Source organism: Stenotrophomonas sp. AS012628 (genome assembly GCF_010608305.1).
In the GTDB taxonomy this organism is placed as follows: domain Bacteria; phylum Pseudomonadota; class Gammaproteobacteria; order Xanthomonadales; family Xanthomonadaceae; genus Stenotrophomonas; species Stenotrophomonas geniculata.
Map to the genome: position 1 here is coordinate 1 of NZ_VMBJ01000043.1, position 42,115 is coordinate 42,115.

Consider the following 42,115-nt stretch of genomic DNA (forward strand, 5'->3'; position numbering starts at 1 on the left):
GGGACGCGTTGGGGCGCATGCGGGGGCGCGATGGGGGCGGGGAGCCGGCCATTGTACTGCTGCACCGCAACAGCAGCAGCCACGCCGGGGGCAAATCAGTGTTTGATCGATGGGATTGCGGCACGCCGGGCACGGGCTCGGTGCTGCAGCGCGTGCGGCCCCCTGTTGCCGGCCTCCTGCATGTGATGACGACACGGCGGTCGGCATGATGGGCGTGCAGGGGCTGTGGAATGCTGGAACAAGGAGGATGTCGATGCAGGAGTTCAGGCATGTGCTGGAGACGCGCGGGCGCTATCAGCTGGTAGCGGTGTCCTACGCGCCGGTGTACGCTCCGGGCGATGTGGTCGGCCATGCGGTCGTCGCCGACGATGGGGATCGTCTGACCGACCTGGTATCACTGGCCGAAGCGCGCCAACTGCTGTTGCAACGGGTGCGTGAAGAGGGCGAAGAGCCCGGGCTGGAGAACGAAAACCACCTGCGGAAGAAGGCGTCGCGCTGGCGCCGCCGCTAGGCCGTCGCGCCCTTGTGCGCATCATGGAGGATTCGGGTGTTGCCCAGTAAGAAGTATCTGCTCATCGCCATCACCACGCTGGCGACCCTGTTGCTTGGTTTCGTGTTTTCCGGCTACCTGACGTTGTTGTTCCTGGGCCTGGATACCAAGCTGTTCACCTGGAACACCTATTACCAGTACTTCAATGCGCTGGACCAGCCACAGGTCGTGCCCTTCGTGGGCAAGATCAAATGGGCTGGCTACGTGGGCTTCGGTCTGCCGCTGCTGGCCCTGCTGGTGACCGGCCTGGTGCTGCTGCTGAAGAAGGACAAGCGCTCGCTGCATGGCGACGCGCGTTTCGCCACCGGCGCCGACCTGTCCAAGCATGGCATGTTCAAGAAGACCGGGCAGAGCATCGTGGTCGGCAGCCATGGCGGCAAGCTGGTGCGGCTGGACGGCCAGCAGTTCGTGATCCTTGCGGCACCCACCCGTTCAGGCAAGGGCGTGGGCGTGGTCATCCCGAACCTGCTGGAGTACGGCGAATCGCTGGTGGTGCTGGACATCAAGCAGGAGAACTTCGACCTGACCAGTGGCTGGCGCGCCAGTCAGGGCCAGGAGATCTACCTGTTCAATCCCTTCGCCGAAGATCGGCGCACGCACCGCTGGAACCCGCTCAGCTATGTCTCCGATGATCCGGCATTCCGGGTGTCGGACCTGATGAGCATCGCCGCGATGCTGTATCCGGACGGCGCCGAGGACCAGAAGTTCTGGGTCAGCCAGGCGCGCAACGCGTTCATGGCCTTCACCCTGTATCTGTTCGAAAACTGGGACGACGAGCGCAGCAGCGGCTTCCCGGGCGGCTCGGGCGCGCCGACGCTGGGTTCTGTCTACCGGTTGTCATCCGGCGATGGCACCGATCTGAAGAAGTACCTCAAGGCCTTGTCGGAGCGTTCGTTCCTCAGTGGCAACGCGCGTTCGGCGTTCGCCAACATGCTGTCCCAGGCCGACGAGACCTTCGCCTCGATCCTGGGCACCTTCAAGGAACCGCTCAATCCCTGGATCAACCCGGTGCTGGACAAGGCCACCAGCAGCAACGACTTCCTGCTGACCGACGTGCGCAAGAAGAAGATGACCATCTACATCGGCATCCAGCCGAACAAGCTGGCCGAGAGCCGGCTGATCATCAACCTGTTCTTCAGCCAGCTGATCAACCTCAACACCAAGGAACTGCCCAAGTCCAACCCGGACCTGAAGTACCAGTGCCTGCTGCTGATGGACGAATTCACCTCGATCGGCAAGGTCGAGATCATCGCCTCGGCGGTGTCCTACATGGCCGGTTACAACATCCGCCTGCTGCCGATCATCCAGAGCATGTCCCAGCTCGATGCCACCTACGGCCGGGAAGTTTCGCGCACGATCATCACCAACCACGCGCTGCAGATCCTGTACGCGCCGCGCGAGCAGCAGGACGCCAACGACTACTCCGACATGCTGGGCTACACCACCATCCGCAAGAAGAACGTCACCCATGCCCGCGAGAAGACCCACAACTTCACCGAGGAGCGGCGCGCACTGATGCTGCCTCAGGAGCTGAAGGCGATGGGGCCGGACAAGGAAGTATTCCTCTACGAGGGCATACCGCATCCGGTGAAGTGCGACAAGATCCGCTATTACAAGGATCGCTATTTCACGTCGAGGCTGCTGCCGAAGGTCGACGTTCCGATGCTTAACGTCTAATTCACGTCGCTAAATTTGTGACGTGGATTCATATTCACTGACATGAAATCGTGACCTGAGTCAAAAATTCGGCATCTGTTCATAGATTTTCAGACTTGTCTGACATGGAATTGACGCGTGGTTGTGTAACTCTGTGTTCGTCATCCAGAAGTGTGTGCTGGATGGCAAAAGTTGTAACGCAGGGTGGCCAGGAGTTTGTGCCATGGAAACAAGGATGGTTTCGACGTTGGTGAGGGTGTGCGGGTGTGTCGTCGGCAACGTCTGGCGGCCCCGCGACTTGGTTGGCAGCTTTCGGGCTGCAGGGGAGCCGGGGCAGGTGTGCTGCATGCCAGCGCGTCTCCCCGATTCCGGCGTGCGCCATGCAGCGCCGGACGACCAGGGAACCAACGCTCGGGACTGCTTTTTCGTACGTCAAAGTGAAGCCCGTATGAATCAGGCGTTTATCGCGAAAATCTCCATCGCCGCAGTCGCGGCGCTGATGGTGGCAGGGTGTGCCACCAAGTCCGCCCCCGATTTCGGTGGGCGCTGGAAGCCGGTCAATCGCTTTGCCGTGGCGACGACCGAGATCCCGCTGTACTCCAGCTACGTCTACCAGGCCTCGCCGATGGATGGCACGCTCAAAGCCATGCTCGAGCGCTGGGCCAAGGATTCCGGACGAACACTGGACTACCGCCTCAACTCGGACTTCACGCTGTATGGCGCGGTCTCGAAGATCGACACCACCAATGCACAGCAGGCTGTGATCGATCTGACTTCGGCGTATTCGGCGCAAGGCATCTCCGTCTCCATTGTTGGCAACCAGATCGTTGTGCAGAGCGCTGGCTCGACGCCCACCGCGTCGGCGCAGGGCGCTGATTCCAACAGCGGCACCTGAGTCCACCTCGAAACCATCGAACGTGCTGCTCCCCGCGCCTGTCGCAGGGGCTCCATGCCCATTGATGTTTCAGCAGTACGGAAGAATCCATGTTCCGCAAGAAGGATCCCGGCAACAGTCCCAAGGTCGAGCAGTCGGTCGCCAAGGCGGTCAGCTACGAGATCACCGTGGCCGACATGGCGCGTCGCAGCGAGCGGCGCGCGTGGTGGGTCGCCACGGGCTCGTTGCTGATGTCGCTCGCACTGGCGGGCGGCTACTACTACATGCTGCCGCTGAAAGAGAAGGTGCCGTTCCTGGTGATGGCCGACGCGTATACGGGTACCGCGACGGTCGCGCGCCTGCGTGGCACGTTCCAAGGCGAGACCATCACCGCCAACGAAGCCATCAATCGCAGCAACGTCGCCCAGTACGTGCTGGCGCGCGAATCGTACGACTCGGCGGTGATGGGCCTGCGCGACTGGGAACTGGTGTTCGTGATGTCCAACGGCCCGGTGTCGCAGTCGATGCGGCAGCGATATGCCGGCAACAACCCGCAGAACCCGTTCGTGATGTACGGCCGGGAGAAGGCCATCCGGGTCAAGATCCTCAGCATCACGCCGCTGGGCGCAGAGCCCAATGGCAGCTTCCGCGGCGCCTCGGTACGCATCCAGCGCAGCCTGCTGGACAAGCGAACTGGTGCGTCCACGTACCTTGACAACCAGCTGGTGACGATGCGCTTCGAGTACAACCAGAACCTGGCGCTGTCCGAGCAGGATCGCATCCTCAATCCGCTGGCCTTCCAGGTCACCGAGTATCGCGTCGACAACGACTACTCGCGTGGCGTTCCGGTGCCGGACGACGGCGCCATGCAGGCGCAGGCGCAGCAGGCGGCACAACAGGCAGCGCAGCAGGCGCAGGGCGTGTACGACCCGAACAATCCGGCCGCCGCCACCATGATCGACCCGGCCACCGGCCAGCCGGTCGCGGCACCGGTGCCGGCCAACGGCCAGGTCGCGGGCCAGCCGATGCCAGGTCAGCCTGTGCCGGGACAGCCCGTGCAGGGGCAAGCAATGCCAGGGCAGGCCATGCCCGGACAGCCGGCCATGAGGCCGGTGCAGAACAATTCCACCGGAACTGCTGATGGAGCAAGCAACCGATGAGTAGTCGAAAGATCAGGGGACGCGCGCTGGCGCTGCTGTCGATGTTGTCGCTGTTGTTTTCTGCAGCAGCGATGGCGCAGGCGGTGGACCACTACGAATACGAGAAGGACCGCATCTATCCGGTTCGCACCGGCCTGGGACTGACAACCCAGATCGAGCTGAGCCCGAACGAGAAGATCCTCGACTACAGCACCGGCTTCAGCAGCGGCTGGGAGCTGACGCGCCGCGAGAACGTGTTCTACCTCAAGCCGAAGAACGTCGACGTGGACACCAACATGATGGTGCGCACCGAAACCCACTCCTACATCTTCGAACTGAAGGTGGTGGCGACCGACTGGCGTCAGCTGGAGCAGGCGCGTCGTGCCGGCGTGCAGTACAAGATCGCCTTCGTCTATCCGAATGACACCGTGTTCGGCGTCGCCCAGGAAGCGGTCGAGGAAGAAGCCAAGCCGTTGCTGAGCGCTGAACTGGCCAAGGATCGCCAGTACAACTTCAACTACTCCTACTCGACCAGCAAGGCGAAGAAGATGGGCTGGCTGATCCCGGTCAACGCCTATGACGATAGCCGTTTCACCTATCTGAAGCTGCCGAACTCGCCCGAATACAAGACCGGCATCTTCCCGGCCGTGTTCGGTCGTGAAACGGAATACGGTGAAGACTTCGTGGTCAACACCACGGTTGAAGGCAACACGCTGATCGTGCACGGGACCTACCCGTACCTGGTCATCCGCCACGGCGACTTCGTCGTCGGCCTGCGAAGGAACGTGAAGAAATGAGTCAGCAGAACACCCCGGGCAACGACCCGAACCCGTCTCCCTATTCCCAGGGCGCCGCAGGCCAGGAGCCGCCGTCCAATCCTTACTTCGGCAACGCAGCCGAACAGCAGGCCGCGCCTGATCTTGATGCAGGAGCCCCGCAGCTGCGCTCGGCAGAGGAACAGCGCCTGAACCGCAAGGCGTTGCTGTTCCTGGGCGGTATCGTGCTGCTGCTGATGGCTATGGGTTTCCTGCTGTTCCGAAAGGGGCAGGACGATGCAGCCGAGCAGAAGAAACCACAGGAAGAAGCACGCGCCACCACGCCGCAGCTTCCGAGCGTTGTCGGGGCGACCGAGCCGGCGCCCCCGATCGCGGTTGCCGATCCGATCCCGATGCTGCCGCCTCCGCCGCAGCAGGAAGTGCCAATGCCGGGCTTCCCGATGGGCAACGAGGCCAAGGCGGATCATGATCGCGGACCGACGCTGATGGACCGTCGCATGGGCAGCGGCTCCGGCGTGGGCGGGGGCGAGGCGGGCGGCGCCGCCAACGGCCAGAGCGGCTCCGACTACAACCAGGCGATGATCGCGGCCATGCAGGCGGCGGCCAATCCGCAAGCGCAGCCGCAGAAGGTGCGCCGTGGACCGGATGTGGAGGATGTCTCCAGTGCCACCTACATCCGCAGTCCGGATGCACTGCTGGTGCGGGGCACGTACCTGCGCTGCGTGCTGGAAACCCGCATCATCACCGACATCGCCGGCTACACCTCGTGCCTGCTGACGGAGCCGGTGTACTCGATCAATGGCCGCAACCTGCTGCTGCCGAAGGGCTCCAAGATCTATGGCGCCTACGGTGGTGGTCCCACCGGAAAGCGCGTGGAAGTCATCTGGGATCGCATCACCACCCCGAATGGCATCGACGTGGCCATGTCCAGCCCCGGTACCGATGGTCTGGGCGGTGCGGGCCATCCCGGTCAGTACAGCGCGCATTGGGGCAGCCGTATCGCTTCGGCGCTGATGATCAGCCTGCTGGCCGACGCGTTCAAGTATGCCGCTGCAGAGCACGGTCCGGAGACCACGACCGTGGCCAACAACGGTATGACCATCCAGTCGCCCTATGAAAGCGCCACCGCACGCACCATGGAGCGCCTGGCCAACGAAGCTCTCGGCAGCAGTCGCCGTCCGCCCACCGTCACCATCAACCAGGGCACCGTGGTGAATGTCTACGTCGCCAAGGACGTCGATTTCACCAACGTGCTGCATCCCCGCCGGTAACCCAACGAACGACCATGGACGCTGAAGTGTCACCCCTCGCCCTCGTCTCCAGCGATTTCCTGCGCTATCAGTACGAAGTGCTGGGCATCGCCGAGTACATGACTTCGCCGGAAGTGACGGAAATCTGCATCAACCGTCCCGGCGAGCTGTACCTGGAAACCCGGGCCGGGTGGCAGCGGGTGGAGGTGCCGAGCCTGACCTTCGAGCGGGCCCGGCAGTTCTGCACGGCAGTGGTGAACGAGAGCAACACCGGGCAGCGCATCACCGATGCCGATCCGGTGGTCTCGCTCACGTTCCCGACCGGTCAGCGCGCCCAGTTCGTGATTCCACCGGCGTGTGACGCGGGCAAGGTGTCGATCACCATCCGCCTGCCGTCCAAGCACACCAAGTCACTCACGCAGTATCACGAAGATGGATTCTTCAACCAGATCCTGGAGAGCGACGGCAGCATCAGCGAACACGATCGCGAGCTGCTGGAGCTGCGCCATTCGCGTGAGTACGCCGAATTCTTCCGGCGTGCGGTGATGTACCGCAAGAACATCGTGGTATCGGGTGCGACGGGTAGCGGCAAGACCACCTTCATGAAAGCGTTGGTGAATCATATCCCGGACAGTGAACGCTTGGTCACGATCGAGGACGCGCGCGAACTATTTCTGACCCAACCAAACGTGGTGCATCTGCTGTACTCCAAGGGGGGGCAGAGCGCAAGCAATGTCACCGCCAAGAGCTGCATGGAAGCGTGCCTGCGCATGAAGCCCGAACGCATCATCCTGGCCGAGCTGCGCGGTGACGAGGCGTTCTACTTCATCCGCAACTGCGCATCGGGCCATCCGGGGTCGATCACGAGTTGCCATGCCGGCAGCCCGGAGCAGACCTGGGACCAGCTGGCGCTGATGGTCAAGGCCTCCAGCGAAGGCTCTGGGCTTGAGTTCAACGTGATCAAGCGACTGCTGATGATGACCATCGATATCGTCGTCCACATCAAGGCACATGCCGGTTCCCGCTACATCACCGGTATCGATTTCAACCCTGGGCGCGCCCAGGGGCAGGAGGGCTGAAGGATGCTGCCAGGACTGGAAATGATGGCGTGCCCGGAGATGGCCGTGTCGATGGACGTGATGCAGCACGTCATCAATGTCGAATCGTCGCGCAATCCCTACGCGATCGGCGTGGTGGGAGGAGCGCTGGTGCGCCAGCCCAAGGCGCTGGACGAGGCGTTGGCCACAGTGCGCATGCTGGAAGAGAAGGGCTACAACTTCTCCATCGGCCTGGCCCAGGTCAACCGCTACAACCTAGGCAAGTACGGGCTGGATTCGTACGAGAAAGCGTTCCAGCAGTGCCCGAACCTGCAGGCCGGATCCCGCATCCTCGCCGAGTGCTACAAGCGCTCGGGTGGCGATTGGGGAAAATCGTTCAGCTGCTACTACTCGGGCAATTTCGAAACCGGCTTCCGTCACGGCTATGTGCAGAAGGTCTACGACTCGATCCGCCGTGGGCAGCAGGTCGCCAGCAATGGCGTTGCGCCGATCGACGTGGTGAGCCGTGGCGAGCGCCGCAGCGTGAAGATCGAGCATCACCCGCAGCTGGCGTCGCCGGCACAGGCGCGCATCGTGGCCCAATCGAACGGACCGGTGTACGTTCCTTCGGATGATCCAGCGCGTGCGTACGTGGTGTACCCGTCCACCGGTGCGATGGCGCGCGGCAGTCTGCTGAATATTGCCGATCAGGCGCTGTCCAAGGTCGTCCTGGGGTCGGTGGACCGGATGATGCAGCCCCAGCAGGCAGGTCAGCAGGGCGGGGCTGCACAGCCGCAGCAGGCGCAGTTCCCGCAGGGCATGGCCCAACGCCTGCCGTCCCAGAACAGCTTGGCAATGCCGCAACAGCTTCCTGGCGCTGCGGGCGGCACCGACAATGGCCCGGTGATGCTGCGTCCGTGGAGCGAACGCAACCTGCCGGTGGCGGAAAGCGCAGATTCGTACAACGCGCCGGTGCAGGGCGCGCCGGTGCAGCAGATTCCCGCAGGGGATGCGGCCTTCGTGTTCTGACGAAGTCGTGGTCCGGCCAGTCCCCCGGCTGGTCGATTAAGTTGTGTTAGTCCATCAACAAGGAAATCAATCCATGAAGCGATCCAATCTCGACCTCGTCCAGGCACAGCGCACGCTGAAGACCCTGCTGATGGCAACGATCTTCGTCGGCGCCCTGTTCGCCCCGCAGGTTTTCGCCACCAACGGCGCCACCAACTACGGCGGTACCGACGGCAAGGTCTGCGGCTTCTTCTCCAACATCAATGGCCTGCTGAACATGGCCTCGATCGCGGTCGTCACCATCGCGGTGATCTTCGCCGGCTACCAGATCGCCTTCGCGCACAAGCGCATCAGCGAGGTCTCGCCGATCCTGATCGGCGGTGTCCTGATCGGCGCTGCCGGCCAGATCGCCCGCATGCTGCTGGGTGACGAGTACGGCACCTGCGAAGGCAAGACCGCCATGCTGATCCAGCAGGCAGTGCTCTACTACAGTGCATAAGAACGTCGTCTTCCGCGGTTGCACTCGCCCGGCAATGTTCCTGGGCGTTCCCTACCTGCCATTCTTCATGGTGGCAGGTGGGTTGCTGCTGCTGAGCGTCTATACCAATTTCTGGTTCCTGCTCACCATTCCGGTAGCAATCTTCATCATGCGGCAGATGGCCAAACGTGACGAGATGATCTTTCGTCTGATGGGCTTGCGCCTGATGTTCAAGCTGCGGGTGCGCAACGTGCAGCAGCACGACGGCATGTGGGTATTCAACCCGAATCATTACCGCAACAAGCCGGCCCGAATGGATTGAGGTCCGGAATGGCCTGGCGGTCGCGTGCTGCCCGCCAGGCCACCTCGAAGTTCCCTGGCAGCAACTCTTTGGAAGCAGTCGTATGTTCAGCCCAGATACCTCCATCAGTGAGTTCATTCCCCTGTCGACGCATGTCGCCCCGAACGTGGTCAAGACTACGGGCGGTGACTACCTGTTGACCTGGTACCTGGAGGGGTTGCCGTTCGTGGGTCGCGAGGAATGGGAACTGGAACATCGGCACAACACCTTCAATCGCCTGCTGCAGACGCTGCGTGCGCCGGACTTCGTCAACGTGGCTTTCTGGGTGCACGATATTCGGCGCCGTCGCACGCTGAAAGGCAAGAGCACCTACCGGCAGCGCTTCAACCAGGACGTGTCCGATCAGTACATGGGCATGCTGTCCTCGCAGCGCATCATGCAGAACGAGCTGTACCTGACCATGATCTACCGCCCGGTGGTATCGGGTAAGCGCTTCGTGGAAAAGTCGGCGAACGTCGATCGCCTGCGTGCCGAGCAGGAACAGGCCATCGAGAAGCTGATGGAGCTGGCCGGCAACGTCGAGGCCGTGATCCGTGATTACGCGCCGTATCGCCTGGGCATGTACGAGGCAAAGAATGGCGTGGTGTTCTCCGAGACGCTGGAGTTGTTCGGATACCTGATCAACCGCATCGACGAGCCGGTGCCGGTGCTGCCGGCGCCGATCAAGGATTACCTGCCGGTCAGCCGGCACATGTTCTCGGCCAAGACCGGCGACTTTGTCATCAACACCCCGAATGGCGCCAACCACTTCGGTGCCATCCTCAACATCAAGGAGTATGCCGAGGGCACCTACCCGGGCATTCTCAACGGCCTGAAGTACCTGGACTACGAGTATGTCATCACCCATTCGTTCAGCCCGATGGGGCGCCAGGACGCGCTGAAGGTGCTCGACCGCACCAAGGGCATGATGATCTCCTCCGGCGACAAGGCGGTCAGCCAGATCGTCGAGCTGGACCAGGCCATGGATCAGTTGTCGTCCGGCAACTTCGTGCTGGGCGAGTACCACTTCATCATGGCGGTGTACGGCGACACGCAGGCCAAGCTCTCGCAGAACGTCGCCTCGACCCGGGCCGAGCTGTCCAACGCCGGATTCGTGTCGACCAAGGAAGACCTGGCGGTTACCTCGTCCTTCTATTCGCAGCTGCCGGGCAACTGGCGCTACCGTACGCGCCTGGCCAATGTCAGCTCGCTGAATTTCCTGGGCCTGTCACCGCTGCACAACTTTGCTACCGGCAAGCAGCACAACAACCCCTGGGGCGACTGCGTCACCACGCTGCAGACCACCAACGGCCAGCCGTATTACTTCAACTTCCATGCGACCCATCCGTCGGAGAATTCGCTGGGCGAGAAGGCGATCGCCAACACCATGGTGATCGGTAAGTCCGGTACCGGTAAGACCGCGCTGATCAACTTCCTGCTCAGCCAGGTGCAGAAGTACGAGCCGTCGCCGACCATTTTCTTCTTCGACAAGGATCGTGGTGCGGAGATCTTTGTGCGTGCCTGCGGCGGCAACTACCTGGCCCTGGAGAACGGTGCGCCGACTGGCTTCAACCCGTTCCAGTGCGAGAACAACGAGTCGAACGTGCAGTTCCTGGCCGACCTGATCAAGGTGCTGGCCGGCAAGCGCGAGTACAGTGCCCGTGAGGAAGAGGACATCTACCGCGCAGTGGAGAGCATGCTCGATACGCCGATGCACCTGCGCAACATGACCAACTTCCAGAAGAGCCTGCCCAACATGGGCGATGACGGTCTCTACGCGCGCATGCGCCGCTGGACCTCGGGCAATTCGCTGGGCTGGGTGTTCGACAACCCGGTCGATACCGTTGACCTGAGCAAGGCCAACATCATCGGGTTCGATTACACCGACATCATCGACAACCCTGAAGTGCGCGTGCCGGTCATCAATTACCTGCTGCACCGCCTGGAGTCGCTGATCGACGGCCGTCCGCTGATCTACGTGATGGACGAGTTCTGGAAGATCCTGGACGGCGAGGGTGGCCTGAAGGAGTTCGCGAAGAACAAGCAGAAGACCATCCGTAAGCAGAACGGCCTGGGCATCTTCGCCACGCAGAGCCCGGAAGATGCGCTGAAGAGCGACATCTCCGCGGCCCTGATCGAACAGACCGCCACGCTGATTCTGCTGCCGAACCCGAACGCCAGCAAGAGCGACTACATGGATGGCCTGAAGCTGACCGAGGCCGAGTTCAAGGTGGTTACCGCGCTGGACGAGCGCTCGCGCTGCTTCCTGGTCAAGCAGGGTCATGCCTCGAGCGTCTGCCAGCTCAACCTGCGCGGCATGGACGACATCCTGTCGGTGATCTCGGCCTCGACCGACAACATCGACATCATGCATCGCGTGCTGCAGACGGCAGCGGTCCGCAACCGTGTGACGGTGGACGAGTTGACCCCGGATCAGTGGCTGGACGCGTTCTACAAGAATCGAAAGGGCTCCGGCAAGCGGGCCGAACAGGATCAGGAGGAGACGGCATGAACCTGCCCACTCAAACGAACAAGGAAACTGCCATGACGACCGAAACCCAACGCAAGCCCATTCGCCGGCGTCGCATGGCGCCCCTGATGGCAGCCGTACTGACGCTGGGCCTGACCGTGAGCACGGGCACCAGCCCGGCGCAGGCGATGACCGTCTATGACCCGTTCAACTGGGTCATGAACTTCCTGCAGGAGATGAAGGCCGGCAAGGAGTACTTCGAGACGGCTGCGCGCTGGAGCCAGACGGCCGAACAGTACACCAAGACCATCGACAACTGGCTGTCCAAGCTGCAGAACTGGACCCAGATCATTGCTTCGCCGCTGATGCCGCCGACGCCCACGCTGACGAAGATTCCCGAAAACTGGAACGTGGCAGAAAAGTGCGGTGGCGATTCCATGATCAGCATGAGCGGCCTGATGGCAGTGCTGAACATGAGCCCGGGCGGCGATATCGGCGCGCAGCAGCGAGCGATCTGCTCGTACATCCAGGTGCTTGAGAACAAGAAGTACAACGAGACCGTCGAGGTCGTGCAGATGTCCATGCCGGCGATGGAGCAGATGCTGCAGCAGCTGCGCCGGATCCGCAACGCGTTCAAGAACGAAGGCGCGCTGCAGGAGGATATCTCCAACAATACGGCAACCGCGGTCGAACTCGATAAGGCGTTCAAGAAGTGGGAAACCACCGTCAAGGTCTACGATCAGCAGATTCTTGCCCTTCAGGGGCGGCAGAAGAACCTGGCCGAGCGTGCGTTGCGTGGCGAGCGCAATCCGATTGGCAGCGTCATCAAGGCCGGCGCGCTGAAGGCCGCGCTTTCGAAGTGAATCACGTGCGCAACGCACTCCAGCAGGGCCCCGATGCGGGGCGGGTGATGTGATGAGTCAGGGAATGATGCACGGTATGGTGTTCAATGATCTGTTGCACGGCACGTTGTTCGCCTCGGTGGGCGACTTCGTCTTCTTCCGGCTGATCCTGGATTATCTGCGCGACGAGATCACCAACTTCGGCAACGGCATCCTGAGCCGGATGATGACCTGGGTCGGCACGATGGCGTTGGTGCTGATGACGCTGTGGGTGCTCATCCAGGGCTTCCGCATCGTGACCGGACGGAGCCGTGACTCGATGGCTGCGCTGATGACGAACATGGCGCGCGCCGCCCTGATCGTCACCGTCGCAACGTCGATGGCGATGTTCGGAACCAAGCTGCAGAACTTCCTGACCGGCGATGTGCAGGACCAGATCACCTACATCGTGACCGGCAAGAAGTCGACCGCCGAGGAGCTGATCGACAAGAACCTGGGCTACATGCAGCTGGCACTCACGTCGGTAAGCGTGCTGGATGTGGCCGGCGACGTGGCTCTGGATAGTGCCAAGACCCGCGCGATGTGGTTCATCGGCCTGGGAACGGGCGGTCCCGCCGTGACCGCAGGCGCGATGTTGCTGCTCTACCAGATTGCGCTGGCGCTGTTCATCGGATTCGGACCATTGTTCATCCTGTGTCTGCTGTTCGAGCAGACAAAGTCGCTGTTCCAACGATGGTTGTTCTATGGCATCGGCACCATGTTCTCGATGGCGGTGCTGGCTGCGATGACCGGCATTGCCATGGAAATGGTGGCGCGCGTGGCGGCTTCGTTCTGGGGCGCGTCTGCGCTGGGTGCACTGCTGGGGTCGAACCTGACCGAGGGCATGAGCAGCATGGCGCTGCAGCAGGGCGGTATGGGCCTGATCCTGACGACGCTGATTCTGACTGCGCCCCCAATGGCTGCGATGTTCTTCCAGGGCACCCTGGGTACCTTCATGGCATATTCGCAGATAGGTGGTAGCGCCGTGCCGACCTCGCCGGGTCCGAATGGGCAGCCGCCGGGTTCTAGCGGGTCGGGTGGTGGAGGATTCTTTATGCCAGCGATGCCTCCTGCTGATACGCAGATGCGAACGGGTGCTGCTGGGGCCCAGCGGTCGGGATTCACCGGCGAAGCGGCGCCTCATGCAGGCCAACGGGGTGCTGCTAACAACGATCGGAACTGAGATCTGACTATGTCTAAACGATTTATGCGAGCCGTCGTCGCAACAATGCTCCTTCTAGTATTCTCATCCGCAAGTGCTGAGGGGAACTGCCCTCCCGGTATGTATCCGATTGGAGGGCAGGGAGTACAGGGCTGCGCGCCAATTCCAGGAGCCAGTTCTGGGGGCAGCGCTACGATTCCTACTCCTCCGCCCAGACCATTGGGTGAGTGGGTTAAGACCTGGGGCGCACTCGCTGGCTCATCCAGCGGTTCGGAGGGGGGCGCATCTGTAGGTGAACCCAGTGAGCGTGCTGCGAAGAGGGCCGCGATTTCGAATTGCGAGAAGAACGGTGGACGTTGCAGGATCGAGTTCACCTACCAGAATCAATGTGTGGCTGCTGTCACCTCGGAACTGGCATCCACCGGTACGCAGTACGCCAGTTCGGGGACGGTAGAGAGCGCCGGGGAGCAGGCCATGCGTGACTGTCAGGCAGCAGGCGGGGCGCATTGCAGGATTATTTACTCGGAATGTTCCGCGCCGGTTTTCCGCAAGTATTGAAAGTGTGTCCAGGCGGCGCTCGGCTGCCTGTGGCTTTAGAGGGCCGTATGTTGGCGCAGGTCGGTAAGCCGCCGTCACTACCTTCAGGTAAATTGCTCGGCAGCCGGGCGAACACAGCTGCTGCCCCCATTCTCAATCTCGTCCTGGATGACTGATGCGGTACTTTGTTGGGATTCTGGCAATGGTGGTTTTGTTCTGGTCCTCGCCGTTAGCGGCTGAAGGCAACTGCCCGTCTGGTTTCTACCCAATTGGCGGGCAGGGTGTCAGCGGGTGCGCTCCGATCCCTGGTGCGGGCAGCGTCTCTTCCCAGCAACAGCTGCCATCGCCCCCACCGCAGCCGACAGGGCGTTGGCATAAGACCTGGGGTGCCGTTGCCATGGGTGAAAAGGGGGATACGGGAGTTGCAAAGCAGAAGTACTCCCGTGAAGAGGCTGAGCAGGAAGCGCTAAGTCAATGTGCGACGTGGGGTGCGCGAAGCTGCGTGGTCAAGATCTCGTATGAGAACCAGTGTGTGGCGATCGCGTCTCCCACGGCCTCCCAGACAGGCGCGCATATCGCGCGTGATGGCAGTATTGCCAGAGCAGGTGCTGTAGCGCTCTCGGGTTGCAAGAAGCAGGGGGGTGTCGGGTGTGAGGTTATGTACTCCGAGTGCAGCGATCCCATCTTTGAGAAGTTCTAGAAGCTCTAAAGACTGCAAGATCGATACGACTTATAGAAATCAGTGTGTGGCATATGCTGATCCTGCCCCTGGCAGTAAGGGTACTGCTCGGAACCTGTTTTTGAGTCCTTCTAGCTGAGTCAATTCGGGGTATTCGTGGGTTCGCCGACTCGCCCGGGTCGCAGGGCATCAGTGAGGCTTTCGTTTTGCTGAGTCTTGGCTGACGCACGTATTCAGCCTTATGAGCCGTGGTGCAAAAAAGAGGATTGAGGCTGAGCCCGCGTTTTGTAGCTGCGCTTGGGCCCGTCTTAAAGGTGAGGGTTTCATGCGATCTACTCTATTTAACCTGCTGTCTTTGGGAATCATTGCAGCTTCAGCTTTCTCTGCACGTGCAGAAGGTGGAGCCTGCCCTCCCGGTTACTACCCCGTGGGGGGACAAGGGGCAATGGGGTGCGCACCAATTCCCGGCGCGGCGTCTGGTGGCGCCGCCCAGCAGTCTCCACGTCCTCCTCCGCAACCTACGGGTGAGTGGATCAAGACCTGGGGCGGAATTGCGGTATCCGCCAGCACTTCCGATGCCGGCGTTTCTACGGGGCACCGGTCAAAGAAGGAGGCGGAACGCAAAGCCGTCTCAGAATGTGCTGCCAGTGGAGCAAGCGATTGCAAGGTCAGCATGACCTATTTCAATCAGTGCGTTTCCTGGGTCATCCCGAGCGGAAGGACTGGAAATGGCCTGTCAGGAATTGGCACCGGTCCGACTCCGGGTGATGCCGAGCGGGCTGCTCAGGGAGTCTGCAAGAATGACAAGCCGGGAGCCTGTGCTCCTGTGTATGCAAATTGTACCGAGCCCTTGTTCAGGAATTACTGAAACGGCCGTGCTCGGGATGATTGCATTGACGCGGAGCGCTATTTGTTTGTTGCAATTTGCGCGCACAGAGGTTTGGCTCCGAGAAGCCTCGGGCGCGGCTGCGCTGCTGCAGCTGAGAATGAGGCCGACCCTGACCGCTCTGTTTTGCACGGCGGCGTGTGCAAGGACGTTATGATCTTCCAGGGACATGGCTAGCTTGATGGCACGAGTGGTCGGGTCAACGCGCGGGTTTCGACTGTGCAGGGGCATGTTGGAAGCCTGCTTGGATCTAATGGGTCTGGCGGGGCGTGTATACCCATCGGTACGGCCAGATGGCCATGCTGCAAAAAACTGCTGGATATTCTGGGCCCAGAATTTCATGGCGTGATTGATGTGCTGGTTAAAAATAGTCAACGGGGAGACGCCCCGACCATGGATGCTTGCCTTGGCGCTTGGAGCACGTAATGAAGTGGTTCACTAGGCTGGCTATTCCATCTTTCTTCTTGACTCTGTCTTTTTCCGTGATGGCTGAGGGCAACTGCCCCTCTGGTATGTATCCGATCGGAGGACAGGGAGTACAGGGCTGTGCGCCTATCCCGGGAGCAAACAATGGCGGGGTTACCGCTCCCATTTCGCCGCCACAACCGTCTGGAGAATGGATCACCACCTGGGGTGCAATTGCCACCTCCAAGCGAACTTCGGATGCAGGTGTATCGACAGGGCAGCGAAGGAAGAGTGGAGCGGAGCAGGAAGCCCTTGGCAAATGTGCTTCCGCGGGTGCGAACGATCGCAAGCTTGTGCTTGCCTACCTCAATCAGTGTGCGGCATGGGTAGTTCCCAGCGGCCGGACAGGTCAGGGTGGCTCTGGCATTGGACGAGGACCGACACTCGACGTGGCGGAGCGCGAAGCTCAGAAAGGCTGCACGAATGATCAAGCCGGGGCATGCGAGGTTTTCTACGCGGATTGCACAGAGCCGATCTTCAAGGCGTATTGATGCTATTGCCCCCCTATGCCTCCGCAACCGTTGGGCGAAGGGTTGACTGGATGGAGAGCCGTTGCCAAATTTCACATGTCCAAATAAATCGAGTCCAGTGAGTGGCAGGCGATAGCTGTCGCCATCAAAAGATGCTTGGTTGAAGGAGCAAAGCGTTGCAAGCCTTCTGTGACCTGTTTCAACCCGTGGGTCACACCTGCGGTGCCATTCTCGGGGACCCACCCAGCTGGGTCCGCATGATCAATTGCGGGGCGCTGACGGGTGGTGCATCCCGAACTTGGATCCATCAGCGTCGATCCCGCTTTTATGTGATCAAGTCCGCTTTTCGCTCCGTTCCCCCTTCGACGACTGAAGCCTCCTCGAAGTAAGCTGCCTGCGCGTCAAAATTCCGGCGCATCAGTGCCATCAAACGCAGGAGCTTTCCCGTCCATGAGGACGCTGACGACCCGCGGTGCGGGTGACGCACACCCACAACACCACCGCCGCAGGGCCGGGGCTATCATCCGCTCTGGCGGACACCGGGGCCTGCGGCGCACTGCGCGGTGTCCCGGCCGGCGCACGGGTACTGGCAAGACGGGATTGAAGGAGTGGCAGGGGATGCAGAAGGGGAGCGGCACGAACATGGACAATGCGTTGGCGTTCGTGCCGTCCGGCGCGAACCTGCTGGAAGCCGTGCGCGGTGATCTGACCGGCAATGGCATCGACGACCAGTTGCTGGTGATCGATCAGCCCGCCCCCGATGGCCTGGTGCCGGGCGAGCACGGTCCCAACCGGGTGCTGTTGTTGCTGCTGGGCGATGCTGCCGGCCGATGGCAACTGGCGGCGCGCAACGACAAGCTGGTGCCATGCTCTACCCGCGGCGGCATTGCCGGTGATCCCTTCGCCTACGTGACGATCGAGGATGGCGCGTTCAGCGTGATCACCAACGGCGGCAGCCGCGAGCGCTGGAGCAGCACCTACACGTTCCGCTACGCGCCGTCCGAGCAGGTCTGTTGGGTCCATGGCGTGCAGCGCCGGGTGGTCGACACCGAGACCGAGGCAACCCACACCCGTGACTTCTCGGCGGCCGAGCTGGGTAGGGTACGGTTTGAGGACTTTGACCCGTCCGTGGTTGCCGACGTGAGCTTGCCTTGAGTGCCGCGCCTGTGAGGAGGCAGGAGGACCCCACGATGATCGAGCAGGAGTTTGACCGTGTCGCAGGATAGAGAGTCGCAATTGTTGCGACAGGCCACGGAGGCCGGCATCACCTCGTCCCGGGAACTGGCCAACTTCATGGCGCAGGCCGGGCATGAATCCCGTGGCTTGAGCCGTCTCAACGAGAGTTTCAACTTCACCCGGGGCATCTCGCAGATCCCGGTGGAAGCAGCGTGGCGCAATGGCAACGGTGCGTTGGAGAGTGCCCGCCAGGAAGCGCTGCGTGGCCACCCGGAAAACCTGGCTGAGCTGATGTACGGCGGGCGCATGGGCAACGATGCCCCTGGCGACGCACTGAAGTATCACGGCCGCGGCTATCTGCCGCTGGTCGGCAAGGAGAACTATGAGCGTGCCGGCAAGGCGCTGGAACTGGACCTGGTGAATCACCCGGAACTGGCCGCGCAGCCCGAGCACGCAGGTCGCATTGCCGTGTGGCAGTGGCAGACGCGGGTGCCGGAGGCGGCGCGCGAGGATGTGCGCGAAGCCACGCGTGCCCTGAATGGCGCGCTCAACGGCATCGAAGCCCGCCAGCAGCGTTTTGACGTGTGGCAGCAGAAGCTGACCCCCGATGTGATGGCGCGCCTCGAGCGTGGCGAAGTGGGGGCGCCTGCCCAGCAGGCAACGGGACGCGACATGTCGCAACCGGGCGAGCCGGGATACACGCTGTTCTCGGGAGCGCGCCAGCACCTGCAGCAAATGGGGCCGCAAAGCGGTCTGCGCAGCGTGCAGGAACTGGACAATGCCGCCGGCGCACTGGCGCTCAGCGCGCAGAAGGCCGGAATGTCGCGTATCGATCACCTGTTGGCCGGCAATGACGGTCGCACGTTGTTTGCCGTGCAGGGCGCGCTGGGTGACCCGGCCATGCTGCGCGCTTCGGTCGATCGCGAACAGGCGGCGCAGCAGCCACTGGCGCAGAGCAGCCAGCAGTTGGCTACCAGCGTCGCCCAGCAGGACCCGGCGGCTGCGCTCGCCCGCGAGCAGGAGCAGCGCTCTCGATCCCTGTAGCACTTGATGCCGGCGGGCAGGGTGCCTGCAGGCGCTTTACGTACGACGCGTGGCGCCCTGTGGCGCCGACATGGAAACCCACTCGTAAGGACACCACATGCGAATCGTTCCCCCGAATGCCCGGCACGCCGCCGCCCACTGCAGTGCATCCGTGCGCCGCCTGCCGTCACTCTGGCTGCTGTCACTTGGACTCGCCGCAGCATCGGCACAGGCTCAGGAGGCCGCAGCACCCCTCGTGGAGACGCCCCGCGCTGCCGAGGCGGCCTTTGACGCGCCTGCAGGGACGGCGCACGTTGCAGCACCCACGGCGGCCGAAGCTGTTGCCGCGGCACCGGCTCCCGAAGTGCCGGCTGCCGTGACACCTCCTGCGACACCTGTGGTGGACGCGCAGCCGGCGCCGGCCGCAGGCCCGACGCCTGTGCCCGTTGCACCCGCAACGGTGGCGCCTGTCGCTGCGCCGCCTGCCGTCGTCGAGCCAGCCGTCCCGGCGGTAGCTCCCGCGCCACCCGCCTTGGCCATCGTGCCGTTGCAGCCCGAGCAGGCCACCGAGCGCGCGCTTGGCGCCCGCTGCCCGGTGGATCTGGCCGGGCGGCTGGCGACCCAGGGCGAGCTGCTGATCGGCGCGTGCCAGGGCACGATGCCGGCGCATCTGGCCGCGCTGCTGGTCGCGCTGCCCCAGCAGGACATCCACCTGCCGCGCAGCTGGCGCGAGCGTGAGGTGCAACAGAAGGTTTGGTTCAAGGCGGTGCCGGGCTACGGCCAGCGCCCGGACTTCATCGTGCGGATGGGCGACATCTGGGTGCGTTCGCTGGAAGGGCGCGACGCCGGCAGCACGTTCTACCTGGTGTCGGCACCGTTCACCTGCAGCGATCAGGTCGCCAACCGCGATGAGTACGGCGCGGAGCCGGTCCGCGTGCCAGCGGGTGATTGCCGCGAGGCCTACGTGGCCCAGCGTGTGTACCAGGTCCGCGGGGACGCGGCGCCGAGGGATGTGACCGCCGATGCCATGCCGGCCATGCCCCCGGTCACGGAGGTCGATCGTGCGCGTCAGCTGTCGCGTAAGGGACGGATCAGCCTGGACCATAGCAAGTTGCAGTACGGCCCGGCCATGCGCTGGTTCGTGCAGTACCCGGAGTCTGCGCAGAAGGGCGGTCCGCGCGCCTACGGTGACTGGAACCGCGAGCACATCGCGTTCGTGGTCTGGACTGGGGATCGCTTCGAGCTGCGTGAGAAGGTCGCGCGGGCGCAGTGGCCCTGTGACCCGGTAGCGCCGGGCGATCGCGCCTGTGGTGGCTTCCCGGATTCCGGGCCGGATCTGTTCGTAACCGCCGGTGCGTCGGCGCCGGTCGCGGCCTCCAGCCCCTGACGCGCGATGCTGAAGTAAAGCGGGAGCCGGAATGACCGGCTCCCGCGCTGTTCATCAGGCTTGCATGCTGCGGGTCTGGTTCTGCTGTTGTTCCAGTTGCTGATCGCGATCCTGTGCCAGGCGCTGTCCCGTGGCTTGCTGATCAATCCGCTGGCTGCTCTGCTCCAGCGGCGTGTTCATCGCCACCGCTGTGTCCACCGACACGCGCAGGTGTGCCGGGTCGCCGCCCTGGCCCTGCACCGCGAAGCTGCGTGAGGCGTCGGCATTCATCACCACCTCGTCGATGCGCTTGCCACCTGCAGCGTGCATCTCCGCCGCCAAGCTACCGGCCAACTGCGTACTCATCACATCCGGCACGCGGCCGACGCGAACGTCCTGCGCATGCACGCCACGGATCGCATCGTTGAACAATGGGTTGCCCAGGTGGTTGGCATCGTCCATGCGCAGCATGCTGGTGTGATGGCCGTTCTTCTCCGCCTCGCGGCGTGCCGGTTCACCGGGCTGCAGCGGGCCGCGGATGTGGTCGTACAGATCGATGGCGCCGCCCGGGATGCCCCGTGCCGCGCGGGTGACGCCGCGACGCAGTGACTCGACGTCATCGCGGTACTCCTCGATCATCCTGGCGTTGTCTTTGGCCAGCGTCTGCGTTTCCGGGTGCTTCAGCACCGAGCCTTCGTTGAGGAAGTTGCCCAGCTTGTGCGCACCGAAGGAGCTGGTGGCCGCGATGATCGGGCGGTCTGGGATCAGGTCACGCAGGGGGTGATTGCTGAAGCCGTTCGCTGCCAGCGTCTTGATCTCATCGGGCTTGGCATAGACGCGCACCTGGCCGAAGTGCGGCGAGGCAGCGCTGACCGGATCGGAGGCCATGACATGGTTGATCATGGTGTTGCCGCCTTCCGGAATGCGGTAGCTGAGGCTGACCGCGCCGTAGGCGTTGAAGGTCTCGCCCTTGACGTTGAAATGGTGCGAGGTGATCTGGGCGAGGGCGCCGCCGAGGGAGTGGCCTGTGACGGTGACTTCAGGTGCACGGCCTCCAAATGAAGCTTCCTGCTTCGCGTAGTCCAGCGCGCTCTTGGTCAAAGCGATGGCATCGGGGGCCTGCACGTTGGTGCGGGCGACGACCATGCCGCCGTCGGTCAGGATGGCATCACGAGCTATCTGCTCGGTGCCGCGATGAGCGACCACGATCTCGTTGGTGTCGGCTCGCTGATAAACCGTGCCTTGGTAACCATTGAGCCGATTATTGACGTGATCGAGAATCTTGTATTCATGCCCATTGATCGTGACGAGCTCTTCTTCCCCCGGACGCCTCCGACCAACAGCGCGATCCTTGTAGGCATCGTCGGAAAGCGCCGCATAATCCTGCGTGCTGATGGTCATTGAGTGACCTCGCTGGCGCTGAGACTCATCGTGAACAACTTGCCCTGAAGTTCAGCAACGTAGTCAGCCGGATCCGCCTTGCCGGTGGCTGGGTAGTTGGCAGCAAGCGGCGCGCGCGGATAGGCCGCGTCCGGATAGTAAAGCGTGTGGGTCTTACCTTCGGTCAGCGGATCGGCTTTGACGAAGGTCAGGAAGCGGGTCTCTTCCTCAGCACCCGTTGCCTTCAGCATTGCCCCGGCGCCGGTGAATTCCCACTTGCACACGCCACGGCCGTAGTAGTCCTCATCTAGCATGCGGTCCACATACAGGGTGCCCCGGTACTCACCATCAGCGACCTTGCGCAGCTCCACCGGCTCCTGGCTGGTGATGCGTGCCGCCGTACCGGTGGCCGGCTCGATGTGGCCGCACTGGTCTTCGTTGGTGACGTCGTACTGGGCCACGCCTTCGACCACCGCGAAATCGCCCGGGGCGTCCTTTAGGCGCAGCACCAGCTCATAGGCCTTGCGCGGGCTGGGGTTGAGCTTGGCGAGGCCACGCCCACCCTGGGCGACATCGGCTTCAGCAGCGGCACGTTCCTGGTTCATGGCGGTCTCCGGGTTGCAGGCGGTCAATAGAAGCAGAGCAAGGCACGGAATCATCTTGTGGCGCAATGTCGGCCTCCTTTGGGGGTAGAGGTAAATGTGACACTGGCAGTTCATGGCACAAGCTTCTGCACAGTAGTGGTGGTTGAGAACAGCGCATTGCGCAGCTCTTCTTTGTACGCTGAAGGATCTTCCTTGCCGCTCGCTCCGTATCCGGTGATCTCTTCGATCCGCGGGTAGTCGGCGCGTGGGTAGTACCGTGTCAATTGGCTCCCCGCGTCCATGCGCTTCTTGTCGATGAACGTCAGGAATCGCGTATCCGCCTTGCCGTTCGTGGCGCGCAACATCGCACCGACACCTGTCAGCGACCAATGGCAGACGCCACGCCCGTAGTAGTCCTCGTCCAGCATGCGGTCCAGGTAGAACGTGCCGCGGTATTCGTGCTCGCCGACCTTGTGCAGGGTGACGGGCTCCTGGCTGGTGATGCGGCCTGCAGTGCCCGTTGCAGGCACGATCCGTCCACAGTCTGCGTAGTTGCTGGCGTCGTACTGGGCCGAGCCCTCAACAATCGCGAACGGGCCCGGCGCGTCCTTCAGTGTCAGCACCAGCTCGTAGCCCTGCTGCGGTGACGGGTTGAGCTTGGCCAGGCCGCGTCCACCTGCGGCAACGTCACGCTCTGCGTCCGCGTAAGGCGAGCAGGCCGTCAGTGCCAGCAAGAGGCCCATCGGTACCAGATGGCGTCCCTTGCGTGTCGGCATGGCTACATCCATGGCGGCATCCTGCATCGTGCGTCCGTGTCCATATATCCTTCCCTGGTGACAGGTTTATCGATTATGGAGTGTTCTGGAAACCTGGCGCCAGCTAGGGCAAGGCGTGGGTGACGGAATTTTGACGCATTCAGCGTTCGGCGGCGTCGCCGAATCGATTGCGGCACAGGCGATTCGAGGTTCTCGGAGCGATTACGCTTCACGTTCTATATTTCGCCATATATTTGTGACGTAAATCACTAATTCACGCGACTCTCACGCAAGCGAACATTACGCAATGAACTACACGATCCGTGACGAAGCCATTGATGATCACGCCACCCTCCATGCGCTCACCGAGGCCGCATTCCGGGATGCTGCGCACAGCAGCCATACCGAGCAGTTCATCGTCGACGCCCTGCGCGCCCTCGGGGAGCTGAGCGTTTCGCTGGTGGCCGAGATGGACGGCAAGGTGATCGGCCATGTGGCGGTGTCGCCGGTGACGATCAGCGATGGCAGCACGGGCTGGTTCGGCCTGGGACCGATCTCGGTATTGCCCGCGTGGCAGGGGCAGGGCATCGGTGCGGCCCTGATGCACGCCGCACTTGAAGCGCTGCGTCAGCAGGGTGCACATGGCTGTGTATTGCTGGGCGAGCCGGCCTATTACGGTCGCTTCGGCTTCCGTGCCGAGCCGGGCCTGGTCCTGCCGGGTGTGCCTGCAGAGTACTTCCAGGCACTTTGCCTGCAGCCTCCGCTGGCACAGGGCGAGGTGCAGTACTCTCCGGCCTTCGAGGCGACGGCCTGATCCGGGCCTGGCACGTTCCGGCTCAGGGCGCCCGCCAGACAGTCGGTTCGGGTTGCGGCTTCGGAATGCGGTAGCCGCCGATGTGTTCAAGCAGTTCGTTGGTACGGCGCTGCTCGACCAGTACCTCACGCAGCAGGTTGCGCACGGCGAAGATGGCGAACGGCACCAGGATCCAGACCAGGCTGATGCCCAGCGCAAACAGGGTCAGCAGGGCTTTTGCACCATCCATGCACGGCGTTCCTTGGTCGAAAGCAGCCACGCTAGCACGTGGCCGCTGCCGACGGATGTCAGCCGTTATGCCGAAGATGGATGAGCGGATACGGACGGCCTTGCGAATCGAGCGGTGAGCGGCCGCTTTCGACGAAGCCCATGCGCAGGTAGAAGCCGACGGCCTGTGCGTTCTGTTCGTTGACGTCAGTGCTCAGCTGCGGATGCTGGGCAAGTGCGTGTTGCAGCAGTTGCCGGCCGATCCCGGTGCCACGTACGTCGGGATCGATGAACAGCGCTTCCATGTGCGTGCCGTCGATCAGCATGAAGCCCAGCGGCCGATCCTGTGCATCGACAGCAACGGTCATCGGCGCCTGCGGCAGGAAACCGGCCACTTCGGCATCGATGGCCTGGCGGTCTTCGGCACTGAGGAAGTCGTGGGTGGCGTCGACGGCGCGACGCCAGAGGTCGACAAGGGCGGCGCCGTCGTCGGCGCGAGAGGGGCGCAGGGTGGTCATGGGTTCACCAAGGTGCTTCGGAAGAGTGCGAAGTATGAGGCTTTCCGGTAGCGCCTGCAGGCGAAGATTCATCCCGCGTCGCGGTGGCGGATGAAGGGGCTGTGCGCGATCGCGTCCGCGCGCAGCACCACCCCATCCTCGAAGTCATCGCTGTCGTTGAAGGGCACGATTGGCCACTGCCGCCAGTGCGTCAGTCGCTCGCGGTAGGAGAGGGTGGCTGCAACCAGTGCTTCGTCGTGGGCCTGCACGCGTTCCGCTGCAAGCCCGGAACGCACGCCATGCACCACGCATGGCTCCATCACCTCGAAGCCGACGTAGCGCAGGCTGTACATCAACGGCCACAGCAGCAATCGGGTGTCGCCTTCGCGGCCGTCCACCGCGCATGCCCGTGCCGATGAACCGGTGGTGACGCTCAGCAATGCACGCTTGCCCTGCATCACGCCATGTTCGTGGCGCTGACGGCTGTTGTACATCGGCCCATATACCAGCACGCGGTCCAGCCAGCCCTTGAGGATGGCTGGCGCCGCGAACCACCACAGCGGGAACTGCAGGATCACCAGGTCTGCGACCCGCAGCAGGTGCAGGTGACGTCGCACATCGGCGGGTAACTGCTCCAGTTCGGCGCTGTGGCGTTGTTCGCGCTGGGCATCGAAGCGCTCGGGCTGCAGGCGCCGTGGATGGTGCCAGGCCGCTTCCAGCGGATCGAAGCCTTCCGCATACAGGTCGACCACATCCACCTGCGAGTGGTCGTGCCTCAGCTGCTCGGCCGCCTGCGCGGCGAGGTGGGCATTGAAGGAGCGGGGTTCGGGGTGGGCAAGCAGGATCAGGGCGCGCATGGGCGAGGTGTTCGAGGAGTGTGCGACCATCCTCGCGGTGCCGGCATGCCCCGGCAATTACGCACCTTGAGGTAACCATGGCCTATCCGGGCGATGTCTATGCCGCCGATTGCTCGGCGCGCGATGCGCTGGCGCTGATCTCCGGCAAGTGGGTGATGCTGCTGCTGCCGGCATTGGCGCAGGGCCCGCTTCGCAACGGCGCGTTGTTGCGGAAGATCGAAGGCATCTCGCAGAAGGTGCTGACCCAGACTCTGCGACAGCTGGAGCGCAATGGGCTGGTCGAGCGGTGTGACCGGGGCAGCAAACCGCTGCATGTCGAGTACCGCCTGACCGAGGTCGCGCACGGTCTGGTCGAGACGTTGTCCGCCCTGGACCGCTGGGCGGAGCACAATTTCCCGGCGCTGGATGCGGCCCGCGAGCGCTTCGACGCGCGCTAGCGGCGCCTGTACGGCCCGGGGCGTACAATGCGGCCCCGGCGGCCATCCTGGCCCTGCACACACGCGAGAACCGCCATGACCGACGCCCTGGGCGTGCCGGTGCACGACACCGATGAACACTGGATGCGCCACGCGCTGGCGCTGGCCGAGCGCGCGCAGCGCGAGTTCGACGAAATTCCGGTCGGAGCCGTGCTGGTGGGTGCCGATGGCCAGCTGCTGGGGGAGGGCTGGAACCTCAACATCGCCTCGCACGACCCCAGCGCGCACGCCGAGATCGTGGCGATGCGGGCCGGCGGAAAGCTGCTGGCGAACCACCGCCTGCTCGGCAGCACGCTGTATGTGACCCTGGAGCCGTGCGCGATGTGCGCGATGGCGATCGTGCATGCACGCGTCGCCCGTCTGGTCTACGGCGCCAGTGACCCCAAGACGGGCGCCTGCGGCAGCGTGTTCGACCTCATTGGCGACGCCCGCCACAACCATCGCGTCGAGATTCACGGCGGGGTGCTGGCCAAGGAAGCCAGTACACGCCTGACCAATTATTTCCGCGCCAAACGTGGCAAGCCGCCGCTGCTGCTGGAAGACCACGTCGGCGAGGGCTGAGGGGCGAACGGGTATGATAGGCGCCTCTTTCCTTCACCGGTAGGCCGCGCGCCTGCCCAGCAACGAGGCGACACAATGGCGGACACCGGCGCGGCCAACGAACGACTGATCTGGATCGACCTGGAAATGACCGGGTTGGACACCGACAACGATTCGATCATCGAGATCGCCACCGTGGTCACCGATGCCCAGCTCAACGTGCTGGCCGAGGGCCCTGAATTCGCCATCCATCATCCGCTGGAAACGCTGGAAGCGATGGACGAGTGGAACCGCAACCAGCATCGTCGTTCGGGCCTGTGGCAGCGCGTGGTGGACAGCACCACCACGCTGGCCCAGGCCGAGGCGCAGACCGTGAACTTCCTGGCACAGTGGATTCCGGCCGGCCTGTCGCCGATGTGCGGCAACTCGATCTGCCAGGACCGCCGCTTCCTGCACCGCCAGATGCCCCGCTTGGAGAAGTATTTCCACTACCGCAACCTGGACGTGTCCACGGTGAAGGAACTGGCCAAGCGATGGGCGCCGACCGTGGCCGCCGGCGTCGGCAAGAACAGCAACCACACCGCGCTGAGCGACGTGCACGACTCGATCGCCGAGCTGCGCCACTACCGCCAGTTCATGGGGGCGCTTTCCGGCCTTTCGACGCCTTGATCGGTAGTACCGGCCGCTGGCCGGCAAGGCGCCGGGGGCGGATGCCTTTCCAGCGGAAAGGGCTCTGACCCCTCTGTCGTGCCCCGCGACGAACTGTTCAACTCCCTGGCGCTAAGATCGGCGCCATGAACGAGCCCATCCTGCTCCCCCGCGACATCGCCCACGACGCCCGCGACTGGTCCGACCTGCAGCGGGCGGTGGCCCTGCTGGAAGCGCCGACCCTGACCGCGCGCATGGCCAACCTGGTTGGCACGCCGCTGGAGTTCGCGGTGAAGGCGCTGCCCAGTTCGGTCTCCAACCGCATCCACGGTGCGGTGCAGGCGGCGCTGACCAAATCGGCGCAGGCCGCGCTGTGGAGCATGGACAACACCCCGGGCAAGGGGGCCTCCACCCGTTGGCACAAGCTGGCGGCAGCCACCTCCGGCGCGGTCGGCGGGGCATTCGGCTTTGCGGCCTTGTTCATCGAGCTGCCGGTGTCGACCACCATCATGATGCGCGCGGTGGCCGACGTGGCCCGCAGCGAGGGCTTTGACCTGTCCGAGTTCAGCACCCGCCAGGCGTGCCTGGAGGTGTTCGCGCTGGGTGGCAACTCGCCGCGCGATGACGCCAGCGAGACCGGCTACTACCTGGCCCGCGGCTTCACCACCGACGTGATGCGCCACCTGTCGGCCGAACTGGCCGGGCGTGTGGTGACCGGTCGCGACCTGACCCTGGGCGTGGCACCAAAGGAGGCCGGCAAGCTGCTGGCGAAGATGGTGGAGAAAGTGGCGGCGCGTTTCGGCGTGGTGGTCACCGAGAAATTCGCCGCGCAGGCGGTGCCGATTGTCGGTGCCGCAGCTGGTGCAACGCTCAATACCATGTTCACCGACTACTACCAGGACATGGCGCGCGGTCACTTCATCGTGCGCCGGCTGGAGCTGAAGTACGGGGAAGACGTGGTGCGCACCTGCTATGACCGCGTGGCGCATGGCGCGGTAAAGATCGAACCCCGCTTGGAGTAGATCCACGCCATGCGTGGATGAGCCTTCATTCCGGGAGATCCTTGCCTGCCGGGCACAACTGTTTTGCCACAACACGCCTGTTGCCTTTCGCAGGCGGTCCCCATTCTTGCCGGCACTCCCCCCGCAAGAGATGTCCGCCATGTTGTTCACCTCCCACCGTCTGGGCCCGCTGACCCTGCCCAACCGCATCGTGATGCCACCGATGACCCGCTCGCGTGCGGCTGCCGGCAACGTTGCTACCGCCGAGATGGCGACCTACTACGCGCAGCGTGCCGGTGCCGGCCTGATTGTCAGCGAAGGCACCCAGATCAGCCCGCAGGGCCAGGGCTATGCCTGGACGCCGGGCATCCACAGCCCCGAACAGGTAAAGGGCTGGCGGCAGGTGACCGATGCGGTGCACGCCGCCGGTGGCCGCATCTACGCGCAGTTGTGGCACGTCGGCCGCGTCTCGCATGTGGCCCTGCAGCCCGATGGCGCAGCGCCGGTGTCTTCCTCGGCATTGCTGGCCGATGGCGTGAAAGTGTTCGTCGACCCGACAGGGGCAGGTCCCGAAGCCGGCGTCGGCGAGATGATCCAGCATTCGATGCCGCGTGCGCTGCGCGAAGACGAGATTCCGGGCATCGTCGCCGATTACGCGCAGGCCGCCCGCAATGCGCTGGAGGCGGGCTTCGACGGCGTCGAACTGCATGGCGCCAATGGCTACCTGATCAACCAGTTCATCGACTCGCAGGCCAACCAGCGTACCGATGGCTATGGCGGTTCGCTGCAGAACCGGCTGCGCTTCCTGCGCGAGGTCGTGCAGGCGGTGGTCGAGGTTGCCGGTGGCGAGCGTGTGGGCGTGCGCCTGGCGCCGCTGACCACGCTGCAGGGGGCGGTGGACGATACGCCGCAGGCGACCTATCTGGCTGCCGCACACCTGCTCGGTGAGATGGGGGTGGGCTACCTGCACATTGCCGAAGCGGATTGGGATGATGCGCCGCTGATGCCGGTGGCGTTCAAGCAGGCGCTACGCATGGTCTACCCGGGTACGCTGATCTACGCCGGCAAGTACACCGCCGAGCGCGCCGGGCAGGCGCTGGCCGAAGGCTGGGCCGACCTGATCGGTTTCGGCCGGCCGTTCATTGCCAACCCGGACCTGCCTGAGCGCCTGCGTACGGGTGCAGAACTGAATCCGCCGGATCGCGCCACATTTTTCGGTGGTGGTGCGAAGGGTTTCACCGATTACCCGGCGCTGGAAGAGGCTGCCGAGGCCTGATGCCCATCGGTGGGTGCCGACCGTTGGTCGGCACTCCCGGGTTGGATCAGGGCTTGTCGCGCACCAGCGCGTCCGCTTCGACCACGCCGCCATCCTTGCCATGCAGGTACAGGTGCATGTCCTGCTGCGGGTACGGGATGTTGATGCCGGCCTTGTCATAGCCCAGCTTCAGCTGTTCCAGCAACGTGACTTTGGTACCGAACCAGTCGGCCGACTTCACGTAGCAGCGGATGCCGAGGTTGATCGCGTGCGCGCCGAGTTCGTATACCACCACGTCCGGTACTGGCGTCTGCAGCACGCGCGGGTCGGCCTTCATCAGCGCCAGCGCGGTGTCGCGTGCCAGCTGGATGTTGTCTTCGTAGCCGATGCCGATCACCAGTTCGACGCGACGGGTCGGTTCGGCGGTGAGGTTGATGATCGGCGCGGCGGTGATCAGTGTGTTCGGAATGGTGGTGTGCTGGTTGTCGGCGCCGGTAAGCACGGTCTGGAAGATGCGCACTTCGCGCACGGTGCCGGTCTGGCCGGCCACGGTGACCACATCGCCCACGCGGAACGGTCGCAGCGTCACCAGCATCACGCCCGAGGCGATGTTGGACAGCGAATCCTTCAATGCCAGGCCGACCGCCAGGCCAGCGGTGCCGAGCACGGCCAGCAGCGGGGTGATCTGCACGCCCAGCGTGCCGATCGCCAGCACCACTACGATCACAATCGATGCGGCATACACCACGTTGCGCAGAAAGCTGCCGAGCATCGGATCCACGCCCATGCGCGCAGTGGCGCGCGGCATCGCATTGGACAGGCGTCGTGCCACCCACATGCCGACCAGCAGCACCACGATGGCGGCCAGCAGCGGCACACCATAGGTCTCCAGCAGGCGTTCCCAGTCGAGCGAGTGGAACCAGGGCGTTGCGGCGGGCGAGGGCGGTGCGGCGGCGATCATGCGGAAATTCCTTTGCTGCTGCGGGACAGGTGCGAGGTACGCGTGGCGTGCAAGGACGCCAGAAACAGCAAGCCCCGCAGAGGCGGGGCTTGCGTGCAGCAGCAGTATCGGCTGACGCCGATGAACACGACGTCAGCCTGCGGCCTTTACGGCATCAGCCGTTGGCCTTCAGCTTGGCCAGGCGCAGCCAGGTATCGACCACGGTGTCCGGGTTCAGCGACACCGACTCGATGCCTTCCTGCATCAGCCACTCGGCCAGATCCGGGTGATCGGACGGGCCCTGGCCGCAGATGCCGACATACTTGCCCTTGGCACGTGCTGCCTTGATCGCCATCGACAGCAGCTTCTTCACTGCCGGGTTACGCTCGTCGAACAGGTGCGCGACGATCGACGAGTCGCGGTCCAGGCCCAGGCTCAGCTGGGTCAGGTCGTTGGAGCCGATCGAGAAGCCGTCGAAGATTTCCAGGAATTCATCGGCGAGCAGTGCGTTGGACGGCACTTCGCACATCATGATGATCTTCAGGCCGTTCTCGCCCTGCTTCAGGCCGTTCTGTTCCAGCACCTCGATGACCTTGCGGCCTTCTTCCAGGGTGCGCACGAACGGAATCATGACCCACAGGTTGTCCAGGCCCATTTCGTTGCGCACGCGCAGCACGGCCTTGCACTCCAGCGCGAAGGCGGCCGAGAAGCTCGGGTCGACGTAACGGCTGGCGCCGCGGAAGCCGATCATCGGGTTCTCTTCGTGCGGCTCGTAGTTGCTGCCGCCGATCAGGTTGGCGTACTCGTTGGACTTGAAGTCCGACAGGCGCACGATCACGGCGTTCGGTGCAACCGAGGCGGTGAGGGTGGCGATGCCTTCGGCCAGGCGGTCGACGTAGAAGCTGACCGGATCACCGTAGCCGGCGATCTTCTCGTCGATCTTCTTCTTGGTCGCCGCGTCCTGGCGGTCGTACTCCAGCAGCGCGTTCGGGTGGATGCCGATGTGGCTGGCGATGATCATTTCCAGGCGGGCCAGGCCGATGCCAGCGTTCGGCAGCTGGCCGAAGTCGAAGGCACGTTCCGGATTGGCCACGTTCATCATGATCTTCAGCGGTGCCGGCGGCATGTTGCCCAGATCGGTGGTGGTGCGCTCGAAGCCGAGCTTGCCTTCGTAGATGAAGCCGGTATCGCCTTCAGCGCAGCTGACGGTGACCAGCTGGCCATCTTCGATGACCTTGGTGGCGTTGCCCGAACCGACCACGGCCGGCACGCCCAGCTCGCGCGCGATGATCGCGGCGTGGCAGGTACGGCCACCACGGTTGGTGACGATGGCCGAGGCGCGCTTCATCACCGGCTCCCAATCGGGATCGGTCATGTCGGCGATCAGCACGTCGCCCGGCTGCACGCGGTTCATGTCGTCCAGCGTCTTCACCACGCGGGCTACGCCCGAGCCGATCTTGGCACCGACGGCACGGCCTTCGGCCAGCACGTTGCCGCCCTTTTCGGTCAGCGCGAAGCGCTCGATCTGGGTGGCGTGGCTGCGCGACTTCACCGTTTCCGGGCGTGCCTGCACGATGAACAGCTTGCCGCTTACACCGTCCTTGGCCCACTCGATGTCCATCGGGCGGCCGTAGTGCTTTTCGATGACCAGCGCCTGCTTGGACAGTTCCTGCACGTCCTCGTCGCTGATCGAGAAGGTGTTGCGCAGTTCGGCCGGGGTGTCCTCGATCTTCACGCGCTCGCCGGGGACGTCCGAATACACCATGCGGATCGCCTTGCTGCCGAGCGAGCGGCGCAGGATCGCCGGCTTGCCGGCCTGCAGGGTGGGCTTGTAGACGTAGTACTCGTCCGGGTTGACCGCGCCCTGCACGACCATTTCGCCCAGGCCGAACGAGGAGGTGACGAACACCACGTCGCGGAAGCCGGACTCGGTGTCCAGGGTGAACAGCACGCCGGAGGAACCGACGCCCGAACGCACCATCAGCTGCACGCCGGCGGACAGGAACACGTCCTCATGCTTGAAGCCGTGGTGCACGCGGTAGGCAATGGCACGATCGTTGTACAGCGAGGCGAACACTTCCTTGACCTTGTGCACGACGTCGTCGGCACCGGTGACGTTGAGGAAGGTTTCCTGCTGGCCGGCGAAGGACGCATCCGGCAGATCCTCGGCGGTGGCCGACGAACGCACGGCCACGGCCACGTCGCCGCCGCCATTGTCGGCGCTCAGCTTGGCGTAGGCGGTGCGGATGTCCTGGTCCAGCTGCGGCTGCAGCGGCGCGTCGATCACCCAGCTGCGGATCTCCTTGCCCGCGGCGGTCAACGCGTTGACGTCCTCGACGTCCAGCGTGGCCAGCTTGTCGAAGATGCGCTTGGACAGGTCGTTGTGCGCGATGAAGTCCTTGAAGGCTTCAGCGGTGGTCGCATAACCTCCGGGAACGGAGACGCCCAGACCGGCCAGATTGCCGATCATCTCGCCCAGCGAGGAATTCTTGCCGCCTACGCGGGCCAGGTCGGCCAGACGCAGTTCGTGCAACCACAGGATGTTCTCGTTCAAGCGCGATGCTCCGTTTGGCCATCGCCCGAGGCGGGCTGAGTGGCCGCGTCCGTAGGAAGAAGCCGATATGATGCCGGGCAGACCGCTGTCGACACAAGCTTGTGTTGGCGGCCCTTTTAGGCTTCGTAGGGGGTAAAAGCGCGCATGTCGACCATCCGTCCGGTGTTCTACGTTTCCGATGGAACCGGTATCACCGCTGAAACCATTGGGCATAGCCTGCTGACCCAGTTCTCCGGGTTCAGCTTCATTACCGACCGGATGTCGTTTGTCGACGACCCCGAAAAAGCCCGGGAAGCCTGTTCCCGGATCCAGGCGGCGGGGGAGCGGTACCAGGTCCGGCCGATCGTGGTGAACTCCTGCGTGGACCAGAGCCTGAGCCTGATCCTGGCCGACAGTGGTGCCCTGATGCTGGACGTGTTCGCGCCGTTCATCGAGCCGCTGGAGCGTGAGTTGTCCAGTTCGCGCGTGAACCGTGTGGGCCAGGCCCATGGCATGGTCGACTTCGATACCTACCACCGCCGCATCAACGCGATGAACTTCGCGCTGACCCATGACGACGGTATCGCGGTGAATTACGACGACGCCGACGTGATCCTGGTGGCGGTGTCGCGCGCCGGCAAGACACCCACCTGCATCTACCTGGCCCTGCATTACGGGGTGCGCGCGGCCAACTACCCGCTGACCGACGAGGACCTGGAAAGCGACCGCCTGCCGCCACGGCTGCGCAACTACCGGCGCAAGCTGTTCGGCCTGACCATCGACCCGGACCGCCTGCAGCAGATCCGCCAGGAGCGCCGCCCGAACTCGCGCTACGCCAACCTGGATACCTGCAAGCGCGAGGTGGCCGCAGCCGAGGTGATGTTCCAGATGGAGCGCATCCCGACCCTGAGCACCACCCATACCTCGATCGAGGAGATTTCCAGCAAGGTGCTGGCCACGCTGGGGCTGCAGCGCGAGCTGTATTGAGGCGCGCGCCACGACCAACGGTCGTGGCCTACCGATGCTGCGGGAAACCCTCGTGCGTGGTGGGTATCGACCGGTGGTCGATACCGGGCCCCTTTGGCCGGGGCGATCCCGCCCCCACGTTGAAGCACCAACGTGTAGGATCGACCCATGGCCCGAGCCTTGCCCCGCACCGAACGCATTCCCCGCCTGAGCCGGCTGAGCTGGCTCATGGGCCTGTACGCGGAAAACTACCGCCACCTGGTGCGTCTGTTCGAACCGGCCGGACTGGTGGCGGGCAGCTACATTTCCTCGATCGGCGACGGCCTGGATGTTCGTCTGGACGTGATCGAGTGCCACCGTTACACGGTGGAACTGCGCCTGACCTACGACCTGGCCGACCCGGTCACCGGAGAGCCGGACCCGTCGGCCTATGTGCGGCTGTACCGTGACGCCCGCCAGGCCGAGACCACCCACTGCTACGTGGGCCGCCGCTGGCAGGACACGATGGGCCTGTATCCGCCGCCGGCGGAGCTGATCAGCCATCGCATGCGGATGAACACCTTCCTCGGCAAGTGGCTGGAATACCTGGCCGAGCGCGGCCACGGCGTCGCCACCCTGCGCCGTGATCCCGATGGTGCCGGCACGCCCACTGAGCGCCGCCTGTCGCTGGTGCGCTGATCGGCCATAATCCACGGCTGACCTGCCGCTGGATGCTGCCCCATGCCGTATACCCCGATCGTCGCCACCCTGGGCTACGTGCTGTCGCCCGATCGTCGCCAGGTGCTGATGATCCATCGCAATACCCGCCCCGGTGACCATCATCTGGGCAAGTACAACGGGCTGGGTGGAAAGATCGAGGCGGACGAGGATGTGGCCGCCAGCATGCGCCGCGAGATCCAGGAAGAGGCCGGTATCGACTGCACCAGCATGCGCCTGCGCGGCACTCTCAGCTGGCCGGGTTTCGGCAAGCACGGCGAGGACTGGCTGGGCTTCGTGTTCGTCATCGATGGATTCGAGGGCACCCCGCACGGCGGCAACCACGAGGGCACGCTGGAGTGGGTGGACCTGGACAAGCTGGACACGCTGCCGATGTGGGAGGGCGACCGCAACTTCCTGCCGCTGGTGTTCGATACCGACCCTCGCCCGTTCCACGGCGTGATGCCGTACAAGGACGGCCGCATGGTGAGCTGGTCCTTCAGCCGTCTGTAACCTGGCGAATCGTGTGGGTGCCACCCATTCCGGTGGGGGCCAACCGTGGTTGGCACGCTCTTCTGGTTGATTAATGCCCGGGTAATATTGACGGCCGCAAATTACCCGGGCAATATTGGCGCATCGCCTCTGATGCCATTGCCATGCCTGCGTCCCGACTCCCTCCCTTCAGTTGCTTCGACGGCCATCGCCTGGTCGCTTCCGGTACCCCGGAGATGGCGGCGCTGGCGCTGAAACAGCTGCGCGCTGGCAACGCTGCCGGACCGCTGCTGGTGTTCGACAACGCTACCGGCCGCACCCGTGATTTCGATACGCGTGGTAGCGACGCAGAACTGCTGGCGCGGGTCATCGAAGCGTTTCCCGCCGCCGTCGAGGCGGATGCCGACATCACTGCCGAAGATGTGCCGGCAACCCCGCGCGGCCGTGGCCGCCCCAAGCTGGGCGTGGTTGCCCGCGAGGTGACGTTGTTGCCGCGCCATTGGGCGTGGCTGACCGAACAGCCGGGTGGCGCCTCCGTGGTTCTGCGCAGGCTGGTGGAGGCGGCCAGCCGTGCCGGTGCGGACAAGGACCAGCAGCGCCGCCACAGCGAGCGTGCCTATCACTTCCTGCAGACCATCGCCGGCGACCTGCCGGGTTTCGAGGAGGCGATCCGTGTCCTGTTCGCGCACGACCGGGCGGGCCTGGAAATGGCGTTGCGCAGCTGGCCCGAGGACGTGCGCAACCACGCCCTGCGCCTGGCATTCGAGAGCGCCGACGGCTGAGCCATCGCGCCGTCGTTGAGCGGCGGCGCCACCTGATCGCGGGCCACGGCCCGCTTCCCCTGTGCGTGCTTTGCTGGCGGAAACGCCGGGCAGGGCAGCCCTTGCCCAGAGAGTCCCATGACCCCCCCTGTACATCCGACACCCCCGGCCGCACCACCGCTGTGGCGCACCTACCTGGCCCTGCTGCTGCCGATGCTGCTGACCAATGCGCTGCAGCTTGCCGCAGGCACGCTGGACAACATCTACCTCGGCCATCTGCTGGGGACGCAGGCGGTGGCTGCCGCCGCAGCGTTCTTCCCGGTCTTCTTCCTGCTGTTGGCCCTGGTAATGGGCCTGGCGACCGGTGCGATGGTGCTGATCGGCCAGGCCTGGGGCGCGGGCCGGCCGCAGCAGGCGCGCGCTGTGGCTGGCAGCGCGGTGGCGCTGATCCTGCTCATGTCGGTGCTGGTGATGGTCGTGGGCGGCGGTTTCGCTCCAGAGCTGCTGGTGGCACTCGGTACGCCGGCCCCGATCCTCGGCGAATCCATCGTCTATGCCCGTATCCTGCTGCTGGCGGTACCGGTGTTCTTCCTGCTGTGGCTGGCCACTGCGGTGAGCCGCGCGGTGGGCGATGCGAAGACGCCGCTGCATGCGCTGCTGCTGGCCACGGTGGTCGGCCTGCTGTGCACGCCGCTGCTGATCCTGGGCTGGGCCGGCCTGCCGCAGCTGGGCGCAGCCAGTGCGGCAGTCTCGGCGGCGCTCGCCTCGCTGCTGGCCCTGGCCTGGCTGATGTGGCGGTGGCAGCGGATGGGGCACCCGTTGGCACCGGGGCATGAGTTGCTGCGAGCGATCCGTTTCGATGGAGCACTCATCCGTCCGATGCTACGCATCGGCGTACCGTCCTCGCTGCAGATGCTCAGTCTGGCCGTGGCCGAGATCGTGCTGCTGGGCTGGATCAATCGCCACGGCTATACCGCCACGGCCGCCTACGGCGCGGTCAATCAGTTGATGAGCTGGGTGCAGCTGCCTGCGATGTCGCTGGGCATCACCGCCACCATCCTCGCCGCGCATGCGCTGGGGGCGGGACGTACGGCACGGCTGCCCGCCATCGCCCGCACCGGCGTGCTGCTTGGACTGGTGATACTGAGCGGGGTGGTGATGCTGGTTGTGGCGCTGGCGCCCTGGTTGACTGGCCTGATCCTGGCGGCGACCGACGTGCGCGAACTGGCCACGCAGCAATTGCGCACCGTGGTGTGGGGCGTGCTGGCGATGGGGGGCAGTGCGGTGCTGGTCGGAGTGATGCGAGGCGGTGGCACGGTGTTGTTGCCCGCGTTGCTGGGCATGGCGGCCGTATTGCTGCTGGAGCTGCCACTGGCGATGTGGCTGCAGTCCCGGCACGGTCTGGCCGGGCTGTGGTGGGCGTGGCCGCTGGGGTTGCTGGCCATGCTGGTGATGCAGGTGCTCTGTTTTGCTCGCTGGAGGCGGGCGCAGGCTGGGTAGTGCCGGCCGCTGGCCGGCAATCCGGAATGGCCGGGGCACCCGGCCAGCGGCCGGCTCTACCACTCGGTCAGGCGGGCAGCTTCAGTGCCGCTGTGCCAGCAGTAGGTGGAAGTGCTTTTCGCGGGTCTGGCCGTCATTGCCGGCCGCGGATTCCCGATGGCTGCGCCAGGCCGAGACACGGAAGCCTGATACCCGCAGTGCGAGCTCCACCGCGTCCAGCTCATGCAGCTGGAAGTCGGCAGCGAATGGCAGGCTGCGCATGAAGCTGGCGTCGCCAAAGGCCAGGCACAGGCGGCCGCCCCGGCGCAGTACCCGCGCCAGCTCATCCAGCACCGGGGCCAGGTTCGGCCAGAAGTACAGGGTGTTGACCGCCAGCGCTGCATCCATCGCGGCATCGGCGACCGGCAGCGCCTGGGCGTCGCCGTGCCGCATCGCCGCACGCTCGGCCAACCCGGCGCTGGCCAGCCGCTGGTTGCCGGCCTCGACCATGGCGGTGGACAGCTCGATGCCCAGATAGTGGCTGCCGGTGGCCTGCAGCATCAGCGGCGCGAAGGCCGCGTTGCCCGGGCCGACCTCCAGGACCTGTTCACCGGCGCCGACGGCCAGCAGCCCGATCGCGGCCAGGTTGAGTGCGCCGTTGCTGCGGTTCATCGAGTCGGCGACCGCCAGCGCGGCCTCGCCATGGGGCTGCCGCAGCTGTGCGGCCAGGGTGGGAGCATCCAGCATCATCATCGTCCATTGCAGAGTTTCGGACGTGGCGGCGGCGGGTCCGCCGGTGACCATAGCGCCGACCTTGTGGCTTGGGAAGTAGGGAAACCCCGGTGCAGGGTGATGAGGAAATGTCCAACGTCGCAGTCGGTGAGATCTGGTTGTCCACAGGGGGTGTGGATTACGCGTGGGCAACTTTGTGGATAAGCCGCGACAGGCGCCACCCCCCTAGGCTGTCAAGATGGGTGGCGAAAAATTCACCGCTGGTGAGGGCGGGTGAGGGAGCGGTGAAGGCTGGGTCCTGCCAGCGCTGTCGCCAGTGGCGGCGCTCGCGGTAACCTGTGGGCCTTGATGCTCCGTGAGACCCCATGAAACGTCACTTCTCGATGCTGCGCGAATTCCAGCTGGCCGACTGGTTCACCTTGGCCAATGCTTTCTGCGGCACCGGTGCGGTATTTGCCGCGATGCGCTTCCTGCAGGACGGCGAGCGCGGCTACCTGCTGTTCGGCATGGCGTTGATCCCGCTGGCTTTCATCTTCGATGCCCTCGACGGGCGCATCGCGCGCTGGCGCAAGTCCAGCTCTACCCTGGGCCGCGAGCTGGACTCGCTGTCCGACGTGATCTCCTTCGGCGTGGCGCCGGCGGCGCTGGCCTATGCCTGCGGCATGCAGGGCGGCTGGGACTGGCTGGTGCTGAGCTACTTCGTCTGCTGCGGCGTCAGCCGCCTGGCGCGCTACAACGTCACCGCCGAGGCGCTGGCCGGTGACGAGGGCAAGGTCAAGTTTTTCGAGGGCACTCCGATCCCGACCAGCCTGGTGCTGGTGATCGTGCTGGCGATCGCCGCCGGTACCGATGCCATCGGCCAGGACCTCTGGTTCGGCCAGTGGCAGATCGGTCCGTGGCAGCTGCACCCGATGGTGCTGCTGTTCGCCCTGTCCGGGTCGCTGATGATCAGCAAGACCCTGCGCATTCCCAAGCCATGAGCCAGCCCTGCGGAGGCCTGTGATGACCAGCTCGGCCCATGACGCCGGCAGCAGCGATTTCGAAGCCCTGGCGCGGCAGTACTTCGGCGCCTGGGGCGATGCCCTGCGCCATGCGAGCACGCCCGGTGCGCCGGCCGGTGACGACCCCGGCAGCTGGCAGCGGTTATTCGACTGGTGGGGCCAGCTGTTGCCCGAACAGGGGCAGGGCGCACCGGAAGATGCCGTGCGCCGGTTCCGCGAACAGGCGGGCAGCTGGTACGGCACCATGCAGGAAGTGGCCGCGCGTTTCGCCGGCCGCGACGCCAGCAGCGCGGACGTGGCACAGGCTTGGCGCGAGGCGGTGCAGGGGCAGGGCGACGGCATGCTGCAGTGGATGCTGCAGGGGGCCCGTGGCAGCACCCACGCCGGCGCCGCCGTGCCCGAATTCGCCGCATGGCTGCAGCAGTTCCAGCTGCAGGCTGGCCCGTGGCTGCAGAGCCCGGCATTCGGCCCGGGCCGCGAACACCAGGCGCGCTGGCAGGCCCTGCTGCGTGCGCAGGAAGAATACCAGCAGCATTCGCGCGCCTATGTCGACCTGATCAAGCGGGCACTGGACGAGGCCTTTGCGTTGTTCGAGCAGCGCCTGGCCGAGCACGAACAGCCGGGCAGCCAGCTGACCAGCGCCCGCGCGATGTTCGACCTGTGGATCGAAGTGGCCGAAGAGGCCTACGCCAAGGTCGCCATGTCCGAGCCGTTCCAGCAGGTATATGCCTCGCTGGGCAACGCACAGATGCGCCTGCGCGCCGGCCTGCAGCGTGAGGTGGAACAGATGAGTGAACGCATCGGCCTGCCGACCCGCAGCGAGATGGATGCCGCACACCGCCGTATCGCCGAGCTGGAGCGCAGCCTGCGCCGCCTGCAGGCACAGGTGGCGGTGCTGGCTGGAACTGCCGAGGTGGACCCAGTGGCGCAGCCGGCGCCGGCGAAGGTGAAGCCGGTCGTACGCAAGGCCGCGAAGAAGGCCGCGCCGGCAAAGAAGGCGGCTGCGAAAAAGGCGTCAGCGAAAAAGGCCGCACCTCGCACTTCCACTCGGACGCGTGACCGATGAAGGGGCCGCTGGGCTTCAACGCCGATGACCTGATGCAGGAAACCCTGGCCATGCAGCGCAAGCTGATGGAAGGGCTGAAGCTGCTGCCGCAGGTGGAAGACGTGGACTATGGCGTGACCGCGCGTGAGGAAGTCTGGCGCGACGGCAAGGTGGTGCTGTACCGCTTCGTCGGCGAACAGTCACCGACCCGGCGTACGCCGCTGCTGATCGTCTACGCGCTGGTCAACCGGCCGTACATGGTCGACCTGCAGGCCGACCGTTCGCTGGTGCAGAAGCTGCTGGCGCTGGGCCAGGACGTGTACGTGCTGGACTGGGGCTACCCGGATCGCTCGGAGCGCTTCCAGACCCTGGAGGACTACCTGCTGCGCTACATCGATGGCGCCGTCGATGCGTTGCGTGCGCGCAGTGGTGGCCCGGTCGACCTGCTGGGTATCTGCCAGGGCGGCGTGTTCGCACTCTGCTACGCCGCGTTGCGCCGGCAGAAGCTGGGCAAGCTGATCACCATGGTCACCCCGGTCGATTTCCAGACGGACGACAACATGCTCTCGCATTGGGCGCGGCAGGTGGACGTGGACCTGCTGGTCGACACGCTGGGCAACATCCCGGCCGACCTGATGAATGCCAGTTACCTGATGCTCAAGCCGTTCCGCTTGAACGTGCAGAAGTACGTGGGCCTGCTCGACATCCTCGATGACAAGGCCGCGCTGGAGGACTTCCTGCGCATGGAGAAGTGGATCTTCGACTCGCCGGACCTGGCGGGCGAGGCGTTCCGCGACTTCATCAAGCAGTTCTACCAGGGCAACGGATTGATGAACGGCACGGTGCGGATCGGCGAGGAGGCGGTGGATCTGTCGCAGGTGACCCTGCCGGTGCTGAACATCTACGCCGAGCAGGACCATCTGGTACCGCCGGACGCCTCGCGCGCGATGCGTGGGCGCTTGGGCACGGACGACTACACCGAGTCCAGTTTCCGCGGTGGCCATATCGGCATCTACGTGTCCGGCCGTGCGCAGCGCGAAGTGCCGGCCACGATCGATGGCTGGTTGAAGGCGCGTGACCTGTAGAGTCGAGCCATGCCCGACTGACCTGGGGGGATGATGACGTACCGGATTCTGTTGATTCTTGCGGCACTGCTGGCAGCGCCGCTTGCCCACACCGCACCCAGTGCGGATGCACGGCGGGAGATCGCCCAGCTGATCGCCAGCCTGGACGGCTCCCAATGCCGCTTCCAGCGCAATGGCAGCTGGCACGATGGCAGTGATGCGCGCGCGCACCTGCAGCGCAAGTACGACTACCTGCTGAAGAAGGACATGGTGGACAGCGCCGAGCAGTTCATCGAGCGCGCTGCCAGCCAGAGCAGCATGAGCGGCAAGCCCTACCGCATCCAGTGTCCGGGACAGCCTGAACAGACCGCAGCCGCTTGGTTCGGCGCACGCCTGCAGGCCCTGCGCCACCGCACGCCGTAGACATGGGGGCGGTGTAGAGTCGAGCCATGCTCGACTGCTTTTTCCCGCAGCCCAGGAGAACCGCCATGAACACCACGCCGCGCACGCTGTCGCGTTCGTTGAACGACCGCATGATTGCCGGCGTGATGGGCGGCATCGCCCACCGCTTCGGCTGGAACCCCACGCTGGTGCGGATCGTGTTCGTGCTGGTCTCGATCGGCTCTGCGGCCTTCCCTGGCATCCTGGTCTACCTGATCCTGTGGCTGCTGATGCCGAACGAGGCCGATTGAAGACTGCCCCTGAGCCCTGGCCGATCTGGCTGCGCGCGCTGCAGGTACTGGGCGCGGTGTGGACGTCACCCAATTCCCTGATCGGCCTGATCGGCGGCCTGGCCGGCATGCTCGGCGGCGCGACATTGCGCTGGAGCGGCCGTGACTGTGCGTTGGTGTTCGACCGCTGGCCGTGGGGGCCGGGTGGGGCGATCACGCTGGGCAATGTGATCCTGCATACCGGTCATGATCTGGGCATTTCGTGCCGGACCTATGCGCATCAGGCGGGGTGGGGCGTGGAGCCGCTGATCCGGCTGGACGACCACGAACGCGCGCACGTCTACCAGTACATGGTGCTGGGGCCGCTGTACCTGCCGGTGTACCTGCTGTGTGGCGGGGTGAGTGCGCGGAATCCATTCGAGCGCGCGGCCGATCATTTTGCCCGGTTCGGGCACGGCTGGTGGCCGTTGGCAGGAATCCCCCACCGATTCGTTAGCC

Annotated in this window: 45 protein-coding genes and 1 pseudogene; 37 read left to right on the top strand and 9 right to left on the bottom strand. The window is 64.4% G+C overall.

The window, feature by feature from the left end; translation table 11 throughout:
* From G5A07_RS22255 to G5A07_RS16910, 20 genes and pseudogenes are all read left to right on the top strand, one after another.
* The coding region (locus tag G5A07_RS22255; RefSeq protein ID WP_223107706.1) for a hypothetical protein at positions 1 to 209 on the top strand (209 nt) is incomplete at its 5' end.
* A 44-nt stretch (positions 210 to 253) separates the two neighbouring features.
* Positions 254 to 511: a hypothetical protein gene (locus G5A07_RS16815; RefSeq protein WP_029379975.1), complete on the top strand. Its 258-nt coding sequence runs from the start codon at positions 254 to 256 to the stop codon at positions 509 to 511.
* Between the two features lie 36 nt (positions 512 to 547).
* Positions 548 to 2,227, top strand: a complete 1,680-nt coding sequence (locus tag G5A07_RS16820; RefSeq protein ID WP_191863647.1) for a type IV secretory system conjugative DNA transfer family protein — start codon at positions 548 to 550, stop codon at positions 2,225 to 2,227.
* 427 nt (positions 2,228 to 2,654) lie between these two features.
* Positions 2,655 to 3,101 (top strand): hypothetical protein, encoded by a 447-nt coding sequence (locus tag G5A07_RS16825; protein ID WP_010484845.1) that lies wholly within the window; start codon positions 2,655 to 2,657, stop codon positions 3,099 to 3,101.
* 89 nt (positions 3,102 to 3,190) lie between these two features.
* Positions 3,191 to 4,240 carry a type IV secretion system protein gene (locus G5A07_RS16830; protein WP_049455403.1) on the top strand — a complete coding sequence of 350 codons (1,050 nt, stop codon included), beginning with the start codon at positions 3,191 to 3,193 and terminating at the stop codon, positions 4,238 to 4,240.
* Complete coding sequence (locus tag G5A07_RS16835) at positions 4,237 to 5,016, top strand: TrbG/VirB9 family P-type conjugative transfer protein (protein WP_049455402.1); 780 nt, start codon at positions 4,237 to 4,239, stop codon at positions 5,014 to 5,016. The genes G5A07_RS16830 and G5A07_RS16835 overlap by 4 nt, the downstream gene beginning before the upstream one ends.
* The gene (locus G5A07_RS16840; protein WP_049455401.1) at positions 5,013 to 6,266 is read left to right on the top strand and encodes a TrbI/VirB10 family protein; all 1,254 of its coding nucleotides are present in this window, start codon (positions 5,013 to 5,015) and stop codon (positions 6,264 to 6,266) included. The genes G5A07_RS16835 and G5A07_RS16840 overlap by 4 nt, the downstream gene beginning before the upstream one ends.
* Positions 6,267 to 6,280: 14 nt before the next feature.
* Positions 6,281 to 7,324, top strand: coding sequence for a P-type DNA transfer ATPase VirB11 (gene virB11, locus G5A07_RS16845; RefSeq protein ID WP_049455400.1), 1,044 nt, complete (start codon positions 6,281 to 6,283; stop codon positions 7,322 to 7,324).
* A 15-nt stretch (positions 7,325 to 7,339) separates the two neighbouring features.
* Positions 7,340 to 7,804: pseudogene (locus G5A07_RS22600) on the top strand (lytic transglycosylase domain-containing protein); the annotation flags it as partial.
* 580 nt (positions 7,805 to 8,384) lie between these two features.
* Positions 8,385 to 8,789: a TrbC/VirB2 family protein gene (locus tag G5A07_RS16855; protein ID WP_049455398.1), complete on the top strand. Its 405-nt coding sequence runs from the start codon at positions 8,385 to 8,387 to the stop codon at positions 8,787 to 8,789.
* Positions 8,782 to 9,090 (top strand): VirB3 family type IV secretion system protein, encoded by a 309-nt coding sequence (locus tag G5A07_RS16860; RefSeq protein WP_080392955.1) that lies wholly within the window; start codon positions 8,782 to 8,784, stop codon positions 9,088 to 9,090. The genes G5A07_RS16855 and G5A07_RS16860 overlap by 8 nt, the downstream gene beginning before the upstream one ends.
* An 82-nt stretch (positions 9,091 to 9,172) precedes the next feature.
* A complete protein-coding gene (locus G5A07_RS16865) occupies positions 9,173 to 11,620 on the top strand; it encodes a VirB4 family type IV secretion/conjugal transfer ATPase (protein ID WP_049455396.1) in 2,448 nt (815 codons plus the stop codon).
* Positions 11,617 to 12,441 (top strand): hypothetical protein, encoded by an 825-nt coding sequence (locus G5A07_RS16870; protein WP_224328282.1) that lies wholly within the window; start codon positions 11,617 to 11,619, stop codon positions 12,439 to 12,441. Before G5A07_RS16865 ends, G5A07_RS16870 begins: the two co-directional genes overlap by 4 nt.
* A gap of 76 nt (positions 12,442 to 12,517) precedes the next feature.
* The gene (locus G5A07_RS16875) at positions 12,518 to 13,642 is read left to right on the top strand and encodes a type IV secretion system protein (RefSeq protein WP_100050572.1); all 1,125 of its coding nucleotides are present in this window, start codon (positions 12,518 to 12,520) and stop codon (positions 13,640 to 13,642) included.
* Between the two features lie 718 nt (positions 13,643 to 14,360).
* A complete protein-coding gene (locus G5A07_RS16885; RefSeq protein WP_171954563.1) occupies positions 14,361 to 14,858 on the top strand; it encodes a DUF4189 domain-containing protein in 498 nt (165 codons plus the stop codon).
* A gap of 424 nt (positions 14,859 to 15,282) precedes the next feature.
* A complete protein-coding gene (locus G5A07_RS16890; RefSeq protein ID WP_224329403.1) occupies positions 15,283 to 15,705 on the top strand; it encodes a DUF4189 domain-containing protein in 423 nt (140 codons plus the stop codon).
* 530 nt (positions 15,706 to 16,235) lie between these two features.
* Positions 16,236 to 16,679 (top strand): DUF4189 domain-containing protein, encoded by a 444-nt coding sequence (locus G5A07_RS16895; RefSeq protein ID WP_262405896.1) that lies wholly within the window; start codon positions 16,236 to 16,238, stop codon positions 16,677 to 16,679.
* 597 nt (positions 16,680 to 17,276) lie between these two features.
* Positions 17,277 to 17,813: a hypothetical protein gene (locus G5A07_RS16900; RefSeq protein ID WP_049455020.1), complete on the top strand. Its 537-nt coding sequence runs from the start codon at positions 17,277 to 17,279 to the stop codon at positions 17,811 to 17,813.
* Between the two features lie 57 nt (positions 17,814 to 17,870).
* The gene (locus G5A07_RS16905; RefSeq protein ID WP_171954473.1) at positions 17,871 to 18,878 is read left to right on the top strand and encodes an XVIPCD domain-containing protein; all 1,008 of its coding nucleotides are present in this window, start codon (positions 17,871 to 17,873) and stop codon (positions 18,876 to 18,878) included.
* 520 nt (positions 18,879 to 19,398) lie between these two features.
* Positions 19,399 to 20,244, top strand: a complete 846-nt coding sequence (locus tag G5A07_RS16910; RefSeq protein WP_262405895.1) for a hypothetical protein — start codon at positions 19,399 to 19,401, stop codon at positions 20,242 to 20,244.
* Positions 20,245 to 20,298: 54 nt separating this feature from the next.
* Here the strand turns inward: G5A07_RS16910 and G5A07_RS16915 are convergent, their stop codons facing one another.
* The 3 genes from G5A07_RS16915 to G5A07_RS16925 are packed head-to-tail and all read right to left on the bottom strand — an operon-like array spanning position 20,299 to position 22,990.
* The gene (locus tag G5A07_RS16915) at positions 20,299 to 21,624 is read right to left on the bottom strand and encodes an XVIPCD domain-containing protein (RefSeq protein ID WP_191863651.1); all 1,326 of its coding nucleotides are present in this window, start codon (positions 21,622 to 21,624) and stop codon (positions 20,299 to 20,301) included.
* A complete protein-coding gene (locus G5A07_RS16920; protein WP_171954470.1) occupies positions 21,621 to 22,274 on the bottom strand; it encodes a hypothetical protein in 654 nt (217 codons plus the stop codon). The genes G5A07_RS16915 and G5A07_RS16920 overlap by 4 nt, the downstream gene beginning before the upstream one ends.
* A gap of 44 nt (positions 22,275 to 22,318) precedes the next feature.
* Positions 22,319 to 22,990, bottom strand: a complete 672-nt coding sequence (locus G5A07_RS16925; protein WP_109813658.1) for a hypothetical protein — start codon at positions 22,988 to 22,990, stop codon at positions 22,319 to 22,321.
* 217 nt (positions 22,991 to 23,207) lie between these two features.
* On the opposite strand from G5A07_RS16925, the gene G5A07_RS16930 reads away from it, so the two are divergent.
* Positions 23,208 to 23,756, top strand: coding sequence for an N-acetyltransferase (locus G5A07_RS16930; RefSeq protein WP_343160914.1), 549 nt, complete (start codon positions 23,208 to 23,210; stop codon positions 23,754 to 23,756).
* 22 nt (positions 23,757 to 23,778) lie between these two features.
* On the opposite strand, the gene G5A07_RS16935 is transcribed toward G5A07_RS16930, so the two are convergent.
* The 3 genes from G5A07_RS16935 to G5A07_RS16945 all read right to left on the bottom strand — a co-directional run bounded on the left by G5A07_RS16935 (position 23,779) and on the right by G5A07_RS16945 (position 25,317).
* Positions 23,779 to 23,985: a hypothetical protein gene (locus G5A07_RS16935; RefSeq protein WP_005410107.1), complete on the bottom strand. Its 207-nt coding sequence runs from the start codon at positions 23,983 to 23,985 to the stop codon at positions 23,779 to 23,781.
* A gap of 58 nt (positions 23,986 to 24,043) precedes the next feature.
* Entirely contained in the window at positions 24,044 to 24,481 is a 438-nt protein-coding gene (locus tag G5A07_RS16940) for an acetyltransferase (RefSeq protein ID WP_010484891.1), read from the bottom strand.
* Between the two features lie 68 nt (positions 24,482 to 24,549).
* A complete protein-coding gene (locus G5A07_RS16945) occupies positions 24,550 to 25,317 on the bottom strand; it encodes an NAD(P)H-dependent oxidoreductase (RefSeq protein ID WP_049413574.1) in 768 nt (255 codons plus the stop codon).
* 77 nt (positions 25,318 to 25,394) lie between these two features.
* Between G5A07_RS16945 and G5A07_RS16950 the strand changes: the two genes are divergently transcribed.
* The 5 genes from G5A07_RS16950 to G5A07_RS16970 all read left to right on the top strand — a co-directional run bounded on the left by G5A07_RS16950 (position 25,395) and on the right by G5A07_RS16970 (position 29,258).
* A complete protein-coding gene (locus G5A07_RS16950) occupies positions 25,395 to 25,754 on the top strand; it encodes a helix-turn-helix domain-containing protein (protein ID WP_010484895.1) in 360 nt (119 codons plus the stop codon).
* A 75-nt stretch (positions 25,755 to 25,829) separates the two neighbouring features.
* Entirely contained in the window at positions 25,830 to 26,354 is a 525-nt protein-coding gene (tadA, locus tag G5A07_RS16955; RefSeq protein WP_049436615.1) for a tRNA adenosine(34) deaminase TadA, read from the top strand.
* 75 nt (positions 26,355 to 26,429) lie between these two features.
* Entirely contained in the window at positions 26,430 to 27,002 is a 573-nt protein-coding gene (gene orn, locus G5A07_RS16960; protein WP_043402905.1) for an oligoribonuclease, read from the top strand.
* 125 nt (positions 27,003 to 27,127) lie between these two features.
* On the top strand, positions 27,128 to 28,003 hold the full coding sequence (locus G5A07_RS16965; RefSeq protein WP_010484901.1) for an EcsC family protein: 876 nt from the start codon (positions 27,128 to 27,130) through the stop codon (positions 28,001 to 28,003).
* Between the two features lie 139 nt (positions 28,004 to 28,142).
* On the top strand, positions 28,143 to 29,258 hold the full coding sequence (locus G5A07_RS16970) for an alkene reductase (protein WP_191863653.1): 1,116 nt from the start codon (positions 28,143 to 28,145) through the stop codon (positions 29,256 to 29,258).
* Positions 29,259 to 29,304: 46 nt separating this feature from the next.
* Here G5A07_RS16970 and G5A07_RS16975 read toward each other — a convergent pair whose 3' ends face one another.
* Both G5A07_RS16975 and ppsA read right to left on the bottom strand, forming a co-directional pair.
* Positions 29,305 to 30,198 carry a mechanosensitive ion channel domain-containing protein gene (locus G5A07_RS16975; RefSeq protein WP_053443240.1) on the bottom strand — a complete coding sequence of 298 codons (894 nt, stop codon included), beginning with the start codon at positions 30,196 to 30,198 and terminating at the stop codon, positions 29,305 to 29,307.
* Between the two features lie 154 nt (positions 30,199 to 30,352).
* Positions 30,353 to 32,731, bottom strand: a complete 2,379-nt coding sequence (gene ppsA / locus G5A07_RS16980; protein ID WP_019338196.1) for a phosphoenolpyruvate synthase — start codon at positions 32,729 to 32,731, stop codon at positions 30,353 to 30,355.
* Between the two features lie 144 nt (positions 32,732 to 32,875).
* On the opposite strand from ppsA, the gene G5A07_RS16985 reads away from it, so the two are divergent.
* From G5A07_RS16985 to G5A07_RS17005, 5 genes are all read left to right on the top strand, one after another.
* The gene (locus tag G5A07_RS16985) at positions 32,876 to 33,697 is read left to right on the top strand and encodes a pyruvate, water dikinase regulatory protein (protein ID WP_010484909.1); all 822 of its coding nucleotides are present in this window, start codon (positions 32,876 to 32,878) and stop codon (positions 33,695 to 33,697) included.
* 147 nt (positions 33,698 to 33,844) lie between these two features.
* Complete coding sequence (locus tag G5A07_RS16990; RefSeq protein WP_010484911.1) at positions 33,845 to 34,354, top strand: DUF1249 domain-containing protein; 510 nt, start codon at positions 33,845 to 33,847, stop codon at positions 34,352 to 34,354.
* A 42-nt stretch (positions 34,355 to 34,396) separates the two neighbouring features.
* Complete coding sequence (locus G5A07_RS16995) at positions 34,397 to 34,885, top strand: 8-oxo-dGTP diphosphatase (protein ID WP_019660268.1); 489 nt, start codon at positions 34,397 to 34,399, stop codon at positions 34,883 to 34,885.
* Between the two features lie 143 nt (positions 34,886 to 35,028).
* Positions 35,029 to 35,646 carry a DUF2239 family protein gene (locus G5A07_RS17000; RefSeq protein WP_029379981.1) on the top strand — a complete coding sequence of 206 codons (618 nt, stop codon included), beginning with the start codon at positions 35,029 to 35,031 and terminating at the stop codon, positions 35,644 to 35,646.
* Positions 35,647 to 35,763: 117 nt separating this feature from the next.
* Positions 35,764 to 37,125: an MATE family efflux transporter gene (locus G5A07_RS17005; RefSeq protein WP_191863654.1), complete on the top strand. Its 1,362-nt coding sequence runs from the start codon at positions 35,764 to 35,766 to the stop codon at positions 37,123 to 37,125.
* 81 nt (positions 37,126 to 37,206) lie between these two features.
* On the opposite strand, the gene G5A07_RS17010 is transcribed toward G5A07_RS17005, so the two are convergent.
* Complete coding sequence (locus G5A07_RS17010; protein ID WP_191863655.1) at positions 37,207 to 37,857, bottom strand: class I SAM-dependent methyltransferase; 651 nt, start codon at positions 37,855 to 37,857, stop codon at positions 37,207 to 37,209.
* 344 nt (positions 37,858 to 38,201) lie between these two features.
* Between G5A07_RS17010 and G5A07_RS17015 the strand changes: the two genes are divergently transcribed.
* From G5A07_RS17015 to G5A07_RS17040, 6 genes are all read left to right on the top strand, one after another.
* Positions 38,202 to 38,816 (top strand): phosphatidylcholine/phosphatidylserine synthase, encoded by a 615-nt coding sequence (locus tag G5A07_RS17015; protein ID WP_043402897.1) that lies wholly within the window; start codon positions 38,202 to 38,204, stop codon positions 38,814 to 38,816.
* Between the two features lie 22 nt (positions 38,817 to 38,838).
* Positions 38,839 to 39,903, top strand: coding sequence for a class III poly(R)-hydroxyalkanoic acid synthase subunit PhaE (gene phaE, locus G5A07_RS17020; protein WP_191863656.1), 1,065 nt, complete (start codon positions 38,839 to 38,841; stop codon positions 39,901 to 39,903).
* Positions 39,900 to 40,967: a class III poly(R)-hydroxyalkanoic acid synthase subunit PhaC gene (gene phaC / locus G5A07_RS17025; protein WP_010484926.1), complete on the top strand. Its 1,068-nt coding sequence runs from the start codon at positions 39,900 to 39,902 to the stop codon at positions 40,965 to 40,967. The genes phaE and phaC overlap by 4 nt, the downstream gene beginning before the upstream one ends.
* A gap of 33 nt (positions 40,968 to 41,000) precedes the next feature.
* Positions 41,001 to 41,369: a YfeK family protein gene (locus G5A07_RS17030; RefSeq protein WP_029379982.1), complete on the top strand. Its 369-nt coding sequence runs from the start codon at positions 41,001 to 41,003 to the stop codon at positions 41,367 to 41,369.
* Between the two features lie 65 nt (positions 41,370 to 41,434).
* Positions 41,435 to 41,638 carry a PspC domain-containing protein gene (locus G5A07_RS17035; RefSeq protein WP_010484929.1) on the top strand — a complete coding sequence of 68 codons (204 nt, stop codon included), beginning with the start codon at positions 41,435 to 41,437 and terminating at the stop codon, positions 41,636 to 41,638.
* The coding region (locus tag G5A07_RS17040) for a hypothetical protein (RefSeq protein ID WP_191863657.1) at positions 41,635 to 42,115 on the top strand (481 nt) is incomplete at its 3' end. The genes G5A07_RS17035 and G5A07_RS17040, both read left to right, overlap by 4 nt.

Bases quoted from the DNA above. Each gene is read 5' to 3' on its own strand.
- G5A07_RS16870 (WP_224328282.1), top strand. From the start codon at position 11,617: ATGAACCTGCCCACTCAAACGAACAAGGAAACTGCCATGACGACCGAA.
- G5A07_RS17005 (WP_191863654.1), top strand. From the start codon at position 35,764: ATGACCCCCCCTGTACATCCGACACCCCCGGCCGCACCACCGCTGTGG.
- G5A07_RS16895 (WP_262405896.1), top strand. From the start codon at position 16,236: ATGTATCCGATCGGAGGACAGGGAGTACAGGGCTGTGCGCCTATCCCG.
- G5A07_RS17010 (WP_191863655.1), bottom strand. From the start codon at position 37,857: ATGATGATGCTGGATGCTCCCACCCTGGCCGCACAGCTGCGGCAGCCC.
- G5A07_RS16975 (WP_053443240.1), bottom strand. From the start codon at position 30,198: ATGATCGCCGCCGCACCGCCCTCGCCCGCCGCAACGCCCTGGTTCCAC.
- G5A07_RS16825 (WP_010484845.1), top strand. From the start codon at position 2,655: ATGAATCAGGCGTTTATCGCGAAAATCTCCATCGCCGCAGTCGCGGCG.
- G5A07_RS17030 (WP_029379982.1), top strand. From the start codon at position 41,001: ATGACGTACCGGATTCTGTTGATTCTTGCGGCACTGCTGGCAGCGCCG.
- G5A07_RS16855 (WP_049455398.1), top strand. From the start codon at position 8,385: ATGAAGCGATCCAATCTCGACCTCGTCCAGGCACAGCGCACGCTGAAG.
- G5A07_RS16940 (WP_010484891.1), bottom strand. From the start codon at position 24,481: ATGACCACCCTGCGCCCCTCTCGCGCCGACGACGGCGCCGCCCTTGTC.
- G5A07_RS16950 (WP_010484895.1), top strand. From the start codon at position 25,395: ATGGCCTATCCGGGCGATGTCTATGCCGCCGATTGCTCGGCGCGCGAT.
- G5A07_RS16945 (WP_049413574.1), bottom strand. From the start codon at position 25,317: ATGCGCGCCCTGATCCTGCTTGCCCACCCCGAACCCCGCTCCTTCAAT.
- G5A07_RS16890 (WP_224329403.1), top strand. From the start codon at position 15,283: ATGGGGTGCGCACCAATTCCCGGCGCGGCGTCTGGTGGCGCCGCCCAG.
- G5A07_RS16965 (WP_010484901.1), top strand. From the start codon at position 27,128: ATGAACGAGCCCATCCTGCTCCCCCGCGACATCGCCCACGACGCCCGC.
- G5A07_RS16970 (WP_191863653.1), top strand. From the start codon at position 28,143: ATGTTGTTCACCTCCCACCGTCTGGGCCCGCTGACCCTGCCCAACCGC.
- G5A07_RS16925 (WP_109813658.1), bottom strand. From the start codon at position 22,990: ATGCAGGATGCCGCCATGGATGTAGCCATGCCGACACGCAAGGGACGC.
- orn (WP_043402905.1), top strand. From the start codon at position 26,430: ATGGCGGACACCGGCGCGGCCAACGAACGACTGATCTGGATCGACCTG.
- virB11 (WP_049455400.1), top strand. From the start codon at position 6,281: ATGGACGCTGAAGTGTCACCCCTCGCCCTCGTCTCCAGCGATTTCCTG.
- G5A07_RS16875 (WP_100050572.1), top strand. From the start codon at position 12,518: ATGGTGTTCAATGATCTGTTGCACGGCACGTTGTTCGCCTCGGTGGGC.
- phaE (WP_191863656.1), top strand. From the start codon at position 38,839: ATGACCAGCTCGGCCCATGACGCCGGCAGCAGCGATTTCGAAGCCCTG.
- G5A07_RS16935 (WP_005410107.1), bottom strand. From the start codon at position 23,985: ATGGATGGTGCAAAAGCCCTGCTGACCCTGTTTGCGCTGGGCATCAGC.
- G5A07_RS16915 (WP_191863651.1), bottom strand. From the start codon at position 21,624: ATGACCATCAGCACGCAGGATTATGCGGCGCTTTCCGACGATGCCTAC.
- phaC (WP_010484926.1), top strand. From the start codon at position 39,900: ATGAAGGGGCCGCTGGGCTTCAACGCCGATGACCTGATGCAGGAAACC.
- G5A07_RS17000 (WP_029379981.1), top strand. From the start codon at position 35,029: ATGCCTGCGTCCCGACTCCCTCCCTTCAGTTGCTTCGACGGCCATCGC.
- G5A07_RS16840 (WP_049455401.1), top strand. From the start codon at position 5,013: ATGAGTCAGCAGAACACCCCGGGCAACGACCCGAACCCGTCTCCCTAT.
- tadA (WP_049436615.1), top strand. From the start codon at position 25,830: ATGACCGACGCCCTGGGCGTGCCGGTGCACGACACCGATGAACACTGG.
- G5A07_RS16835 (WP_049455402.1), top strand. From the start codon at position 4,237: ATGAGTAGTCGAAAGATCAGGGGACGCGCGCTGGCGCTGCTGTCGATG.
- G5A07_RS17035 (WP_010484929.1), top strand. From the start codon at position 41,435: ATGAACACCACGCCGCGCACGCTGTCGCGTTCGTTGAACGACCGCATG.
- G5A07_RS16865 (WP_049455396.1), top strand. From the start codon at position 9,173: ATGTTCAGCCCAGATACCTCCATCAGTGAGTTCATTCCCCTGTCGACG.
- G5A07_RS16815 (WP_029379975.1), top strand. From the start codon at position 254: ATGCAGGAGTTCAGGCATGTGCTGGAGACGCGCGGGCGCTATCAGCTG.
- G5A07_RS16830 (WP_049455403.1), top strand. From the start codon at position 3,191: ATGTTCCGCAAGAAGGATCCCGGCAACAGTCCCAAGGTCGAGCAGTCG.
- G5A07_RS17015 (WP_043402897.1), top strand. From the start codon at position 38,202: ATGAAACGTCACTTCTCGATGCTGCGCGAATTCCAGCTGGCCGACTGG.
- G5A07_RS16900 (WP_049455020.1), top strand. From the start codon at position 17,277: ATGCAGAAGGGGAGCGGCACGAACATGGACAATGCGTTGGCGTTCGTG.
- G5A07_RS16985 (WP_010484909.1), top strand. From the start codon at position 32,876: ATGTCGACCATCCGTCCGGTGTTCTACGTTTCCGATGGAACCGGTATC.
- G5A07_RS16995 (WP_019660268.1), top strand. From the start codon at position 34,397: ATGCCGTATACCCCGATCGTCGCCACCCTGGGCTACGTGCTGTCGCCC.
- G5A07_RS16885 (WP_171954563.1), top strand. From the start codon at position 14,361: ATGGTGGTTTTGTTCTGGTCCTCGCCGTTAGCGGCTGAAGGCAACTGC.
- G5A07_RS16990 (WP_010484911.1), top strand. From the start codon at position 33,845: ATGGCCCGAGCCTTGCCCCGCACCGAACGCATTCCCCGCCTGAGCCGG.